The sequence below is a fragment of the Streptomyces sp. NPDC059455 genome (assembly GCF_042750115.1).
Lineage (GTDB): Bacteria > Actinomycetota > Actinomycetes > Streptomycetales > Streptomycetaceae > Streptomyces > Streptomyces endocoffeicus.
In genome coordinates, this window is sequence record NZ_JBHYVB010000024.1 from 34,729 (window position 1) to 85,033 (window position 50,305).

General features: G+C 70.2%; 53 protein-coding genes and 2 pseudogenes. 25 read left to right on the forward strand and 30 right to left on the reverse strand.

Features of this window, described 5'->3' with window-relative positions:
* Positions 1-223: 223 nt before the first annotated feature.
* Both ACFXB5_RS11540 and ACFXB5_RS11545 read right to left on the reverse strand, forming a co-directional pair.
* The gene (locus ACFXB5_RS11540; RefSeq protein ID WP_385205535.1) at positions 224-433 is read right to left on the reverse strand and encodes a type A2 lantipeptide; all 210 of its coding nucleotides are present in this window, start codon (positions 431-433) and stop codon (positions 224-226) included.
* 468 nt (positions 434-901) lie between these two features.
* Positions 902-1,339, reverse strand: a complete 438-nt coding sequence (locus tag ACFXB5_RS11545; RefSeq protein ID WP_385205538.1) for a cupin domain-containing protein — start codon at positions 1,337-1,339, stop codon at positions 902-904.
* Between the two features lie 336 nt (positions 1,340-1,675).
* Here ACFXB5_RS11545 and ACFXB5_RS11550 point away from each other — a divergent pair, with 336 nt between their 5' ends.
* Positions 1,676-2,371 carry a DUF4232 domain-containing protein gene (locus tag ACFXB5_RS11550; RefSeq protein ID WP_385205541.1) on the forward strand — a complete coding sequence of 232 codons (696 nt, stop codon included), beginning with the start codon at positions 1,676-1,678 and terminating at the stop codon, positions 2,369-2,371.
* A 204-nt stretch (positions 2,372-2,575) separates the two neighbouring features.
* On the opposite strand, the gene ACFXB5_RS11555 is transcribed toward ACFXB5_RS11550, so the two are convergent.
* Positions 2,576-3,403 (reverse strand): class I SAM-dependent methyltransferase, encoded by an 828-nt coding sequence (locus tag ACFXB5_RS11555; protein WP_385205543.1) that lies wholly within the window; start codon positions 3,401-3,403, stop codon positions 2,576-2,578.
* Positions 3,404-3,651: 248 nt separating this feature from the next.
* Between ACFXB5_RS11555 and ACFXB5_RS11560 the strand changes: the two genes are divergently transcribed.
* The 3 genes from ACFXB5_RS11560 (at position 3,652) to ACFXB5_RS11570 (ending at position 5,507) form a co-directional block, all read left to right on the forward strand.
* Positions 3,652-4,629, forward strand: coding sequence for a methyltransferase (locus tag ACFXB5_RS11560; RefSeq protein ID WP_385205546.1), 978 nt, complete (start codon positions 3,652-3,654; stop codon positions 4,627-4,629).
* 45 nt (positions 4,630-4,674) lie between these two features.
* On the forward strand, positions 4,675-5,049 hold the full coding sequence (locus tag ACFXB5_RS11565) for a hemerythrin domain-containing protein (RefSeq protein ID WP_385205548.1): 375 nt from the start codon (positions 4,675-4,677) through the stop codon (positions 5,047-5,049).
* Between the two features lie 272 nt (positions 5,050-5,321).
* Positions 5,322-5,507: a hypothetical protein gene (locus ACFXB5_RS11570; protein ID WP_385205551.1), complete on the forward strand. Its 186-nt coding sequence runs from the start codon at positions 5,322-5,324 to the stop codon at positions 5,505-5,507.
* 29 nt (positions 5,508-5,536) lie between these two features.
* Here the strand turns inward: ACFXB5_RS11570 and ACFXB5_RS11575 are convergent, their stop codons facing one another.
* The 7 genes from ACFXB5_RS11575 to ACFXB5_RS11605 all read right to left on the reverse strand — a co-directional run bounded on the left by ACFXB5_RS11575 (position 5,537) and on the right by ACFXB5_RS11605 (position 13,741).
* On the reverse strand, positions 5,537-6,124 hold the full coding sequence (locus ACFXB5_RS11575; RefSeq protein ID WP_385205554.1) for a sigma-70 family RNA polymerase sigma factor: 588 nt from the start codon (positions 6,122-6,124) through the stop codon (positions 5,537-5,539).
* A 154-nt stretch (positions 6,125-6,278) separates the two neighbouring features.
* Positions 6,279-9,236, reverse strand: a complete 2,958-nt coding sequence (locus tag ACFXB5_RS11580) for a tetratricopeptide repeat protein (protein WP_385205557.1) — start codon at positions 9,234-9,236, stop codon at positions 6,279-6,281.
* A 12-nt stretch (positions 9,237-9,248) separates the two neighbouring features.
* Positions 9,249-10,520, reverse strand: a complete 1,272-nt coding sequence (locus ACFXB5_RS11585) for a peptide synthetase (RefSeq protein ID WP_385205670.1) — start codon at positions 10,518-10,520, stop codon at positions 9,249-9,251.
* A gap of 92 nt (positions 10,521-10,612) precedes the next feature.
* Positions 10,613-11,266: a GPP34 family phosphoprotein gene (locus tag ACFXB5_RS11590; protein WP_385205560.1), complete on the reverse strand. Its 654-nt coding sequence runs from the start codon at positions 11,264-11,266 to the stop codon at positions 10,613-10,615.
* 33 nt (positions 11,267-11,299) lie between these two features.
* Complete coding sequence (locus ACFXB5_RS11595) at positions 11,300-12,001, reverse strand: DUF3159 domain-containing protein (RefSeq protein ID WP_385205563.1); 702 nt, start codon at positions 11,999-12,001, stop codon at positions 11,300-11,302.
* Positions 12,002-12,148: 147 nt separating this feature from the next.
* Positions 12,149-12,817 carry a TetR/AcrR family transcriptional regulator gene (locus ACFXB5_RS11600; RefSeq protein WP_385205566.1) on the reverse strand — a complete coding sequence of 223 codons (669 nt, stop codon included), beginning with the start codon at positions 12,815-12,817 and terminating at the stop codon, positions 12,149-12,151.
* A 327-nt stretch (positions 12,818-13,144) separates the two neighbouring features.
* Complete coding sequence (locus ACFXB5_RS11605; RefSeq protein WP_385205569.1) at positions 13,145-13,741, reverse strand: CGNR zinc finger domain-containing protein; 597 nt, start codon at positions 13,739-13,741, stop codon at positions 13,145-13,147.
* A gap of 91 nt (positions 13,742-13,832) precedes the next feature.
* Between ACFXB5_RS11605 and ACFXB5_RS11610 the strand changes: the two genes are divergently transcribed.
* On the forward strand, positions 13,833-14,618 hold the full coding sequence (locus ACFXB5_RS11610; protein WP_385205572.1) for an MBL fold metallo-hydrolase: 786 nt from the start codon (positions 13,833-13,835) through the stop codon (positions 14,616-14,618).
* A 191-nt stretch (positions 14,619-14,809) separates the two neighbouring features.
* Positions 14,810-15,853: a right-handed parallel beta-helix repeat-containing protein gene (locus ACFXB5_RS11615; RefSeq protein ID WP_385205575.1), complete on the forward strand. Its 1,044-nt coding sequence runs from the start codon at positions 14,810-14,812 to the stop codon at positions 15,851-15,853.
* A 63-nt stretch (positions 15,854-15,916) separates the two neighbouring features.
* Here the strand turns inward: ACFXB5_RS11615 and ACFXB5_RS11620 are convergent, their stop codons facing one another.
* Genes ACFXB5_RS11620 through ACFXB5_RS11635 form a run of 4 tightly spaced genes read right to left on the reverse strand, consistent with a single transcriptional unit; the run spans position 15,917 to position 18,069 of the window.
* Positions 15,917-16,126 (reverse strand): hypothetical protein, encoded by a 210-nt coding sequence (locus tag ACFXB5_RS11620; RefSeq protein WP_385205578.1) that lies wholly within the window; start codon positions 16,124-16,126, stop codon positions 15,917-15,919.
* On the reverse strand, positions 16,123-16,527 hold the full coding sequence (locus ACFXB5_RS11625) for an arsenate reductase ArsC (protein WP_385205673.1): 405 nt from the start codon (positions 16,525-16,527) through the stop codon (positions 16,123-16,125). The genes ACFXB5_RS11620 and ACFXB5_RS11625 overlap by 4 nt, the downstream gene beginning before the upstream one ends.
* A gap of 16 nt (positions 16,528-16,543) precedes the next feature.
* Complete coding sequence (gene arsB, locus ACFXB5_RS11630; protein WP_385205581.1) at positions 16,544-17,668, reverse strand: ACR3 family arsenite efflux transporter; 1,125 nt, start codon at positions 17,666-17,668, stop codon at positions 16,544-16,546.
* On the reverse strand, positions 17,668-18,069 hold the full coding sequence (locus tag ACFXB5_RS11635; RefSeq protein WP_385205584.1) for an ArsR/SmtB family transcription factor: 402 nt from the start codon (positions 18,067-18,069) through the stop codon (positions 17,668-17,670). The genes arsB and ACFXB5_RS11635 overlap by 1 nt, the downstream gene beginning before the upstream one ends.
* Positions 18,070-18,149: 80 nt before the next feature.
* Here ACFXB5_RS11635 and ACFXB5_RS11640 point away from each other — a divergent pair, with 80 nt between their 5' ends.
* Complete coding sequence (locus ACFXB5_RS11640; RefSeq protein ID WP_385205587.1) at positions 18,150-18,608, forward strand: ArsI/CadI family heavy metal resistance metalloenzyme; 459 nt, start codon at positions 18,150-18,152, stop codon at positions 18,606-18,608.
* 51 nt (positions 18,609-18,659) lie between these two features.
* On the opposite strand, the gene ACFXB5_RS11645 is transcribed toward ACFXB5_RS11640, so the two are convergent.
* The 5 genes from ACFXB5_RS11645 to ACFXB5_RS11665 all read right to left on the reverse strand — a co-directional run bounded on the left by ACFXB5_RS11645 (position 18,660) and on the right by ACFXB5_RS11665 (position 23,028).
* Positions 18,660-19,337, reverse strand: a complete 678-nt coding sequence (locus ACFXB5_RS11645) for a class I SAM-dependent methyltransferase (protein ID WP_385205589.1) — start codon at positions 19,335-19,337, stop codon at positions 18,660-18,662.
* A 65-nt stretch (positions 19,338-19,402) separates the two neighbouring features.
* On the reverse strand, positions 19,403-19,873 hold the full coding sequence (locus ACFXB5_RS11650; protein ID WP_385205592.1) for a glycine-rich domain-containing protein: 471 nt from the start codon (positions 19,871-19,873) through the stop codon (positions 19,403-19,405).
* A gap of 514 nt (positions 19,874-20,387) precedes the next feature.
* Positions 20,388-21,266, reverse strand: coding sequence for a Scr1 family TA system antitoxin-like transcriptional regulator (locus ACFXB5_RS11655; protein WP_385205595.1), 879 nt, complete (start codon positions 21,264-21,266; stop codon positions 20,388-20,390).
* Entirely contained in the window at positions 21,263-21,592 is a 330-nt protein-coding gene (locus ACFXB5_RS11660) for a hypothetical protein (RefSeq protein WP_385205598.1), read from the reverse strand. The genes ACFXB5_RS11655 and ACFXB5_RS11660 overlap by 4 nt, the downstream gene beginning before the upstream one ends.
* 185 nt (positions 21,593-21,777) lie before the next feature.
* Positions 21,778-23,028 carry a helix-turn-helix domain-containing protein gene (locus tag ACFXB5_RS11665; protein ID WP_385205601.1) on the reverse strand — a complete coding sequence of 417 codons (1,251 nt, stop codon included), beginning with the start codon at positions 23,026-23,028 and terminating at the stop codon, positions 21,778-21,780.
* Positions 23,029-23,166: 138 nt separating this feature from the next.
* Between ACFXB5_RS11665 and ACFXB5_RS11670 the strand changes: the two genes are divergently transcribed.
* The 6 genes and pseudogenes from ACFXB5_RS11670 to ACFXB5_RS11695 all read left to right on the forward strand — a co-directional run bounded on the left by ACFXB5_RS11670 (position 23,167) and on the right by ACFXB5_RS11695 (position 27,164).
* Complete coding sequence (locus ACFXB5_RS11670; RefSeq protein WP_385205604.1) at positions 23,167-23,340, forward strand: hypothetical protein; 174 nt, start codon at positions 23,167-23,169, stop codon at positions 23,338-23,340.
* A gap of 34 nt (positions 23,341-23,374) precedes the next feature.
* Positions 23,375-24,313 (forward strand): aldo/keto reductase, encoded by a 939-nt coding sequence (locus ACFXB5_RS11675; protein WP_385205607.1) that lies wholly within the window; start codon positions 23,375-23,377, stop codon positions 24,311-24,313.
* A gap of 161 nt (positions 24,314-24,474) precedes the next feature.
* A pseudogene (locus ACFXB5_RS11680) lies at positions 24,475-24,771 on the forward strand (MerR family transcriptional regulator); the annotation flags it as partial.
* Position 24,772: 1 nt separating this feature from the next.
* Positions 24,773-25,006, forward strand: a pseudogene (locus tag ACFXB5_RS11685) (helix-turn-helix domain-containing protein); the annotation flags it as partial.
* A 183-nt stretch (positions 25,007-25,189) separates the two neighbouring features.
* On the forward strand, positions 25,190-26,374 hold the full coding sequence (locus ACFXB5_RS11690) for a 4-hydroxybenzoate 3-monooxygenase (RefSeq protein WP_385205610.1): 1,185 nt from the start codon (positions 25,190-25,192) through the stop codon (positions 26,372-26,374).
* 145 nt (positions 26,375-26,519) lie between these two features.
* Positions 26,520-27,164, forward strand: coding sequence for a LysE family translocator (locus ACFXB5_RS11695; protein ID WP_385205613.1), 645 nt, complete (start codon positions 26,520-26,522; stop codon positions 27,162-27,164).
* Positions 27,165-27,202: 38 nt separating this feature from the next.
* On the opposite strand, the gene ACFXB5_RS11700 is transcribed toward ACFXB5_RS11695, so the two are convergent.
* Entirely contained in the window at positions 27,203-27,631 is a 429-nt protein-coding gene (locus tag ACFXB5_RS11700) for a cupin domain-containing protein (protein ID WP_385205676.1), read from the reverse strand.
* A 343-nt stretch (positions 27,632-27,974) separates the two neighbouring features.
* Between ACFXB5_RS11700 and ACFXB5_RS11705 the strand changes: the two genes are divergently transcribed.
* Both ACFXB5_RS11705 and ACFXB5_RS11710 read left to right on the forward strand, forming a co-directional pair.
* Complete coding sequence (locus ACFXB5_RS11705; RefSeq protein ID WP_385205615.1) at positions 27,975-29,441, forward strand: FG-GAP and VCBS repeat-containing protein; 1,467 nt, start codon at positions 27,975-27,977, stop codon at positions 29,439-29,441.
* A 259-nt stretch (positions 29,442-29,700) separates the two neighbouring features.
* Complete coding sequence (locus ACFXB5_RS11710; RefSeq protein ID WP_385205618.1) at positions 29,701-30,612, forward strand: calcium-binding protein; 912 nt, start codon at positions 29,701-29,703, stop codon at positions 30,610-30,612.
* A 113-nt stretch (positions 30,613-30,725) separates the two neighbouring features.
* Here ACFXB5_RS11710 and ACFXB5_RS11715 read toward each other — a convergent pair whose 3' ends face one another.
* A complete protein-coding gene (locus ACFXB5_RS11715) occupies positions 30,726-31,022 on the reverse strand; it encodes a GYD domain-containing protein (RefSeq protein ID WP_385205621.1) in 297 nt (98 codons plus the stop codon).
* 213 nt (positions 31,023-31,235) lie between these two features.
* On the opposite strand from ACFXB5_RS11715, the gene ACFXB5_RS11720 reads away from it, so the two are divergent.
* Both ACFXB5_RS11720 and ACFXB5_RS11725 read left to right on the forward strand, forming a co-directional pair.
* The gene (locus tag ACFXB5_RS11720; RefSeq protein WP_385205624.1) at positions 31,236-32,225 is read left to right on the forward strand and encodes an alpha/beta fold hydrolase; all 990 of its coding nucleotides are present in this window, start codon (positions 31,236-31,238) and stop codon (positions 32,223-32,225) included.
* Positions 32,226-32,380: 155 nt separating this feature from the next.
* Entirely contained in the window at positions 32,381-33,901 is a 1,521-nt protein-coding gene (locus ACFXB5_RS11725) for a subtype B tannase (protein ID WP_385205627.1), read from the forward strand.
* 32 nt (positions 33,902-33,933) lie between these two features.
* On the opposite strand, the gene ACFXB5_RS11730 is transcribed toward ACFXB5_RS11725, so the two are convergent.
* From ACFXB5_RS11730 to ACFXB5_RS11740, 3 genes are all read right to left on the reverse strand, one after another.
* A complete protein-coding gene (locus ACFXB5_RS11730) occupies positions 33,934-34,668 on the reverse strand; it encodes a TSUP family transporter (protein ID WP_385205630.1) in 735 nt (244 codons plus the stop codon).
* A 35-nt stretch (positions 34,669-34,703) separates the two neighbouring features.
* On the reverse strand, positions 34,704-35,927 hold the full coding sequence (locus ACFXB5_RS11735) for a hypothetical protein (protein ID WP_385205633.1): 1,224 nt from the start codon (positions 35,925-35,927) through the stop codon (positions 34,704-34,706).
* A 141-nt stretch (positions 35,928-36,068) separates the two neighbouring features.
* Complete coding sequence (locus ACFXB5_RS11740; RefSeq protein WP_385205635.1) at positions 36,069-37,643, reverse strand: serine/threonine-protein kinase; 1,575 nt, start codon at positions 37,641-37,643, stop codon at positions 36,069-36,071.
* A 188-nt stretch (positions 37,644-37,831) separates the two neighbouring features.
* Here ACFXB5_RS11740 and ACFXB5_RS11745 point away from each other — a divergent pair, with 188 nt between their 5' ends.
* The 5 genes from ACFXB5_RS11745 (at position 37,832) to ACFXB5_RS11765 (ending at position 42,323) form a co-directional block, all read left to right on the forward strand.
* Complete coding sequence (locus tag ACFXB5_RS11745) at positions 37,832-38,758, forward strand: TetR family transcriptional regulator C-terminal domain-containing protein (protein ID WP_385205638.1); 927 nt, start codon at positions 37,832-37,834, stop codon at positions 38,756-38,758.
* A 45-nt stretch (positions 38,759-38,803) separates the two neighbouring features.
* Complete coding sequence (locus ACFXB5_RS11750; RefSeq protein ID WP_385205641.1) at positions 38,804-39,697, forward strand: 3-keto-5-aminohexanoate cleavage protein; 894 nt, start codon at positions 38,804-38,806, stop codon at positions 39,695-39,697.
* 57 nt (positions 39,698-39,754) lie between these two features.
* Positions 39,755-40,768 (forward strand): 3-hydroxyacyl-CoA dehydrogenase NAD-binding domain-containing protein, encoded by a 1,014-nt coding sequence (locus tag ACFXB5_RS11755; RefSeq protein ID WP_385205643.1) that lies wholly within the window; start codon positions 39,755-39,757, stop codon positions 40,766-40,768.
* Positions 40,765-41,238, forward strand: coding sequence for a thioesterase family protein (locus ACFXB5_RS11760; RefSeq protein WP_385205645.1), 474 nt, complete (start codon positions 40,765-40,767; stop codon positions 41,236-41,238). Before ACFXB5_RS11755 ends, ACFXB5_RS11760 begins: the two co-directional genes overlap by 4 nt.
* A gap of 161 nt (positions 41,239-41,399) precedes the next feature.
* Positions 41,400-42,323, forward strand: a complete 924-nt coding sequence (locus ACFXB5_RS11765; protein WP_385205648.1) for a class I SAM-dependent methyltransferase — start codon at positions 41,400-41,402, stop codon at positions 42,321-42,323.
* A gap of 17 nt (positions 42,324-42,340) precedes the next feature.
* Here the strand turns inward: ACFXB5_RS11765 and ACFXB5_RS11770 are convergent, their stop codons facing one another.
* Both ACFXB5_RS11770 and ACFXB5_RS11775 read right to left on the reverse strand, forming a co-directional pair.
* The gene (locus ACFXB5_RS11770; protein ID WP_385205650.1) at positions 42,341-42,754 is read right to left on the reverse strand and encodes an SRPBCC domain-containing protein; all 414 of its coding nucleotides are present in this window, start codon (positions 42,752-42,754) and stop codon (positions 42,341-42,343) included.
* Positions 42,751-42,972, reverse strand: a complete 222-nt coding sequence (locus ACFXB5_RS11775) for a hypothetical protein (RefSeq protein ID WP_385205681.1) — start codon at positions 42,970-42,972, stop codon at positions 42,751-42,753. The genes ACFXB5_RS11770 and ACFXB5_RS11775 overlap by 4 nt, the downstream gene beginning before the upstream one ends.
* On the opposite strand from ACFXB5_RS11775, the gene ACFXB5_RS11780 reads away from it, so the two are divergent.
* On the forward strand, positions 42,874-43,848 hold the full coding sequence (locus tag ACFXB5_RS11780) for an MDR family NADP-dependent oxidoreductase (protein WP_385205679.1): 975 nt from the start codon (positions 42,874-42,876) through the stop codon (positions 43,846-43,848). The two genes, ACFXB5_RS11775 and ACFXB5_RS11780, sit on opposite strands and share 99 nt — an antisense overlap.
* 139 nt (positions 43,849-43,987) lie before the next feature.
* On the opposite strand, the gene ACFXB5_RS11785 is transcribed toward ACFXB5_RS11780, so the two are convergent.
* On the reverse strand, positions 43,988-44,767 hold the full coding sequence (locus ACFXB5_RS11785; RefSeq protein ID WP_385205652.1) for a helix-turn-helix transcriptional regulator: 780 nt from the start codon (positions 44,765-44,767) through the stop codon (positions 43,988-43,990).
* A gap of 380 nt (positions 44,768-45,147) precedes the next feature.
* Between ACFXB5_RS11785 and ACFXB5_RS11790 the strand changes: the two genes are divergently transcribed.
* Positions 45,148-46,155 carry a 1-aminocyclopropane-1-carboxylate deaminase/D-cysteine desulfhydrase gene (locus ACFXB5_RS11790; protein ID WP_385205655.1) on the forward strand — a complete coding sequence of 336 codons (1,008 nt, stop codon included), beginning with the start codon at positions 45,148-45,150 and terminating at the stop codon, positions 46,153-46,155.
* A gap of 137 nt (positions 46,156-46,292) precedes the next feature.
* On the opposite strand, the gene ACFXB5_RS11795 is transcribed toward ACFXB5_RS11790, so the two are convergent.
* From ACFXB5_RS11795 to ligD, 3 genes are read right to left on the reverse strand one after another with little or no spacing between them, the layout of a single operon-like run.
* Positions 46,293-47,027, reverse strand: a complete 735-nt coding sequence (locus ACFXB5_RS11795) for an MBL fold metallo-hydrolase (protein ID WP_385205658.1) — start codon at positions 47,025-47,027, stop codon at positions 46,293-46,295.
* A gap of 54 nt (positions 47,028-47,081) precedes the next feature.
* On the reverse strand, positions 47,082-48,035 hold the full coding sequence (locus ACFXB5_RS11800) for an ATP-dependent DNA ligase (RefSeq protein WP_385205661.1): 954 nt from the start codon (positions 48,033-48,035) through the stop codon (positions 47,082-47,084).
* Positions 48,032-49,009, reverse strand: coding sequence for a non-homologous end-joining DNA ligase (ligD, locus tag ACFXB5_RS11805; protein ID WP_385205664.1), 978 nt, complete (start codon positions 49,007-49,009; stop codon positions 48,032-48,034). Before ligD ends, ACFXB5_RS11800 begins: the two co-directional genes overlap by 4 nt.
* A gap of 30 nt (positions 49,010-49,039) precedes the next feature.
* Here ligD and ACFXB5_RS11810 point away from each other — a divergent pair, with 30 nt between their 5' ends.
* Positions 49,040-50,116 carry a Ku protein gene (locus ACFXB5_RS11810; protein ID WP_385205667.1) on the forward strand — a complete coding sequence of 359 codons (1,077 nt, stop codon included), beginning with the start codon at positions 49,040-49,042 and terminating at the stop codon, positions 50,114-50,116.
* The last annotated feature ends 189 nt before the right edge of the window (positions 50,117-50,305 follow it).

Consider the following 50,305-nt stretch of genomic DNA (forward strand, 5'->3'; position numbering starts at 1 on the left):
CCGACCCCGCCGCCACCCGCCCCCCCGCCCCCCCCCCTAATCTCTTCACCACCACACACCCCCCCCCACACACCCCCCCCGCTGGGCCTGCACACCCCCCCCCCCCGCGCCTCGCTGAGCTCCTGGCCACAGCCAGTTGATCACTTGTGTTGCAACGATCCCTCGAATCCGCCGTGTGGCCGAGGGCCTTCAGGCCTCGAGGATGTTCAGCCTTTGCGGCTGATCAGACGGCGGTGACGTTGAGGCCCGCCTGGCCGCTCTGCAGGTTCGCCGCACCATCCACCAGGACGCTGTGGCCAGCCAGCTCGACGCCGCCGATGCCCTCCAGGCTGCCCGGCTGGCTCTGCAGGGCCAGCCCGCCGGCCGCACCGGCGGCAACGCCGTCCAGGTCGGCGTCGGAAATCTCGCGGGTCTCGATCTGGGCCTTGTACATAATGCACGCTTCCTTCGTCAGTGATCTCTTGCGTGAGACGACCGTGACCACGACCGCGGTCCGGGACCGGCCCGGACTCCGATGCGGGCAGGGCTCTCCGCCCGTACGGGAGAAACGGGAGAAGGAGATCCACAGATACGGAAAACCTGCGGACCCGACTCGCCGATAACCAGCCGCCTCACTCCCACTGCGCCACACGTCCCCCATATGTCACACCCGCACCGGGCGGACGCTTGCGGAGCACAGCGAGCAGCTGGCGGAACATCGACTCCCTCGCTGACGCGCAGGGCATCGGCCCCAACGCCGCTTCCCTGACCACGTTGTACCTGGTCGTCAGCTGGGCACGGCCGGACTCGCCGCCGACAACCGGCTCGGCGCGGAGGTCGTGCTCGCCGACGGCCGACCACCCCAGCGGACCGGACCTCGAGGTGCCGGCCGACCTCCACATGCGCCGGCGAAACGGTTTGGCTACTGGAAGTCGCAGCCAGGGTTGGGGGCATCCTCCGACAGTGGTGCGCCGTGAGGGAGGACATACAGCACGTTCAGGACGACTGGCGTGGTACCGAGGTTGCGCCCGATGTGAACCCGCTGGGAACCGGAAGGTTCAGTCAACGAACTGCCCGACTCATAGATGCCGTCGGACTTGCAGGTGGAGTCGAAGTGGCTGAGCGTTCCCTGCTCGACGTAGCCGTACAGAGTGCCGTCATGGAAGTGCCAGCCGGTGCTCTGACCGGCAGGGATGGTTATCTGGCGCAAGATGTAGTCCTTGCCGCCCACTGTTGTCTGCGAAATGATCTTGCCGTTCACACCGGGACCACTCGGTGTCGCCCCGGCCGTGGCGACGCCCACCAGCGTTGCTGTCGCGGCGACAGCCGCGATCACTCCAGCCCGTATGCGCTTGTTCATGTCGATGTCCTTCTTGCCGAAGGTTCTCGCCTGGCCGCAGAAGACGCGGCGTCGGCGAACTGCCTGCGCGGCGCGGCTCCGGGCATGCCCAGAGCCCACCTGTCAGTGACACGTAGGGCATGGTGACAAGGTTCAGTAGTGACGGTGGCAGCCATCTCGCCGGTGCTGGTCAGACTCGTGGAGCGCCCCACAACGAGCGGTGACGTGGGTCATACGGAATCCCGTGAACCATGCGCCTTTCGGCGCCGTGGCGATGATCGTACTTGCCAGTGACCCCGGCCGGGTGCCCTGCGGATGCGGGCGGCCGGACCGTGTCCGATATCCATGGGGAACCTCGTGACGACCACTCGCCACACCGTCCGCGCCGCCGGCCTCGTCGCCGTCGCGTTCTCGCTGACCGCCTGCCAGGACGACGGCGGCAAGGACGACGCCGGCTCCTCGTCCTCCGCCGGGGCGTCGAAGGACTCAGAGGGGAAGGACTCAGAGGGGAAGGACTCCGGGGGAAATGACTCCGGTTCGGCCGAGTCGGGTTCCACGGGCGGTGGCGGTTCACAGAGCGGCGATGAGGACAACGGCGACGTGGGACAGCCGACGGGTGACGCGGACTCGGGCGTCAAGCGCTCCGCGTGCACCGTCGGCAAGGTCGCCGTCAGTCTCCAGGAGACCGGCGGCAGCGCGCCGGTCATCCTGCTCAAGGCCACCAATAACGGCAGCGCCCGGTGCGACCTGTACGGCTACCCGTTCGTGGGCTTCCCGGACGCCCAGTCCTCGATCCCGGCCGGCGGCCGCAAGCCCCAGTCCGTGGTCTCCCTGGAGCCGGGCCAGTCCGCCTACGCCGCGCTCAGCCTGGCGGAGGGCGACGGCGGCGACATGCACCGCGAGAAGCAGCTCACCATCGAGTTGGCCGACCAGAACCCGCAGGGCACGGGCGAGACCGCCAAGATCAACGCCCCCGGCGACGCCAGCCTCGCCATCAGCGACAACTCGACCGTCACCTACTGGAACGACACCATCGAAGAGGTGCCGCAGTAATGCTGCAGTAGACCCCGCACCATACCCGCAGGGGTGCATGGGCCCTCGCCCTCGCCCTCGCCTTCGCCCTCGCCCGCGCCGCGGCGGGCCGTTGGGGCCTGCCGAGCGCGGCCCCAGCGGCGTCATCGGTGACGGTCGCCCGTGGCAGCGGTACCGCGCATGGGTGGGGTGACCGTGGCGCGATCGCCAGCGTGGATCCCCCTGCTAGGGAACGCGGGCCCAGGCGGCGGCCAGTTCGGGGCCCCAGTACATCGCATCTGCCTCCTTGAGCTCATGGGCTATCCGCTCGGCCACCGTGTCGATGTCCACCTCGGCTTCGGTGACCTGGCCGTGCGCGAGCACTACCGGGAGGACGCTACGGAAACAGCCCTCCATGTACTCCGGCATGGCCGATTCCGCGGAGCCCGCCGGCCCGGTGGTGGCCGCGCCCTCTACAGACAGGCCGGCGTCGCGTAGGAGCGACGCGGTCTGCTCGCCGATATCCGGGGTGAGACCGGCCGCGCGCAGCGCATCGAGCGCCCAACCGAGACTCCTGGTGGCGAACGGGGTCGGCGGCACGGAGCGGACGCGGGTGAGGTTGCACTCCTGGAAGGACACCACGCCACCGGTGCGGACCAGTCGCGACAAAGCGCGTATGGCCGCGGCCGGCTTCTTGAGATGGATCAGGATCAGCCTGCCGACCAGCGCGTCGACCCGCTCGTCCAGGCGCAGGCCGGTCAGGTCCACCTCGATGTACGACACGTTGGTCAGGCGGGCCTCGGTGGTACGGGCGCGGGCCAACTCGAGAAGGGCCGGGTTCATGTCGACGCCGATCACCGAGCCGTCCGGCCCGACCAACTCGGCGAGCAGCATGCTCACATCGCCCGCCCCGCAGCCGACGTCCAACACCCGCATGCCCGAAGTGATCCCAGCCAGGCGGAACAGGTGGGCGCTGTGCGGAGCGAGGATATTCGCCTGAAGCTGGAGCCGCTCTGTCTCGGCGGAGGTTTCGGATGTATCCGGTCGACAAGCACAACGCTCCTGCCGGGACATCGGTTCACCACCTTCCGCGCGGCCCGCGGCCGGCCATTGAACCGCTCCCGGTGTCCATCCGTTCGTTCTCTACAGGTGGCCGCTCCGCGCAATGGAGCGGCTCAGCGAGAGACGCCGTGGGCCACCGTCCGCCCCGGGTCTCTCCGGACTCACACCACTTCCGGGTCAAGGGGAATCACATGGCACTTTTCGAACATCCATTCGTTGCGGCTGGTTCTGTCCGTCCGCCTGCGGGCGACACGGGACGGATGATGCAGATGATGACCGGCTACTGGGTCACCCAGGTGGTGCGGACCGCGGCCGAGTTGCGCGTCGCCGACCATCTCCACCCGGGTGGGGCCACCGCGGCCGAGGTGGCCGCGTCGGAGTCGCTGGACCCCGACGCGACGTTCCGGTTCCTGCGGGCGTGCGCCTCGCTCGGGCTGGCCACATCGACGGACGGGAAAAGGTTCGAGAGTACGTCCCTGCTCGACACCTTGCGTACCGACAACCCCGACTCCCTGCGTGATCTGGCGTTGTGGGGTGGTGCCGAATCGCACTGGCTGCCCTGGGGGCGGCTGGCCGACGCGATACGCACCGGCACCACCCCGGCACGGGCCGCCCTCGGTGCGCCGTTCTTCGACTGGCTCGCCACCCGGCCCGGGGAGGCAGAGGTCTTCACCAACTCCATGACCGCCATGACACACAACCTGGCCCATCAGCTGGCCGATGTGATCGACATCAAGGACGCCGAGGTCGCCGTGGATGTCGGGGGCGCCGGCGGAAACCTCGTCCAGACCCTGATGCAGCGGCATCCGGGACTGACCGGGATGGTGCTCGACCTTCCGCACGCGGGCACCGAGGCGGACGCCTCCGCCAAGAGTCTCGGCGTCGCGGACCGGTTCACCTTCGTGGGCGGCGACTTCTTCGACCAGGTGCCGTCCGGCGATCTGCACCTGCTGAAATTCGTCCTCCACGACTGGGACGAAGATGCCTGCGTACGGATCCTGCGCAACTGCCGGGAGGCGCTTCAGCCCGGCGGGCGGGTGCTGGTGATGGAGCTCCTGATCGACAAGGTCGGCAAGCCGGGTCTGGAGCCACTGATGGATCTGAACATGATGGCGCTGTTGACCGGACGGGAGCGCAGCGCAGAGGAATTCGAGGCCCTGTTCCACCGAGCCGGTCTGGAACTCGTCAAGGTGTCGTCCTCCGCGTCCCTGGTCTCCGTGCTCGAGGCCACGCGGTGACTCCGCCCAGGCCCGCCTATTGACGCGCATACCGTAAGGAAGACCATGGCAAAGCAGAACACGCGGTCTGCGGACAGCAGGGACATGTACGCGGTTCACACCATGTTCCGGCGTGAGTTCGGTGCGCTGCCGACGCTGATCCGTCGTGTTACGGCGCATGATGGGGCGCGGGCACGGATCGTCGCTGATCACGTCGCTCTGCTGGTCGATCTCCTGCATGTGCACCACCGCAGTGAGGACGACCACTGCCGGCCCAAGTTGGCAGGCCGGGGGCCACAGGACGTGGCGCCCATCGTCGAATTGATGCGGTCACAACACCAGGTCGTCGACGCGGCGCTCCAGGCCACGGAAACGGTGATGTCGAGGGTTGGCCCGATCGCCTTGAAGCGTTACCAGCGCAAGGTGTTCGCCGCTCGGTGACGGGTGCGCACCGAAAGCCGCGGCCACGTTTTCTGACGCGCAGTAAGGAGTCATGGGTATGAAAATTGGCATAGGACTGCCCCATCAGGTGCGCGACATGCGCCCGTCGATCATCCCCGTGGCCGGCGGTGCTCCTGGCGAAGGAAGTGGCCGGTATCGACGCGGTATCCGGCGACCGTCTCCCTCTCGGCATCAGCGTCGGCGGCCGTTCCGACGACTTTCTCGTGGACGCGCTGGGGTGAGGGATACATCGGCCGTCGGTGCCCGTGGGAATGGCCGCCCAGATGTTTGACGCGGCCGGATCCGCGTGGAAGAAGGCAGGCCACGAGGGAACCCCGCGGCCTGTCGCCATCGCGTACTACGTGTTCGGCGATGCCGAGCGGGGACGGGCCAACGTACGGCACTACTACGGCGCCTCGGGTGAACAGGTCGCGGACATCGCCGAAGTCGTCCGCTGAGCTTCGCCCGAGCCCTCGGTCCAGGTGCGTCACGCCGCGGACGAGTGCCGCAGCGCGGGCCTCTCGACGGCCTCGTCCTCGGCGCGCTCGGTGACGCCCATGGCCAGCCGCAGGGCACGTACCGCGTGGTGCGTTCGCGACTTGACGGTCCCCGGCGGGATACCGAGCAACTGGCCCGCCTCGCGGGTCGATCTGCCGGAGTAGTACGTCTCGTACAGCACCTCCCGGTGCTTGGTGGACAGTTGCTGGAAAGCCTCCTTCAGGAGCAAAGAGGAGAGCAGCCGGTCCACGTCGTCGGGCCCCGTCAGCGAGTCGTCCAGCCAGGTCCCGGCGCTGACCTCCTGAGGACGGGTCATGCGCGACCGGTAGTCGTCGATGACGAGGTTGCGGGCCACTCTGAACAGCCACGGCCGCAGCGACTGGCCGACGTCCAGGTCCTGCCTGCGCCAGCAGCGCAGCAGCGTCTCCTGCACCACGTCCTCGGCCCTGTGCCGGTCACCCCCCAAAAGACGCACCACGTACGCGTACAGAACACTTGCCTGCTCGTCGTAGAGCGCGCGCAGCGCGCGTTCCCGGGTGCCCACCGCTCCTGAGGAACCCATCCTGGTCCAGCTCACGTTCGCACCTCCTTGTTCCGTGACCCTGCGGGGGTACAGGTCTCGGGGCCGATCTCGGTGGTCCCGATTCGGGGGAAGTGTTACGAGCGGGGTTCCACATCGCTTTGACACTCGTTTGACAGATGGGTCCGCGGATTCCGCCGCCCGGGGAAGATCACGCGGAGGTTTCGGCCTCACCCTGAGGTTGTGCCGAAGAGTCCGGCCCACGTTCGTCCAGGCGGCTGAGCCTCCCCCGGATCTCCTCGGTGCGGGGATGGTCGAACTCCTGGAAGACCGCTAGGGCCTGTCGCCATCTGGTGCGGGCCGCTTCCGGATCGCCCGCGGCCAGGAGGGTGCCGCCGAGGTGGTCGAGGGTTTCGCCCTCGTTCCAGCGGTTGCCGATGTCCCGGAGCGCTCCGAGGGCCTGGTGGTAGTGCTGGATCGCGTCGTCGTGGCGGTGGAGCCGGTGGTGGACGGTGCCGAGGATGTCGAGTGTGACGCCTTCGCCCCAGCGGTTGCCGCCGGCGCGCAGGATGGTCAGCGACCGCTCCAGGTGGTCGATGGCCTTGTCGAAGCGGCCGAGCCGCTGGTAGATGTCGCCCAGCTTGGCCAGGGCGAGGCCCTCACCCCAGGCGCTGCCGTGCGCCCGGTCGAGGACGAGTGAGCGGCGGATGTATTCGGCTGCCTTGTCGAGCCGGCCGAGTTGGAGATACGCGTTGCCCAGGTTGCCCATGGCCTGGGACCTGCCGGGGGTGTCCCCGAACTCCCGGCAGAGGGTCATCGCCTGTTTCAGGTGGTCGATGGCCTCGTCGAAGCGGTGGGTCAAGGTCAGTGCGACGGCCAGGTCGTTGAGGCTCCATGCCTCGCCCACGCGGTCGTGGGTGTCACGGGCGGCATCGAGTGCGCTCTGGGCGGTGTCGAGCCAGTCGTGCAGATGGGCGCGCAGATAGAAGAACCCCCACAGGGCGGCGGCGAGTTGCCAGGCGAGGCGGGGCCGGGGGGGTGCGGCGGCCTGGTGCACCGCGGCGACGAGGTTGGGACGTTCGGCCTCGCACCAGGTGAGGGCTTCGTCGTGGCTGGTGAAGGTCAGAGGGTGGCAACCGGGAGGCGGTGGCCGGAGGGGGATCCGGCGGCGGTGGGGGGCTAGGTGGGAGTAGGCGGCGCCGGCGGTGTGCAGGTACCAGCACAGGAGCCGTTCGGTGGCCCGATCCCGTTCTTGTGGTGTCTCTTCGGTGGCGATGCGTTCGGCGGCGTAGGCACGCAGCAGGTCGTGCAGGGTGTAGCGGCCCGGTGAGTGTTCGGTGAGCAGATGGGCGCGAGTGAGTTCCGCGAGGAGACCGCGGGTCTCGCGGAGGGGAAGCCCGGCGAGGGCCGCGGCGGCGGGTGCGGAGATGTCCGGGCCGGGGTGGAGGTCCAGCAGGTGGAACAGCCGGGCGACCGGAGCGGACAGAGCCTCGTACGACGAGGAGAAGACGGCTCGTACGTCCGTGGTCGGCTCGCCCCCGGCGAACGCGTCAAGGCTGCCCCGGCTGTCGCGCAGTTCCCCGGCGATGGCTTCGAGCGGGAATCCGGGGCGGGCGGTGGCGCGGGCGGCGATGATGGCGAGGGCCAGGGGCAGCCGGGCGCAGCGTGTGATGATCTCGTCCGTCGCTTCGGGTTCCGCCGTCAGACGTGCGGCGCCGACGCGGCGCACCAGGAATTCATGAGCCTCGGCCCACGTCAACGGGTTCAGCGTCAGCGGACGCGCCCCCTCGTTGACGATCAGGCCGGTGAGCTGGTTGCGGCTGGTGACGATGGCCAGGCAGCCGGGTGAGGCCGGGAGCAGGTGGCGGACCTGTTCGGTGTCGCGGGCGTTGTCGAGGAGGAGGAGCATCCGCCGGTTGGCGAGCAGGCTGCGGTACAGCGCCGCCTGGACGTCGAGGTGGGCGGGTATCCGCTGCGAGGGGACGCCGAGCGCGTCGAGGAAGACGCGGATGGCCTCCCCGCTTGGCATGGCCGAGCCGGTCGGGTCGAAGCCGCGCAGATTGATGTACAGCTGTCCGTCGGGGTAACGGTGGGCGAGCCGGTGGGCCAGGTGCACGGCCAGGGTGGTCTTGCCGACGCCCGCCATACCGCCGATCGCGCTGATCAGCACCGTGGCCGGAGGCGTCCCGTCGCCGGGTGACAGGGCCTGGATCTGCCTCAGTTCGGCTTGCCGGCCGGTGAAGGTGGCCAGGTCGGCGGGTAGCTGTGCGGGGCGGACCATATACCCGGCGGCCAGCGGCATCCACGGCTCGGCCTCCGTCTCCGGTGGGGTGGGGTCCAGTGTGGGGTCGGCGGTCAGGATGCGGCCGTGGAGTTCCTGCAGTGACGCACTGGGGTTGATGCCCAGTTCGGCCACCAGGGTGCCGCGCGTCCTGTGGTAGACCGCCAGCGCCTCGGCCTGCCGCCCGGACCGGTACAACGCCAGCATGAGAAGCCGGCACAGCCGCTCCCGCAGCGGATGCTCACCGGTCAGCGCGGCCAACTCGGCGATCACCTCACTGTGGCGCCCCAGCCGGACCTCGGTATCCAGCCGGGTCTCCAGTGTGGCCAGCCGCTCCTCGGCCAGCCGGGAACGCTCGGCCTCGGCCAGTGGCCCGGGAAGACCGGCCAGCGGTGTCCCCGCCCACCCGTCGAGCGCGGCCCGCAGCAGATCCGCGGCGGCCGACATCGCACCCAACGCCCGCAGCTTCTTCGCCTCGGCGACCCGCTGCTCGAACACATCCAGATCCACCGAACCTTCCGGTACCCGCGCCAGATATCCGCCCGCGGCCGAGACCAGCACCCGCGGGGGCTCACCGGCGTCACGCCCCGGCTCCAGTACCTTGCGCAGCCGCGACGCATAGGTGCGCAGCACGGACACAGCCGCCGGCGGCGGCTCATCGCCCCACACGGCGTCCACCAGTTCGGCGACCGTGACCGGCCGCCCGGGCCGCAGCAGCAACGCGGCCAGCACCACGCGTTGCTGCGGCGAACCCAGATCCAGCTCATGTGTCCCACGCCACGCCCTGACCGGCCCCAGCACCGCGAAACGCAAGGAATCCTCACCGGCCGCTTTCACGGCATGGGTCCGCGCGGTGGCCGAGGTGGTCATCGGTGATATCGGTGACATGGATGGACACGCTCATCCGTGAGGTGATTCGGTGCATGCTTCGGCCAGTACGGCACCTATCTCCGGGACGAGCCCGGCGACAGGATCGTGGGTGAGCTCTGTCATCCGCAGCCGCCCGCCGACCGTGACGACACCGAGAATGTGCTCGCCTCGCAGCTGGGTGATCTGTGCGGGGCCCCACAGAGCGGAGAGCCCGCTCGGGCTCTGCCGACTCGGGCTCTGCCCGCTCGGGTATGCCACTCCGAGGTTGGTGATCTGGATGTCGGCCGCGGTGGCGGCGGACATCATGGCCTCGGCGTCACCGGCGCTCGATGGGGCATGCTGTGCGAGAGCCGCGGCACCGGCCTTCAGCGCGGCCGGTGTGCGCTGAAGGGCAAGCGATGCGCGGGTACGGCGGGCGAGCGCCCAGAAGTCTTTGGCGTCGTGCCCGGCGCTTCCCGTCCGGACGCTCGTGAACCGGTTCACCACCTCGTCGGGCAGTCCGACCGCACGGCGCAGGTCCACCGGGGTCAGCACCCGCACGAAATCGCGTCCTCGCCGGTGGAATACCACCGTGGCGGCGGCGCAGAGCGCGGCGTGCACGGACGTGCCCTCCTGGCGGCAGCGGCGAACAAGCCGCGTGGTCAGTCCCCGGTCCAGGGCGAGAGTGTCGACGTGCGGTGTACGCCCGGAGAACGGCGTGAGCTCGCCAACGGCGCTCATGCGCTCGTCATCGTCCAAGGGCGGGCCGGCCGTGGCGTCGCCGGCGTCCGCCGTTCCGCCGAGGTCCGCCGCTCCGTCGAGGTGGGCGAGGAGGTCCTCCTGCGTTCGAGGCACATCGCCCGGCGGCGTCAACTCCTCCCCGTCCAGGGCCGCCACCAGGTCCAGCAGGGCTCGCAGACCGCCGACACCGTCGGTGATCTGGTGCGCGAAGGTGAGCACTATGGCGCAGCCCGGCTCTTGTGGGACGAGCACGGCGCGCGCCAGGGGCCCCGGCGCCGGGGGGATCGGCCGCGTCTGCTCGACGGCGACGACGGATTGCCACGGAGTGCCATCGGCGGCCACTTCGAGGGGGATCGCGCCTTCGGACACCCGGTACACGGCCTCGGGCGCGGCGCGGTCGACCGCGACCCCGAGCAATGGATGCCGATCCTGGAGCGTGGCCAGCGCCGAAGCCAACACGCTCGCCGACACCGGGCGGTCCATCTCGGCGACCAGGGAGAACTGGAGCGGATTGCGGTGCATGTAGAAGTCAATGGTCCGCTCACACGGACCCAGCGGTCGAACGACGCGGCCTTGGTTCATGGTCACCCTCGTGGCTCTTTCGTGCTGTGGCTGTCGGACGGATCCGGTCACGGTGTGGGAGGCGCCTTCCCGCTCCGGCGTGTGGTCGGTGGTCATGTGCCCCAGCCGCCTCCGACGGCCCTGCTCGACGGGTACGAGTCGCGCAGCGCCTTGCGCAGACCGGGCACGGCGTCGTCGAAATGTGCGGCGAGGCCCTTGAGCGCCTGCTCGTGCTCCCGGCGTTCCTTGCAGGAGAACACACTGGTCACCTCGACCTCGGCCGCGAACACGGCCATGCTCAGCTCCTCCATCGGGACCGCCGCCGGATCGGGCCCGCGGAGCACGGCGTCGCGTACCCGCTCCTGCAGGGCGAGTACCGGCCGTGGATCGTTGACGGTGACCCGGTCGACGGTGACCAGCCCCAGCCGCCTCTCGCGCCGGATCGTGACCACACCCGCCGCGGCGAGCTGCTCGCGGATGGGCTTCTCCACGGTGTGGGCCTTGTTGTGGACGAGCGAAAGCCAGCCCTTGGGCTTCTCCGCGGGTACGTCGCGCCATACCTCGGCCAAGAAGGGATCGCTGGGCGGCTTGGTGGGCAGCCGGACGACCTTCTTTCCCTCGACGCTGAGCAGCCCGTCGAGGGTCAGCACGGTCAGAGCCGCGGCGCGCAGCAACTGGCCGCGGCCCTGGAGATTGGTGAGTTCGAACTTCTCTTTGTCCACCGTGTAGCAGAGCAGGAACAGGCTCTGGGGCAGGGACTGGCCCATCTCTCTCCTCAGGGCTCCGAAAGGGGGCGTCGATCAGACCGATCGCGCGGGCCGCGGTCCGGCCAGGGCCTTGAGTCGCGTGCCCGAGCGGCGGCCCGCCCACAGCACGACCAGGAAGGCCAGAGCGAGCAGGGGGTAGCCCATCGCGATCTTGGCGAAGGCGAGCCAGCCGGTGGCGTCCTTGTCGTAGAGCCACTGCTGTACGGCGACCCGGGCGGCGAAGACGCCCACCAGAGCGAGGGTGGCGATGTCGTAGTAGTGGCGCGAGGGCTTGTCCTTGAGCCAGTCGGTGCCGGTGCCGTTGAGCGAGCCCCAGACGATTCCGGCCAGCGGCCGGCGTACGAGGACCGAGAGCAGGAAGAGCACGCCGAGTGCGAGGTTGCTCCAGATGCCCGTCAGGAAGAAGCCCTTGGCCGATCCCGTCTTCCAGGCGATGAACGAGGCGACGGCGACGCCGAACAGGCCGGAGAGCGCGGGCTGGATCGACTCCTTGCGCACCAGGCGCAGCACGGAGATGGCCAGGGAGACGCCGAAGGCGGTGCAGATGGCGGCGGTCAGCCCGTAGGAGGCGTTGGCGAGCACGAAGGCCACGATCGGCAGCATCATGTACACCAGGCCCGTGGTGCCGCCCATCTGCTCCAGCGGTGTCTGCTTCGCCTTGCCCCCCGGGGGCCTGCCCGGTCCGTGCGGGCCGGGCGCCGGGTCGGCGGAGTGTAGGGGCTGAGGTTCAGTCATGCGAGATCACTCATCAGGTAGGCGTTGGTCTGTACGGCTGCGTCCGCGCCGGCTTACGGAGGCTGGTGTGCTTGGGACACCGGTTGCCCGGCGCTCCCCTGCCCGCGCGGATGGCGGGCCAGGAAACGGCCGGCCGCGAGGTGAACGTCAGGCGACGGGGTCGCCGACGACTCCGCCGGTGGCCGTGCGGATCGCATGGGCGAAACGCCGGGAGAGGGCCACCACGTCGGTGAACTCCGTGACGTCCGCGCCGGCGAGGACGGCGGCGCCGATGTGCTCTTCGAGCACCCGCACGACCGCGGCGGCGGCCGCCGCGTGCTGCCGCACCTCCAGATCGCCGACCGGGCGCTCAAGACGGTCGGCGATGATCGCGCACAGCTCCCGTTCCTTCTGGTCGCAGGCCATCAACCACGCCGTGCGGAGCGCCGGTTCGGTGTCGGCGAGCCGGATCATCTTCATCGCGAGAATGTCGTCGGCAAGATCGACGGGGAGCTTCTCCTTATCGTCCCGGAAGACGGCCAGTTCCGTGGCCAGATGGTCTTCGAGGGAGCTCTGCCGGGGCCAGCTGCGCAGCACGCTCATCAGGGTGACGATGCCCTGCATGACGATTGGCTCGGCGCAGCTCTCCTTACTGCGGAAGTGCCGCCAGATGGTGCGCGTGGACAGGCCCACGGCCTCCGCGATCTGATCGCCGCTCGTGGCGGTCACTCCCTGCTCCCAGAACAGACGCGCCGCCTCCCGCGAGATCTCCAGCCGCAATCGCGTACGCCGCCGCTCACTCATCCCCCCTCCGTCGCGCTTCTGCGTCGTGGCCATGGCACCTCGTTTCCTCTCAGCGTCTCTGAACGACAGAATGTCACTAAGTGACGCTCAAGGCAAGATGCGAGATCCCAAACCCTCGGTTCGGCCGCCGACTTGAGCTCCTCGGGGCCGCCGAGCAGGCCCGAATCATCGCCGCGACCGCCCCGAACGCTACGGATCCCGCGCCCCGGAGTCGTCCCCACACGGCGGTCACCCGCGCGTGGCTCGCAGGAGGGACAGCCTCCGCAACGCCCCTCTGGCCAGCGACCTCCACAAGGCCCCTCTGGCCAGCGACGACCCGTCAGGACCCGGGGCGCCGACAGCGAAGGATGCCGCCGGGACTCAGGTCCCGGACTGGGCGCGGCGGGCGTAGGCGCGGGCGGCGCGGGCGCGGTCGCCGCAGCGGGTGGAGCACCAGTGGCGACGGCCGTGGCGGAGCAGGTAGCGGTTGCAGGGGGTGGAGCCGCATGCGGTGAGGCGTTCGGCGTCCGGGCCGGTGAGGAGGTCGGCGGCGTCGGCGGCGACGGTCGCCAGAGCGTGGTCGACGATCGCGGTGGTGGGGTGGGGGGTTGTGCGGTAGGGGCCGGTCCTGTCATCCCATCGCAGGAGCGGGGCCGTGGGGACGCGGGTCATCGCGTCGTTGATGGCCGTGACAGCGGCGGGCAGGGCGGGGAGCCCCGCGGCGCGGGAGGCGAACAGCGACCTGATCTGCTCGCGGAGCGAGCGCACCTGCGTCGCACACATTTCCATCATGCCGGCGTCGACCGGGGCGAGGCCGCGCTCCGTCAGCCAGTGGTTGACCTGCGCGGGAGCCGCCAGGAGATCGACCACATGCCCGCCGGCCATGGAAATGGCGCTGTTGGCGAGGGCAAGGGAGAGGTGCTCTTCCTCACCCGTCGCGGGCGGCAGGGCCGGTTCTTCCATCACGGGCTCCCTCATGATTCTCATGGTACGGCTTGCATGTATCCGTGAGAAGTCTCTACAGTCATCTCACGGTTCAATCGGATCTATCCGTGAGGTGTTGTTTCTCGTGACCACTCTCCACGCGACCGACCAGTTCCCGGTCCGGGCCCTCGGCGGCCCGACCGCCCTTTTCGAATACGGCGGCCTGCGGTTCCTGACCGACCCGACGTTCGACGGCCCCGGCGACTACGGGCGGCCCGGCCGCACCTTGACCAAGACCGCCCCCTCCACCGCCACCCCCGCCGACCTCGGCCCCATCGACGCGGTCCTGCTCTCGCACGACGAACACCCCGACAACCTCGACACCTCCGGCCGGGCCCTGCTCGCCGACGTCCCGCTCACCCTCACCACCCCCGATGGCGGACAACGCCTCGGAGAGAAGGCCAAGGGCCTGGCCGACTGGGAGTCCATCGAGCTGAAGCGCCCCGACGGCGGCACCGTGACCGTGACCGGCGCGCCCGCCATCCATGGACCCGGAAGGCACGAGGAGGTCGAACCGGTCACCGGCCAGGTCGTCGGCTTCATCCTCACCGGGGAGGGCCTGCCCACGGTCTACGTCAGCGGCGACAACGCCTCGCTCGACGCGGTCGAGCAGATCGCCCAGCGTTTCGCCCCGGTGGACACCGCCATCCTCTTCGCCGGAGCCCCCCGCTTCCCCATGCTCTTCGACGGCGCGCTGATCGTCCTGGACAGCGCCCAGGCCGCCGAGGCCACCCAGATCCTCGGCGCCCGCCGCGTCGTACCGGTCCACTACGACAGCTGGGCCCACTTCACCGAGGGCCGCGACCAGCTGGAAGCCGCCTTCACCAGCGCCGGCCTGGCCGACCGCCTGGACTGGGGCCGGCGGGCCTGAGCCGTCCGGCGTCGCGGAGGGCCCACGAGGACCGGACCCGTTTGGCGGCACACCAGGTGAGGGCCCGATCACGTGTAGTTAGAAATAGAACGTCATCTCGCCATCCCGGTTGACCAGCATGGCCGCTGACCAGCATGACCACTGACGCCGGTGATGCGCCGCTTCACTCCAGTGCTGAGGAAGGCGTAACGATGAGGTTCATTTCGCGGTCCGGCGCCCTGACCGCCGCGGTCGGTACCGGACTCTCCCTCGCGGTCCTGCCGACCGGATCGGCCAGCGCCGCCGACGACATCCAAGTGCGGTGCAACGACATCCCCGGCCTGGTGGACGCCATCAACCAGGCCAACGCCAACGGCGGCCGCATCACCCTCGCACCCCGCTGCACCTACACACTCACCACACCGGACAACCCCGACGACGGACTCCCCGAAATCACCGGAGACGTCACCATCTCCGGCAACGGCTCCACCATCCGACGCGACCCGGACGCCACGGAAAACTTCCGCATCTTCCACGTCGTAGCCGGTGGCACGCTGACTCTGAAGTCGCTCACGGTCAGCGGCGGCGACATCGCATCCACCGGCGGCGGCGCCCTGGTCGAGCAGGGCACACTGAACCTGAACAACACCGCCTTCAAGGACAATTCCGCAGCCACCGGTGGTGGCCTCTACAACGACACTGGGCAGCTCAACCTGGACCGCAGCATCGTCGAACGCAACACCGCAACCGGCTTCGGCGGCGGAGTCGCCAACGACGGTGGCGGCACGATGACGATGAAGGGCGGGTCCCTGCTCAAGAACCGGTCGGCCATCAACAACGGTGGCGGTCTGGAGAACATCCGGGGGACCGCGACCCTGGAGTCCGTATCGGTCAGGGGCAACACCGCCATGAACGGTGGCGGCATCCGCAACGTGAACGGCTCCACCCTGAATCTGAAGTCGACCACCCTCAAGGACAACATCGCCGTGCGAGGCGGGGGCCTTTCAAACGCCGCCAGTCCCGCCACATTGGTCGACAGCCTGGTCACCCGCAACACGGCGATCACCGCCGGCGGCGGCATCGACAACCAGTCGAACGGCCAGGTCACGCTCACCAACACCAAGGTCATCGACAACACCCCGGACAACTGCGCCCCCGAAGGCAGCGTCCCCGGCTGCACCAACCCCACCACCACCATCGACCCGCCCCCCACACAAGAACTCCTGCCCGACGACGACATCAAAGACCCCGAATGAGCCGCCCACCGCGATGACGAAGAAGGGGCGGGGCATCCCCGGGCCGCCGACGGCCCACCCGGTCTATCGGGTGGGGTCCTCGGCGATGCAGAGGTAGATCGCGAGCGCCAGCAGCGCGAGGATCGCGCTGAGCAGCCGCTCCTCGGCCGCGGGAAGAGCGGACTCGAAGGCGGCGTTCCGTTCGTCGCTGCCGAGTTGGCAGATCGCCAGAACCTCATCGGTGTGCTCGGCCGTCAGGCCGGTGACGCGGATCGTCTCGGCGTGAAGGGTCACCCGCGGCCTCCGGCGGTGAGTTCGCTGACGAGGCCCTCAACGCTGGCCCGGATCTCGTCACGGATCGGCCGTACCGCCGCAACACCCCGCCCGGCCGGATCGTCGAGCTTCCAGTCCAGGTAGATCTTGCCGGGGAAGTACGGGCAGGCGTCGCCGCAGCCCATGGTGATGACCACGTCCGAGGCTTGCACGGCCTCGGCGGTCAGCACCTTGGGGATCTCTGTCGCGATGTCGATGCCGACTTCCGCCATGGCTTCCACCACGGCGGGGTTGACGTGCTCGGCCGGTGCCGAGCCGGCGGAGCGGACTTCGACGCGGTCGCCCGCGAGGTGGGTGAGGAAGGCGGCGGCCATCTGGGAGCGGCCCGCGTTGTGGACGCAGACGAACAGCACGGACGGCATCTCGGGGTTCTGGGGGTCAGACACGGGCGGCACCTTCCTGGGCGGGCGCGTGCTCGGCGGTCATGACGGTGGGCTGAGGGAAGTAGCGGCGGGCGGCCAGGGCCACGTGGACGAGGCCGATCAGTACGGGAACCTCTATGAGCGGGCCGACGACTCCGGCCAGCGCCTGCCCGGAGGAGGCGCCGAAAGTCGCGATGGCGACGGCGATGGCCAGCTCGAAGTTGTTGCCCGCGGCGGTGAACGCCAGTGTCGTGGAGCGGGGGTAGTCCAGGCCCACGGCCTTGCCCAATGCCATGGACCCGGCCCACATCACGGCGAAGTACACCAGCAGCGGCAGTGCGATCCGCGCCACGTCCATCGGCTGTGAGGTGATCGCGTCGCCCTGGAGGGCGAATAGGACGACGATCGTGAACAGCAGCCCGTACAGGGCGAACGGGCCGATGCGCGGGATGAGCTTCGTCTCGTACCAGGCACGGCCCTTGGCCCTCTCGCCGAGTCGCCGGGTGAGGAAGCCTGCCACGAGGGGGACGCCGAGGAAGATCAGCACACTGCGGGCGATCTCCCACACGCTGATATCGAGATCGGTCTGTTCCAGGCCGAGCCAGCCGGGCAGCACGGTGAGGTAGAACCAGCCGAGCGCGGAGAAGGCGATCACCTGGAAGACGGAGTTCAGGGCGACGAGGACGGCGGCGGCTTCGCGGTCGCCGCGGGCCAGGTCGTTCCAGATGATGACCATGGCGATACAGCGGGCCAGGCCGACGATGATCAGGCCCGTCCGGTACTCCGGCAGGTCCGGCAGGAGCAGCCAGGCGAGCGCGAACATGAGCGCCGGGCCCAGGATCCAGTTCAGCACGAGCGAGGGGACCAGCAGGCGCCGATCCCGGGTGACCGTGTCGAGGCGGTCATAGCGGACCTTGGCCAGGACCGGATACATCATCACCAGCAGGCCCAGCGCGATGGGCAGGGAGACGCCGGTGACGGTCACCTTCGCCAGGGCGTCGCCCAGGCCGGTAACGAGCCGCCCCAGGCCGAGGCCGGCCGCCATCGCCAGCAGGATCCACACCGCGAGGAAGCGGTCCACGAACGACAGGCGCGCGGCGACGGGAGCGGCCGAGGACGCCGGCATGGGGTCGGCGGCCATCAGGCGTCCCCCGCCGTCCCGGCAGGCTCGGGCAGAGGCTGTCCGGCGGGGCGGGTGAGGATCCCGGCGAGCCGGTCGGTCATCTCCGGCAGCAGCCAGTAGTAGACCCAGGTCCCACGGCGCTCGCAGCCGATCAGCCCCGCCTGCCGCAGCAGCTTCAGGTGATGGGAGATCGTCGGCTGCGACAGGTCGAAGGCGGGAGTGAGGTCGCAGACGCACACCTCGCCCCCGGCGCGGGTGGCGATCATCGATAGCAGCCGCAGCCGGATCGGATCGCCCAGCGCCTTGAACACCTTCGCCAGCTCAACGGACTGCGCCTCGTCCAGCGGAGCGGTCAGCAGTCCCGGGCAGCAGCCGTCGACGCCGTCCTGGCCGAGCACCGCAAGCTCTTGATTCGACATTCCTCTATGTTGACGTTTTTCGATCCAAGGCGCAATGTTGCATCGAAGAATATCGATACAACTTGATGGGAGACCCTGCCATGTCTCGCGTGCAGCTCGCCCTGAACGTGCCCGATCTCGACGCTTCCGTGACGTTCTACTCCAAGCTCTTCGGCGTCGAGCCCGCCAAGCGCCGCCCCGGATACGCCAACTTCGCGATCACCGAACCGCCGCTCAAGCTCGTCCTGATCGAAGGCGAAGCCGGACAGGAGACCCGGCTGGACCACCTCGGCGTCGAGGTCACCTCCACCGACCGGGTCACCGCCGCCACCGACCGCCTCGAGGAGGCGGGGCTCGTCACTTTCGAGGAGAACGACACCTCCTGCTGCTACGCCCTCCAGGACAAGGTCTGGGTCCACGGCCCCGGCAAGGAGCCGTGGGAGGTCTACGTCGTCAAGGGCGACGCCGACCAGATGGGCAAGAGCGCGGCACTCGACACCGCCGACGCCTGCTGCGCCGGCGAGCCCGCCCCGACGGAGGCCTCTTCGACGGAGGCCTGAGGACTGGACCCGTTTGGCGGCACGCTGAGTGAGGGCGGGGTGTAACCCCGCTCAGGCCGTGGCGCGGACCAGCAGGGTGCCGATCTTGCGGGGGCCCGGCGGCGCGGGCAGCACTCGTGCGGTTGCTTCGGTGAAACCGTGCTCGTGCAGGGTCTGCGTCCAGCGCGGTGGTTCGTAGTCCCAGCGCTTCACCACCAGCGGGTCCTCGTCCTCCGACCTGTTGATGTACGACGCCTGACAGCCGTAGCAGCCTTCGACGGGCGGGCGCTGGGAGAAGGCCAGCACGCCGCCCGGACGGAGGCGCTCACGAATTGCCGGAAGTAGTCGGGCAGGATCGGTGAACCACACCGCGCCGAAGACGGAGAACACCGCGTCGAAGGTGTCAGTGCAGCGGGCCAGGAAGTCGAGGGCGTCTGCCTGGTGCAGCTCCAACTCGACGGTGTCAGCCCATCGGGCATCGGCGGCCCTGAGCTGGGCCGGGGAGAGGTCCACGCCTACGGCCCGCGCGCCGAGAATTGCGACATGCGCGAGGTTGCCGCCCTTCCCGCAACCGAGCTCCAGCACCGACGAGCCGCGGCCTGTACCGAGGATCTCGGCACCGGGGCCGTGGTCGGGGTACTGCGTCCAGTTGAACCACGTCGTCTCCCCGGCGGCGTTCACGGGCCGCCGCTGGGGCTTCTGCTGCGCGTAGGTGTCCCAGGCGGTCTCCGTCAAGGCGGTCTCCGTCATGCGCCCTCCGTTCCTGTGGGCCGGCCGCCCGGCGGCGGCGCCGGGCGGCTGGCGGCGTGATTACGTCAACTCTTGCCGCTGTTGGGGCTGTCTGAGCAGCCCGCGTGGCACTGGCTGCAGTCGGCTGCTTCGGGCCAGAGGTCGGCGTCCACCGCGTACCCGGCGGCTGCGATTGCGTCGAGGGTGCGCCGCCGCGCCGCCACGGCTGTGCCGTGCTCGCCCTCCGCCGGGTTCGTGGGGACGTGGTGGATGAAGTGTCCCGCAACGCGCTGGCAGAAGTCGGCGTAGTCGCAGGTGTGGAGGATGAAGACGTGCCAGCCGATGTCGACGGTCTTGCTGGGCGTCAACGGTCGGCCGGTGTTGTTGGCGCAGGCAGCGAGGAAGGCCGCGGTCTGGACGACGATCCGCTCGGCGAGTGGCAGCGCGACGTCGTGGTCCTTCACGATCCGTGTGGCGAGCCGGTCCAGGAGAGCGGCGCTGAGGAGCGCCCTGGGGTCGGTCGCGGTGCCGAGCGGCCGTTCTGCGGTGACGGTCATATTGCCTCCTATGTCGGATGGCCTGGTCTGGTCTTGCCGAGGTAGAGCCCGTCCGGTGGTCCGACCGGCCGGGCCCCACCGCCCCTGCCTTGTCGGTGGCCGCGCCTCGGCATACCGACCGGCAGGGGGCTTGGAGAGTGGACCGCCAGCCGCGAAGTCCAACCCGGGGCGGGGGATCCCCAGGCCGCCAGCGGCCCACCCGGTCTATGGAGTTGGGTTTCCTGCAACGCAGAGGCAGGCGGCGAGCGCCAGCAGCGCGGGGATCGCGCTGATTAGCGGCCCCAACCGGGGTGACGCGGAGGGCAAAGAGCTCTGCCCGTTCGGCGGGGCCTGGCATCGGTGCCTCATTGGCCCTCCTCTGACCGGACCTGCCGCGCAGCCCTCTCGTAAGCGCCGAGCAGCCGCTCCCCGATCTCGCACCTGGCGCCGGGTGTCCGGCAGGCCGGGCAGCCCGCAGCGTGCTCCAGGGCTGCGCGCCATTCGTTCGCGGCGGCCGGGCCCAGCAGACCCGCGGTCATGCCGTCAGCTCTTCCAGAAGAGGATCGGATTCCGGGTCCCTGGCCAGTTGCTCGAAGCGTCGGCGCGCTATGTCCAGTAACGCGGCACTTGCGTCGAGATCCTCGGCGGCGGCGAGCCCGGCGGCCAGACAGTCGCGTGCCGCCTGGCTGTCCGCTCCAGTGGTGTAGAGCGCGCTCCAGGTCTCCTCAGCGAAGACCTCCTGCCCGTGAAGCTGGAAGCGGTGCAGGGTGCCCGGCGGTGGGATGACCCCTGCGTGGAAGGGCACCACCAAGATTCGCGGGCCGTGTGGGGAGGCTCCCAGTCGTTGCAGGTGGACCATCTGCGTTGCCATGGCCCGCGGGTTTCCGAAGGTGCGCAGGAGCGTCGCCCCGTCGAGGATGACGGTGACATCCTGCGGCTGGTCGTCTGGGGGCACGGTATGGGCCCGGAACCGGGGCTCTTGGATGGGCCGTTGCAGCAGGGGCAGTTGGGCCACGGGGTATTCGGTGGTCTGCACGATGCGCGGGATGGTGGCCGAGGCGTAGACGCAGATCGCTGATGCGTGGTGCTCGCAGGCGCGCAAGCGGTCCGCCCAGCCTTCGGTGTTGTCGTGGATGGTGCTCGCCCTGCGCTTGGGATCTCTCGACTGCTGGCCTGCCAACCGCAATGCGCCGACGACGGTGGACCAGTCAGTCAGCCCGTAGAGCCTGGCCAGTGTGGAAACGTCCCGCCAGTGGTGTGCCACGTGGGCGGTCTCCATCCGGCTCAGCTTGGCCGCCGAGCAGCGGATCGCCTCGGCAGCTTCGGAGAGTCTGAGGCCCTTGGCCAGCCGGAGGGACCGTAGGTATGCCCCTAAGACAAGCGGCGCGGGGCCGCGGTCATAGGTGGTGGTCACCGGCCGACCTCCCGGTCAGGGCCGAGCTCGGCGGCGACCGCCTGGGCCAAGGCCCCCCGCAGGATGGGGCTGTCGGTGAGGTATCGGTCCGGCCCGAGCGGGACGCGCCAGTGCAGTACCGGCCCGGCGGTGTGGCCGATGGAGGGAACGCCGATGTAGGAAGTCGGGTCCGCACTGAGTGTCTGCACCTTCGGGATGCGACGCCAGTACTGCGCGCTCCCCGCCACGATCAGCCAGTACATCTGCGCGTAGTCGGCGATGACGGCACCAGTCGCCCCGCCGAGTAACTCCAGCGCTCGCTCACCGATCTCCACGGGAGCGCGCACGGCATCCCAATGGGAGCCGACCCGGACCATGTCTATGTCGACGCCTTGCGGTGGCGTCCATGGCTCTGCTGTACGGCTGCTGGTTTGCACGGGGTCCCCCGGCGTCATCGGTGATCAGATGATGACTGACCGTAAGAGCGCCGAGGACGGAGGAGGGGCAGAGATTCTGCCCCTCGAACGCCGGTTCAGGCAGCCAATACGCCGATCTTCACCGCCAGTTCGGCGGCGCGACGGCGATGCACCGGAGACTTCGACTCGGTCTCCTCCAAGATGATGCGGCGTGCGTAGCCGTTGTAGCGGATCGTCTCCGGTGCGGCTTCGTACGCCTTGTCCAGCGTCGCCAGGGCGGTCTCCGGCTGCCCGTCCAGGTGGTAGCCGCGCGCCTCCTCGATCCGGTGCCGGGCTCGCCTCGGCCGTGACGGGATCGTCTTGGCGTCCGCCTTCGCGGCCTGCCGTACGGACTCCCCGCCCGCGTGCAGCTCGACGGCGACCGTGACCGCGTGCGCGCCCATGATGCCTCGGGAGAACGACGTCATGGGGTGGTAGTAGTCGGCAGGCAGCCGCTCGGCCATCTCGCGAGCGGTGTCCCAGTAGCCCCAGGCGGCGCCGGTGTCACCGCGGCGGGCCGCGGTGTATCCGGCCTCGAACCGCAGGGCGCCGACGATCGCGCGTACGTTGTCCGGCGCGTCCCGCAGTAGTGGAGTGAGGTGGCGCAGCGTCTCCATGGTGACCGCGTCGGCCGCGTCGTAGTGGGCGGGGCCACTGTCGCGGTGGGCCTGGGCGGTGAGCCATGCTGCCATGCCGATGGCGTGCGGATCCTCGCTCTCCTGGGCTGCCACCATGCCGCGTTCGGCAACGCGCCAGAGGAGCGCGGAGTCGGGCTGGTACGCGATGAAGAACTGGCTGAGGCTGTAGACCTCGGCGAGGACGGCTTGAGCTGCCCGCCGTTCGGGGGCGCGGTCGGCCTGACGTACGGCGAGTTGCGCATCCCGGATGAGGGCCGGCAGCAGGCCGCCGATCACTTCGCGGTGGTTGGGTGCGGAGTGGCGGGCGGACCAGGCACTTCGGAGACGTGCGCTCAGATGCGCGGGCGAGGGCGCTTCGCGGTCAGCTGTGAAGGGGAACGCTTCGATCGCAGCTCGTACCGCGGGCAGCTTGGCGTGACCGGGGCCGATGAAGAGGTCGATGGGCATGGTCTGGTCGCCGGTGAGCTCGGAGAGGTCACGGACGCGCAGCACCTCGGCGATGCGCAGGATCATGGGGAGTGCGGGGGTGTGGAGGGTGCCGTTCTCGACCTGCTTCACCCAACTCGGTGACTTGCCGAGGAGACCGGCGAGGACGGTACGGCTCATGCCCCGGCGGGTACGGAGAACTTGCATCCGCTGACCGAAGACCAGCGGGTGGTCAAGCGGGTCCGGGGTAGCGTCAGATGACATGGCCTTGCCCCTCTCTGTCCAGCTCGTCACTGCCAGGGTATGGGCAGGGCCGTTGTCGTGTGAGGCGGTTCACTCGCAGGCAGTCGCTGCGGCGCGTAACCGGGCTGCCCCGGAACCAAGATCTGCCTGGAGGGGCCCATGCACATCGGCGAGTTGGTCGGCACGGGCGAGTGGCACACGGTCGAGGGACGGCCGTACGTCGTCTACAAGTACGCGACCACACTGGACGGCCGGATCGCCGCGGCGGACAGCACCAGCCAGGCGACCCTCGAGCGGTCCGGGCCCAACACCGTCCGCCGGAACCGCTCTTGACCTGGAGCGCGCTCCAGATCCGAGCATGGGCGGCATGCAGACCACTGACCCCCAGATCGTCCTCGGGACGATGGACTTCGGCACGCGCGTCGACCCCGACCGGGCCTTCGCGGTCCTCGACTCCTTCGTCGCCGGCGGCGGTGTCTGGCTCGACACCGCGAACTGCTACTCCTTCTGGGCCGACCCCAGTGGCGTCGGCGGCGCCAGCGAGCGCCTCATCGGGGCGTGGCTCCGGGCCCGCCCCGGCGTGCGCGACGCGGTGCGGATCGCGACGAAGGTCCGGCAGAACCCGCTCGTCCCGCACTCCTGGCCGCAAAGCGCCGAAGGACTCTCCGCCCGCGCCATCCACGCGGGTGTGGAGGAGAGCCTGGAGCGGCTGGGGGTCGATCACGTCGATCTGCTCTGGGCCCACGCCGAGGACCGCACCGTGCCGCTGGAGGAGACGGTCGGCGCCTTCGGCGAGCTGGTCGCGAAGGGAGTGGCCCTACGGGTCGGGGCGGCCAACCATGCCGCCTGGCGCGTCGAGCGCGCCCGGTCGCTCGCGCGGGAGCGGCGCGTGGAACCGTGGACGGCCCTGCAACTGCGCCACTCGCTCCTCCAGCCGCGCCCGCTCACGCCCGTCGCGGAGGCCGGCCACCGCATGCTCACCGCCGATGACCTGGACCTCGCGCGGTCGGAGGGGCTCGCCGTGTGGTCGTACACCTCGCTGATGTGGGGTTCCTACGTACGCGCGGACAAGCCGCTGCCACCAACCTATGATCACCCCGGGACCACCCGGGTGCTCGCCGTCCTGGACGACGTCGCCGACGAGCTCCCGGCCACGCGGAACCAGGTCGTCCTCGCATGGCTGATGCGGCAGGGGATCGATCCCATCGTCGGCGCGAGCCGGGTGGAGCAGATCGAGGAGGCACTGGCCGCACGCCGTGTGCGGCTCGACGACGAGCACCTGGCGCGCTTCGCCGAAGCACGCTAAGCAGGTCGGAGGAAGTCCGCTACGGTTCGGGCAGCGCCCCGAAGGGGCGCGGGGAACTGCGCGACCAGCCACGACGGCGCCGCAGTCGGCCGACGACCCATCGCGGCACTTCCCGCGGAGCGCTTAGCGGCGGTCACAAGCGGTCACACAAGGGGAGCCCCATGACCACCCTCACCCCGGCAGCGGCCGCCGACCGCACCGGCGTCTCCATCGACACGCTGCGCTACTACGAACGCGAAGGGCTCATCGGCCCGATCCGGCGCTCCGCCGGCGGTCGCAGGGAGTACACCGAGAACGACGTCTTCTGGGTCGGCCTGGTCACCTGCTTCCGCGAGGCCGGCCTCGGCATCGCGGACCTGAAGGGGTTCGTCGCCATCCTGCGCGCCGAGCACTCTCCGCAGGAACGGGTCGCCTTCCTCCGTGAGCGCCGTGGAGTCCTGGAGCAGCGGGTGGCGGCGGGACCGCACGCTGAGCCGTCTGTTCCACACCGAGCTGGGCATGAGCTTCCACCGCTGGCGCACCATCCTGCGCATCCACCACGCCTTGGTCCATCTCACCAACGGCCGGTCCGTCACCGACACCGCGACGGAGTGCGGGTGGTCCAACCCCTCGAGCTTCATCGAGGCGTTCACCGAGGTCGTCGGGCAGACCCCGGGCCGCTATCAGGCGGATCTGCGCGACGACGCACAGTAGTTGGCGGCTTTTCGGCATTCGGTGTCCATTCACCGGTGGGCGGCGGCCGCTGTCGGGTCCACAGTGGTGATCGGCACGCCGCATCACCGCATCATCCGGGCGACACAGTCATTCATACCCCGGTTCATGCTCCGGCGTGTTCGACCGCCACTTTCTTCAAGCTTCATGGAGGCTCGGAAACACATGTCCGAAACAGTCGAGGACACCGCCGTAGTCATCGTGGGGGCCGGAGTTGCCGGACTTACGCTGGGCAATTTCCTCTTGCGCAACGGAATCGGCTGCGTCGTTCTCGAAAAGCGCAGCCGAGAATATGTCGAGCGGCGGCAGCGGGCCGGGACCATCGACAGCCGCGGGGTGCGCATGTTCCGCGCGTGGGGGCTCGAAGAGGTCGTGGAGAGCTTCGGCGCACCGGAAGAGACGATAAGCTTCCGGATGGACGGAGAAGCGTTCACGAACGACCTCTTCGAGGACGAGGACGGCGAATTCAACGATATGGTGTTCTGCCCTCAGCAGGTCCTCGTCCGGAATCTCACGGACGCTTTCCTGCGGGACGGCGGAGACCTTCGTTACGAGTCCGTCGGCATCTCCCTCGAAGACCTCGACGGCGCGCGTCCGCGAGTCCGCTACCGGGACATCACCGGCGCGGCACGGGTCATCAACTGCGACTACATCGCCGGCTGTGACGGCTACCGCGGGGTCAGCAGGGAATCCATCCCCGCCGACGCCCTCACTCGTTACTCCTACGACTACGGGTACGCCTGGCTGAGCGTCCTGGCCGATGTGACGCCGGACCCCGCGGCCATGGCGATCCATTCCCGCGGCCTGGCGGGAATCATCCCCCGCTCCACGACGGCCAGCCGTCTCTATCTCCAGTGCGCGCCCGACGACACCCTTGAGCAATGGCCGGACGAGCGCGTCTGGAGCGAACTGGAAGCTCGTTTCGGTATCCCCGTGGCGACCGGCCCGGTCATCCACAAGCAAATCCTGCCGCTCCGGAGTGTGGTGTACAGCCCCATGCACTACGGCGGGCTGTATCTGCTCGGAGACGCGGCGCATATCGTCCCCCCGATGAGCGCGAAGGGAATCAACCTCGCTCTCCACGACGCCGAAGTGTTCGCCCGCGCCCTCATCGCCCGGATCCAGAAGGACGATCCGGCCCTGCTCACCGACTACTCGGAGACCTGTCTGCGCCATGTCTGGAACTACCAGGCATACGCGACATGGATCACTGAGCTCATGCACAACGCCGGTGACGCATCCCACGAAGGAGAGTTCCGCAAGCAGATCGCCCGAGCGGAGCTGGAACGCCAATTCAACTCGCCCACGGCGAACCGCCTTTTCGGTGAACTCGCCGCCGGAGTGAATTAGGGCTCCGGCGCCGAAGCTCACCGCCGCGGTCCGTGTGCGGGGACAGTGGCCGTCGAGGTACCGGTATGCGGATGGGTCTGGAGCGGACGTTCCGGCTTCTGTTTGAATGCCTCCTGTACTGAGCCGGTCCAGGAGGGACGGACATATGGTGTCCACGGAGAGCATTCTCGCGTTCGCGGCGATGTCGCTACTGGTGATCGTGATTCCGGGGCCGAGTGTGCTGTTCGTGGTCGGCCGGGCCCTCGCATACGGCCGTCGCACGGCCTTGGAGACGGTCCTCGGCAATGTGGTCGGCTGCTACCTGGCCGTGATCGCCGTGGCGTGGGGTCTCGGCGCGCTGGTGCAGAGCTCGGCGGCGGTGTTCACGGGCGTGAAGCTGGCAGGGGCGGCGTACCTCGTCTATCTGGGCGTGCAGGCGTTCCGGCGCCGCGGGGACATGCGCGTGACGGACATGGCGGCCCCGGCCCGTGCGCAGCGCGGTGATCTGCGCACGGTCCTGGACGGCATTTTCGTCGGCGTCACGAACCCGAAGGGCATCGTCTTCTTCGCGGCGGTGCTACCGCAGTTCGTCAACCATTCGGCGGGCCACCTGCCCCTGCAGATGATGGTGCTGGGCCTGGTCCCGGTCACCATCGGAATGATCACGGACACCCTCTGGGGCCTGGGCGCCTCGGCGGCCCGTTCCTGGTTCGCCCGCTCGGACCGGCGGCTGTCGATGGTCGGCGGGGCGGGTGGCCTCGCGATGATCGGCCTGGGCGTGACCGTGGCGGCCACCGGCCGCGCCGACTGACCCGGTGCCGGACGTCCGGGTCCGGCGTCAGCGGCGGATCAGGCTCCCGGGCGGGGAGCCCGTAGGTGCCGGCGCTGGGCCAGTTCCTCGTCGTCGACCAGGGTGAGCATGGGCCGTCCCGGGGCGCAGAACATGGTGACGACGAAGCGGCTCCAGGCGTCCGTCCGGTTGTTTCCGTCCTGGTAGTGGATGACATCGCCACCCGGCTCCCAGAACGTCTCCCCCGCCCTGACCACTCGCTCCGGCTCGCCTTCCAGCTCGAAGAGCATCTCGCCCTCCAGCACGTAGCCGAAGGCGGGGCCCGAGTGCCGGTGCGGGGGGAGGCCGGGGTTGCCGGGTGGGTAATCGACGCGGATCGTCATCCCCTCCGCCCCCTCCGGCACGAAGGGCGGTTTCGCCGACTGCAGCACGGTGATCGCCGAGCTCAGCGCCGCCAAGCGCGCTTGGCTCTCGGCGCTGCCTGCCATCGACTCTTTGCTCGACATGGCGAGACCTCCATGGGTGTCATGCGTCTCATGCGTCCAGATTGCGGCGGCGCCGGGTGGGGCGCACGTGGACCGGGGGACATGGGGGTCATCACGGTCAGTGACGGAAGGTCGGCTTCTCCGCCTTCGGCCTCAAGTTCCCTGCTCCGTAAGGGAGTTAGGCCGCTCCTGGCGTTGATTACGACCCTGTCTCGTTTTCCTTGGGTTGTGCAACCGTTCAGCTTTCAGACAGCTCTCCTTCCATGACTCTTCCGTTCCGGCCGCCGGGGGAGACAGATGGCGGTCCGGGCTCAAGGGCGACCGATGCGTTACTCATGGAGGATTTGTGCGCACTAGAACCCGAGGTGTGGTGGGCGTGGCGGTGGGTGCCGTCGTGACCGCCGCTGTGGCCGCCGGGGCCGGCGCCGTGGTGTCGAACGGCGACGGGACCGACCAGAAGCAGCCCTCCCCCACGGCTGCCGCGGCAGGGAAGACCACACCGGGCGATATCGACGGCGACGGCTATGCCGACCTCGGCGTGGGCGCGCCCGACGGGACCGTTTCGGGGAAGTCCAAGGCGGGCTACGTGGGTGTGACCTATGGGGCCGAGGCCGGGGTCGACACCGGGCGGCACAGCACGTTGTCGCAGGCCGGCCCGGGGATCCCCGGCACCCCCGAGGCCGGGGACCACTTCGGCTCGGCCGTGTTGCGCGGCGATGTGGACGGAGACGGGTACGGCGATCTGATCGTCGCCGCGAACTACGAGGCCATCGGCAGCGCCAAGCGGGCCGGTTCGGTCACGGTCGTCTTCGGTGCGAAGGACGGCCTCTCCAGCGACGCCATCGCCTTCCACGCGCCCAAGGCCACCGCCTACGCGCTGTTCGGCGACAGGATGGCCGTGGGCGACTACAACCACGACGGCCGCGACGACATCGCCATCTCCGACGGCACCGAGGTCCAGGTCGTGAACGGCGCGGCGAACCTGCGCGAGACGGCCACCCCGAAGATGTCCAGCGTCACCCCGCCCGGCGGCGGCGCGGGCACCGAGCATCTGTCCTCCGGCGACATCAACGGGGACGGCTTCGCCGACCTGGTCACCGTCGCCTACCAGGACGACCCCGCCGACGAGGGCACGCTCGGCGTGCTGCCCGGTTCGTCCGGGGGACTGAAGAGCACGTCGCTGGGGAAGGACGTACCGCTGCCGTTCGCCTCGTACCGGGCCGTGGTGGGTGACATCAACGGCGACGGTAAGGACGACGTCGTCACGGACACCGGCTTCACGGACGGCCCGGACGACGCGCGTCTGCGGACGTACCCGGGCACGGCCGGGGGGCTCGACACCGCCAATCCGGTGAACTGGACGGGCAAGGCCCAGAACGGCATCGCCTCCCGGCTCACCGACATCAACGGCGACGGCCACGACGACCTCGTCGTCAGCGACATCGACGCCGAGGACCCCGAGGGCTACGACGACGCCGGTGCCATCACGGTACTCAAGGGCACCAAGGACTGGCTGACCGACGCGGGTGCGCAGACCTTCTCCCTCGACACCGAGGGCGTCCCCGGCGACATGACGGGCGGCGACTGGTTCGGCGACGCCGTCTCGCCGGCCGACTACAACGGTGACGGCAAGCCCGACCTGGCCGTCGGGGTCCCGGACCGGACCAAGGGCGCGGGCGCGGTGGCCCTGCTGTACGCGGGCGCCGACGGGCTCACCGCCGAGGGCTCCGCCCTCATCGGGCCGGGCGATCTCGGCTCCCCGGCGGACGATGCCGCCTTCGGCAAGGAGCTGTCCGGCCCCGCCACGAAGTAGCACCACCTGGTTGTTGGTCCGGTGGCCCGGCCCGGCGTGTCCGGGTCGGGCCACCGGCCGAACGCGGCGATGAATTTACGGTGAATCGCGGCCGACGAGACATTGTCCTGTCGCCGCTGATCGGCCAAACCGCACTGGTCAGGAGAGAGTGGGCCGACTGTACATGGGCCCGCCCCGCTTACCCCATCGCACAACCAACCGCAAACCCCGGAAGTCACACGCGATTGTCACCACCCCCTACGCCTCATGGAGGTTGGCAATGCGTTCCCCCCTGGTCAGCCGCCGGGTTCTAGGTGCCGTGTCGGCGCTGACCCTGGCTCTCGGTACGGGGCTGGCCGCTCCCCTCGTCCTCGCCGGTACGGCCGGCGCCGCGGCGCTCTCGGCCACCGCCGCGTTCAGCCCGAGCGACCACGCGATCCTCTACACGGCCGCTTCCGGCCAGACCAACAAGGTGGCCGTCACCGCCTCGAAGACCAGCGGCCTGGCGAAGATCATCTACGTGATCGACGACTCCGTTCCGATCACCACGGGCAGCGGCTGCGCCTACCCCGAGAGCGCGGACCACACCAAGGTCTCCTGCACGGTCGAGACCCTGGAGAGCCAGGACCCGTACGCCACCCTGAAGATGTCTCTCGGCGATGGCAACGATGTCGTCGGCTACGACAACACCACCGACCAGACCTACTACTTCGCCTCCACCGACCTCGGCGCCGGCAAGGACACACTGACCGAGACCGACGGCAGCAACGGCAACTACGTCGGCGGCGGGACGGGCGACGACAGCCTTACGGTGGGCGCGTACACGGTGGTCTCCGGCGGTGACGACAAGGACACCATCCACGCCGCCGAGGGCACCATCGCCCAGGGCGGCAACGGCAACGACACGATCTACTCCACCGGCGAGGACAGCGCCGTCGAGGGCGGCGCGGGCAACGACGAGATCCACGGCGGCGCGGACCGGCAGAACCTGTCCGGCGACGACGGCAACGACTCGGTCTACGGCGGGACCGGAAACGACTTCCTCTACGGCGGGAAGGGCAACGACGTCCTGTACGGCAACAGCGGGAACGACACGATCTACGGGAACAGCGGGGACGACAAGCTGTACGGCGGCCCCGGCACGGACACCCTGTCCGGGGGCCCGGGTACGAACGTCGTCCACCAGGACTGACACGCAGTCGCACCGCGGCACGGCGCTGGTCCAGGAGGGCCCCTCCTGGACCGGTCCTCGTCCGCGCACCTCTTGTGCGCTCCTCTTGTGCGCACCTCTCGTGCGCACAAGCCTCAGCCGGCGACCTTGGCGATGACGCGGGCCATATCCTCCTGCCCGAAGGCCCGCAGGGTCGTGGTGCGGACATTGCCCAACGCGCTGAGCTGCAGCGACGCCGCGGTCGCGGTCTCGTCGTCCGGGGCCTCGACGATGCACACGAGGTCGTACGGCCCGTCCGTCCAGTAGATGTCCGCGAGCCGCGCCCCGAGCTTGTTCAGCGCCGCGGCGAAGTCCTCGGTGCGTTTGGTGGTGTCCTTGTAGGCGCGGACTCCCTGCTCGGTCCAGTTCATCAGCGTGATGTACGTCGCCACGGCTCTCACCTCCACGAGAAGACTCACCGTGTAATCAATTCTGGAAGTAACGTCGCGAACCCGCACATCTGGCGCGTCGGCGACCGGCGGGGGTGGTTTGCCGAACTGGCAACGGGTGTGATCCGGGCCGCGGACGGCACGGCAAGCTCGGACCCGTCGGCCGCCACACAGAATGTTCAGCGCGACATGTTCAGCGCGACCCGGGAGGGAACCATGCCGCAGACGCCGCCCACCACCGACCTCACCCACCGTCTGGTGCCCTCACCCGCCGGGCGGATCCACCTCGTGGAGCAGGGCGGCCCCGGCCCGCTGGTGCTGCTCGTCCACGGCTTTCCGGAGTCCTGGTACTCATGGCGCCACCAGCTGCCCGCGCTGGCCGCGGCCGGGTACCGGGTGGCCGCCGTCGACGTCCGTGGGTACGGGCGCTCCTCCCGGCCCGCGGCGGTGGACGCGTACCGGATGCGGGAGCTGGTGGCGGACAACGCCGCCGTGGTGGAGGCGCTCGGTGAGGAGTCCGCCGTGGTGATCGGGCACGACTGGGGTTCGCCCATCGCCGCCAATTCCGCCCTGCTGCGCCCGGATGTGTTCCGGGCGGTCGGGCTGCTGAGCGTGCCCTACGCCCCGCGTGGCGGCCCCAGGCCCTCCGAGCTCTTCGCCGGGATGGGCGGGGACGAGGAGTTCTACGTCTCCTACTTCCAGGAGCCGGGCCGGGCCGAGGCGGAGATCGAGCCGGATGTGCGCGGCTGGCTCGCGGGGATCTACGCGGCGCTGTCCGGCGACACCATGCCCGGACCCGATCTGCCCGACCCGCACTTCGTCACGCGCGGCCGGACGATGCGCGAGCGGTTCCCGGCCGGGCGGCTGCCCGCCTGGCTGAGCGAGGGGGACCTCGATGTCCACGCCGGTGAGTTCGAGCGGACCGGGCTGAGCGGAGGGCTGAACCGCTACCGGAACATGGACCGGGACTGGGCGGACCTGGCCGAGTACGACGGCGCGCCCATCACCCAGCCGTCGCTGTTCATCGGCGGCGCCCTGGACGCCTCGACCGCCTGGATGGGCGACGCGATCAAGGCGTACCCGAGCACGCTGCCCGCGCTCGTCGGCTCGCACATCCTCGAGGACTGCGGCCACTGGATCCAGCAGGAGCGCCCGGAGGAAATCAACCGGCTGCTGGTCGACTGGCTGAATTCGCTTCCCGTGTGACGCATATGGCCCGCCTGGATGGCGGTGGGGCTATGAACTCCCTGTGCATGGCTTAGGTGTTCACGATGAAACCAACATAATTGTTGATGATTTCGCGGCCACCGCTTTACGTTCTCGTCGACCCAGGAGGCAGCAGAACCGCGCCAGGTGAGGAGATGTCCGTGAAGCGCAGGACCATGGTCATGGGGCTTGCCGCGGCCGCCGCCGCGCCGGCGGCCGGCGGCGGATTCGGTGCGTCGGCGGCGAGTGCGACGGGCTCGACCGGTCCGACCGGCTCGGACCCGTTGGCCTTCGACAAGGACGGCTACACGACCGAGACGAAGACCGTGTCCACGGGCGACGGCGACAGGAAGGTGACGTACCGCCTTTACAAGGGCGTCGTCTATGTCGCCAGGCCCGTGGACACGAAGTACCAGAGCCTCAACGTCGGCGTTCCCGTCGAGATCGACGACAGGGCCGTCGACGCCACCGGCGCCCCGATCCTCCTCGCCAACCGGATAGGCGGCTATCTGTCGTCATCGGTGACGGGCGACAGCGGCCCCGGAGGGCCCGGAGGCCCTGGCGGCCCCGGAACCCCCGGCGGCATGGTCGGCAACGCCGACTGGGGGCTCGCCTCCGGGTACGTGGTCGTGGAGCCGGGCGCGCGAGGCCGTGACCTCGTCGCGCCGGACGGTACGTACTACGGCGTGGCGCCCGCCGCCATCGTCGACCTCAAGGCCGCCGTACGGTATCTGCGCCACAACCAGGGGCGCGTCCCGGGCGACACGGACCGGATCGTCTCCTCCGGCACCAGCGCCGGAGGCGCCCTGTCCGCCCTGCTCGGCGCGTCCGGCGACAGCCCGTTGTACGAGCCGTATCTGAGGGAGCTGGGCGCGGCCGACGCCAGCGACGCCATCTTCGCCGGCGGCGGCTGGTGCCCCATCGCCGATCTCGAGCACGCCGACATGGCGTACGAGTGGATGTTCGGCGGCAGCGCGCTGAGCTCCGGCGAGGTCGTCGACCAGACCGTCTCGAAGCGGCTGAGCGCCGCGTTCGCCGACTACCAGGCGTCCCTGCGGCTGCGGGGGAAGCGGGGCTTCGGCCCGCTCACCGCGCACGCCTACACCGACTACCTCCTGAGGACCTACCTCCAGCCCGCCGCCACCCGCTATCTCACTGCGCTGCCGGACACGGATCGCGCCGCCTACCTCGACAAGAACGCGTGGATCACCTGGGCCGGCGGCGTGGCGGCCTTCGCGTGGGAGGACTTCCTGGCGCATGTGGGGCGGAAGAAGAACGTACCGGCCTTCGACTCCTTCGACCTCTCCGCGCCCGAGAACAACCTCTTCGGCCTCGGCACCACCAAGGCCCGGCACTTCACGCCGTACAGCCTCCGCCACACGACCGGCGACGACGGCGCACGGCTCGACCGCGATCTGCCCCGGACGCCGGCCCTGATGAACCCGACGCACTTCATCCGGCACCCCAGCCCCGGCCGCGCCCGCCACTGGTGGCTCCGCGTCGGCACCAGCGACACCGACACCTCCCTCACGGTCCTCGGCAACCTCGCCGCCGGTCTGGAGCACCTCGGCGACGACGTCGACGCCCTGATGTACTGGGACGCCGGGCACGGGGCCAACCAGGACCCGGCTGCCTTCATGCGATGGATCGGCGAGGTGACGGGCTACCGAAGGTAGGGCCTCTCAGAGCGCTACCGAGGCAGGGCCCCTCATAGCTCCCATGCCCCCTTCGCCAGCGTGGACAGCCCGCCTGCCAGCGCCAGCAGCAGGACGAGCAGGCGGGCTCCGTGGTCGGGGACGCGGGTGATGAGGGACTTGCCGATGAAGGCGCCCGCCGTCATTCCCGCCGCCGCCAAGGTCCATAGGGGCGGGTTGAGTTGGGGGACGCCGTTGGTGGCGATGGAGAACGCGTTCACCACGATTCCGTAGAACTGCGCGTTGGGCACGAACTCGCGGACCGTCCAGCCCGCGTTCACCGCGTACAGGGATATCGGCGGGCCGCCCACGCCGGCCGACGCGTTCATGAAGCCCCCGGCGGCGCCGGCGGTCAGGGCGCCTTTGACGCCGTTCAGGGCGGGGACGCGCAGGCCGGCCATCACCAGCAGGACGGCCAGGCTCACCAGGGTGCCCGTACCGGCCAGGAGGACGGGTCCGGGGAGGCGGGCGGCCACCCAGGTGCCGGCCGGGACGGTGCAGGCGGAGGCGGCGACCAGGGGGACCATCGCGGTGAGCCGCACCCGCTGCCAGCCGCCGTCGACGAGTCCCAGCGCGCAGATGGCACCGGACCCGCAGTTGGCGAGGGCGACGCCGTCTCCCGGGCCGAGCAGCAGCACGAGAGCGGGCACCGCGATCAGCGCGAACCCCATGCCCGTCAGCCACTGCACGGACGCCCCCGCCATGACGATCCCGCCGATTACCAGCTCCGCGCCACAACAACCACTCATCGCACGGAGTCTCTCGCATCCGGCGCGGACTGAGATCAGTTCTGGGGGCGCTGGAGGGCTCGGAAGTCGTCGAAGAAGCCGTAGTTGTGGGCCGGTGAGCCGTCGTCGGACTTCTCCACGGTGCGGTTGGCGTAGAGGCTGTTCAGCAGCCAGGGTGTCTTGTCCGGCCCGAAGTCCTGGGTCATGGCGGCGCCTTGGGTGACTCCGTACGTGGCCACGGCGAGGCGTCCGGTGTCGCGGAAGTGGCCCACCTGGTCGCGCAGGAAGTGCTTGTTGTTCTCGAACCAGGGGCTCATGGCGAGGAAGTCGCGCCACTTCTCCTCGGGGAAGGGATGCTCGATGGCTTCCTTGATCACCTTCCACACCGGGGTGTCCGACGGAAGGCGGTAGCGGCGGGCGAAGCGCGCGGGGATCGTGTCGTTCAGGTGCAGCTTCCACAGCTGGACCAGGGAGAACTCGGTGACCAGGAACTTCTGGCCGTCGCGGAGGCGGGGCAGGATGTAGTCGAGGTAGGGCCGCACCTTCTCCGGCGCGGACACATGGGGGTGGATGTCCACGCCCTCGATCTCCGGGGTCCGGCGGGTGAAGGACAGCCAGCGGTCGGTGGCCCGCGTCCGCTTGTCCGGCTTGTCGAGGAAGTTGAGCGCGCCCATGTGGAGGCGGGTCCGGCAGCCCGAGCCGAAGCGCTTCTTCCGGTACGCGATGATGTGCTCCGCGACGTGCTCATAGAACGCGTTCAGCGCGCCCGAGCGGCGGTCCTGGGGAAGGCTCTCGATGAACGGCTCATTGCCGATGGCCAGGATGTCGACGGTGTCGAGGACGGTCTGCAGGACCTTGTCGACCCGGGCGAGTTCCGCGTCCATGGCGGAGCTGCCCGGTCGGGGTATCGGCCGGTGGTTGTACGGGAACTTCAGCGAGAGCAGCGTGCTGTGGCCGAGGCGATGGGCGTCCAGGAGCTTCGCGATGGCGCGCTGGTGGGAGGCGTCGTCCGTGACCTCGGGCATCGGAACGAAGCCCCGGAGCCAGCTCGCGGAGAGCTCGCGCAGTTCGCCGAAGGTCACGCTGTCGGCGTCCTCGTTGAAATTCGCTCCCAGCGCCCCGTCCGGCGCCTCGGCGGAGATCTTTGCCCCGGGGTCGTGACTGGTCTTGTCGGCGGACCGTCGTTCGCCCTGTGTGCACCCCGCGGCGATGAGGGACCCGCCCGTCAGGGCCAGAACACGTCGCCGTGCGAACGGCTTCTTCCTCTTCTCCGAATCCAAGTGACGCTCCCTTTTCGTGCTGGTGCCCCGGGCGCTGCTGCCCGGACCGCCCGGAAGGATGCGTCGACGAAGCCCGCACGTTGCCCGCGGTGCCCACGTTTTTTCGCGGAACCGCGTGCTCGGGCGCGCCGCGCCGCCCGGTCAGTGGGTGATCTGCACGGTGACGGTGAGGGCTCCCTTGTTGTCGTCCAGGCAGCCCTCGCCGTCGTTGACGCGGAGTTGCAGGGTGCCCGAGCGGGTGGCCTGGAAGCTCCAGGCGCGGTGTACGGCGTGGGGGTTGCCGGGGTTTCCGGGGTAGCGGCCCAGGAGGGCGCCGAAGGTGACGTCGGACTTCACCTTGCAGTTCTGCCAGGCGAAGCGGAGGGATTGGTCGTCGGCGGCGGTGTGGCCGCCCGGGCCGACGAGGGGGAGATTGGCGGAGTCCACGGTCCAGGTGCCGCTGGTGTAGCGGACCGACACCCTGTCGCCCTTCTGGATCGGGGTGTTCGTCGCGGACTGCCAGCCACGGGCCGCGTCCACGGTCACCTTGCTGGTGGAGGTGTCGGGAGGCTGCGCCGCGTCGTCGTCGCCATCGCCATTGGACGGGGGGCCGAAGGCGAAGAAGAGCCCGGCGGCGAGGGCCGCCACCGCGAGCGCCGCACCCGCCGTCCACCACCAGGTCCGGGCCCGGCCCCGGCCGCGGGGTCGAGCGGGTGGCGATCCGGCCGCCCGGTCGACGACGGTCGGTTCCCGGTCCAGGACGGGGGCGCCGGTGAGGGTGTGGGGCGCGGTGGGTGTGGGGGCACCGGTCAGCGTCGGGGTGTCCGCCACGTTCATGGGGCTGGCCGCCACGTTCGTGGGGGGCTCCGCGAAGTCGCCCGGAGTGCCCGCCGGAGGCAGCGGGCCCGGGTCTTCCGCCCCGTCCGCGACGCGGCGCAGCGCGGCCCCGACCGTGGCCGCGGACGGGCGCTGGTCCGGGGACTTGTTCAGCAGGGCCTCGACGACGGGCCGCAGCGGGCCGACCCGTTCCGGGATGACCGGGTCCGCGAAGGTGACCGCGTGCAGCGCGGCGGCCCCCGTGGAGCGTTGGAAGGGCGATACGCCGGAGGCGACCGCGGACAGGGTCGCGCCCAGCGACCACAGGTCCGACGGCGGGCCGACCTCCTCCGCGGTCAGCCGCTCGGGCGCCATGTACCCGATGGAGCCGAGGAGTTCACCGGTGGTGGTGAGCGACTCGTCGTCTTCCAGGGCGGCGATGCCGAAGTCGGTGAGGACGGCGCCGCCGTCCCGGCGCAGCAGGACGTTGGCGGGCTTGATGTCGCGGTGCAGCGCCCCGGCGGCGTGCACGGCCTCCAGCGCGCCGAGCAGCTGCAGCCCGAGGGCGGCGGTGTGGCGGGGGGTGAGGGGGCCGTCGTCCGCGATCCGGCGGGCCAGGTTGGGGCCGTCGATCAGCTCCATCACGATCCACAGCCGGTCGTCGTGTTCGACCAGGTCATGGACGCCCACCACATGCGGGTGATGCACCCGGGCGACGGTACGCGCCTCTCTCAGCGCGCGGCGCAGCCGTCGGTGGTACTCGTGGTCGTCGCTCGCGACGTTCAGCTCCTTGGCAGCGACCTCGCGCGCCAGCATTTTGTCGTACGCGCGCCAGACCGTGCCCATACCGCCGCGCCCCAGCCGGTTGCCCAGCTCGTAGCGGCCGCCGATAAGCCGGACGTCGTCCCCATCCGCTGTCACCCGATCTCTCCTGTTCTCACGCCCGGTGAGCATAGTCGGAAGCGTTCGAACATCATCGACCAAAACTGATGCATCAGTCAGCCCGCATCGCAATCTCTGGGTGAAATTCCCATGGATATCAGGAGGAAGCAGGCATTCCACTGTCACATTCATTGCGCTTATCTCAACGCATCCGTACCGTGTCGGCCATGCGGCAACAGTTCGACGTGGCGGAACGCGTACGTCAGGTGATCGGCGAAGCCGGTTGTACCCAGCGCGAATTCGCGCGGCGGGTCGTGATGGACCCGTCCAAGCTCTCGCGTTCGCTCAGCGGGAGCCGGCGCTTCACCGTGGCCGAGCTGGCGCGGATCGCCGACGCCGGGAACGTGGACGCCGGATGGCTGCTGGGCACCACGACCGGCGACGGAGCGGACGGCGGAGCCGAGGGAGCGGCCGGCGGGGCGGCCGGGGCGCCACGGCCGTCCGCCCCCACCGCGCCCCCCGGCGGCGGACGGCCGCTGCAGATCGTGCGGGAGACGGTCCGGCTCATCGCCGAGCGCGGCTTCCACGCCGTACGCGTCGCCGACATCGCCGCGGCCTGCGACACCAGCACCGCCACCATCCACTACCACTTCCCGGGCCGCGCCGAGCTGCTCGAGGCCGCCGTGCGCTGGTGCATGGACGAGGACACCGCGCGCCGCGCCGCCCGGACCGCCGAGGCCGACGACGCGCGCGAGGAGCTACGGCAGCTGATCGCGCTCCAGGCGCCGTACACCGAACGGCAGCGGCAGCAGTGGCTGGTGTGGATGGACCTGTGGGCCGAGGCCGCGCGGTCCACGGCCATCGGGCGGCTGCACGCCGACTTCTACCAGCAGTGGCGGCGGACCGTGGCCGAGGTGATCCGGCGCGGCATCGAGCAGGGGGTCTTCCGCACCGTCGACCCCGAGTTCAGCGCGCTGCGCCTGACCGCGCTGATCGACGGACTCGCCATTCAGGTACTGGCCACCGGGCCCGATGCGGGCGGTACGAGCGCCGAGGCCATGGACATCGCCTGCAACGCGTACGTGGACACCGAATTGACCGCACGGCGCTCCGGCGCCGACGCGGCCGGACCGGCCGACCGGCCCGGACCGTAGCTCCGCACCAGAGTGCGGTGCACCGCGAGAGAGGGAGAGAAGCCCATGCCCATGAACGACAGCGTCATCATCACCTGCGCCCTGACCGGCGCCGGTGACACCGTGGGCCGCAGCCCCCATGTCCCCGTCACCCCCGAGCAGATAGCCCGCTCCGCCGTCGAGGCCGCGGAGGCCGGTGCGGCCGTGGTCCACATCCACGTACGCGACCCCGAGACCGGCGCCCCCGCCCGCGATCCGCGGCTCTACCGCGAGGTCGTGGAGCGGGTCAAGGAGACCGGCACCGACGTCGTCATCAACCTCACCGCGGGTATGGGCGGCGACCTGGTGATCGACCCCGAGAACCCGCTCACCCACCTCCCCGGCACCGACCTGGTCAGCGGCCTGGACCGGCTCCCCCACGTCGAGGACCTGCTCCCCGACATCTGCACCCTGGACTGCGGCTCGCTCAACTTCGGCGACGGCAGCAACCTCTACGTCTCCACCCCCGACATGCTGCGCACCGGCGCCAAGCGCATCCAGGAGCTGGGCGTACGCCCCGAGCTGGAGATCTTCGACACCGGGCAGCTGTGGTTCGCCAAGCAGCTGCTGGCCGAGGGGCTGCTGGACGACCCGACCGTCTTCCAGCTGTGCATGGACATCCCGTGGGGCGCCCCGGCCGAGCCGGGCGTGCTCGCGTCGATGGTCAACATGCTGCCCGAGGGCGCCCAGTGGGCCAGTTTCGCGCTGGGCCGGATGCAGATGCCGTGGGTGGCGCAGTCCATCCTGCTCGGCGGGAACGTACGGGTCGGCCTTGAGGACAACCTCTACCTCAGCCGGGGCGTCAAGGCCACCAACGGCCAGCTCGTCGAGCGCGCGGTCCAGATCACGGAGCTGCTGGGCGCGAAGGTCGCCACGCCGGACGAGGCGCGGCAGCGGCTGGGCCTCAAGCCCCGCGCGTAATCCCCCACCGGCTCCCCTCTCTTCCCCCCTCTCCCCCCTCACATCCTTAGGACCGCCATGCCCTCATCCCCCTGCGCCCCCGAAGAGGTACGCCGCGTCGCCTGCGTCGGCGCCGGAGTCATCGGCGGCGGCTGGGTCGCCCACTTCCTGGCGCGCGGCTACGACGTCACCGCCTGGGACCCGGCCCCCGACGCCGAGGAGAAGCTGCGCCGTCTCGTGGCGGCCGCCTGGCCCGCCCTGGAGCAGATCGGCCTCGCCGACGGCGCCTCCCCCGACCGGCTGACCGTCACCGCGACCCTGGCGGAGGCCGTGGCCGACGCGCAGTTCGTCCAGGAGAGCGCCCCGGAGAAGCTGGAGCTCAAGCGGTCGCTGCTGGCCCAGCTGGACGCGGCGGCCCCGCCCGGGGTCGTCATCGCCTCCTCCACCTCCGGCTATCCGATGACCGATATGCAGACCGAGGCCGCCGACCCCGGCCGCCTCGTCGTCGGCCACCCCTTCAATCCGCCGTATCTCATTCCGCTGGTCGAGGTCGTCGGCGGGAAGCAGACCGGCGCCGAGGCGGTCGAGTGGGCCTCGCGCTTCTACAAGGTGGCGGGCAAGTCCGTGATCACCATGGAGCGCGAGCTGCCCGGCTTCATCGCCAACCGGCTCCAGGAGGCGCTGTGGCGGGAGGCGCTGCACATGGTGGCCAACGGTGAGGCCACGGTGAAGGAGATCGACGACTCCATCACCGAGGGGCCCGGACTGCGGTGGGCGTTCATGGGTCCGTGCCTCACGTTCGCCCTGGCGGGCGGCGACGGAGGCATGGGACATATGCTCGACCACTTCGGACCCTCGTTGAAGTCTCCGTGGACCCGTCTCGAGGCGCCTGAGCTGGACGACACGCTGCGTGCGGCCATGGTCGACGGCTGTGACGAGGCGGCGGGCAGCCGTACCATCGCGCAGCTCGTCGCGGAGCGGGACCAGGGCGTCATAGACGTCCTGCGGGCGACTGGCCGTCTGCCGCGGCAGCGCACCGAGGGGACGGACGGCATCGCACATACCCCCAGCACCATGGGAGACGAGAAGTGAGCAGCACGCTCCCCGACTACCGGCAGACCGTACGTCCCGAGTGGATCGACTACAACGGCCATATGAGCGAGGCGTTCTACGTCCTCGTCTTCGGCCACAGCACCGACGAGATGATGGTGGAGACCGGGCTCGACTCGGCCTACCGCGCCAAGACCGGCTGCTCCCTCTACACCGTGGAGTCGCACATCCGGTATCTGAGCGAGGTCGAGGAGGGCGCCGAACTCACCATCCGTACGCGCGTCATCGGCGTGGACGGGAAGAAGGTCCGGTTCACCCACGAAATGCATGTGGGCGAGCCGGACGGCGGCCCCGTGGCCACGACCGAGCTGCTCGCGCTCCATATCGACCAGAAGGAGAGCCGCTCGGCTCCGTTCCCCGATGAGGTGCGGGAGCGGCTGACGGATCTGCTCGAGAAGGCCCCCGAGTGGGCGGGCCGGGCGATCGGCCCGGTTCCGGCCGAGGCGGGTTGAACGACCGCCGTACCGCCTGAACGCCCCGGCCCCGGATTCGTCCGGGGGCCGGGGCGTTCGCCGTTCCGGATGAGGGATCGGGTGAGGTTGAATGGCGGTGAAGGCGATGGAAGCGGTGGGGGGGAACGCCGAGGGACGCGCGTGCGAGGAGTGACGACGCCATGGCGGACGCCGGACCGGACGGGACCGGGAACACGGGCGGGACCGGGAACAGGGACTCGACCGGGAACAGGAACGGGAACGGCACGAGGGGCGGCAAGGGCGGTCGGCGCGTCGAGCTGAGCGAGGTGCCCGAGACCCTGCTGTGGAACCTCTATATGCGGGCCGCCGAGGCCCGCCGGGCGCGGACCGTGCTGGACGACCCCAAGGCCGTGGAGCTGGTCGACCGCATCGACTACCCCTTCGAGGAGACCTTCGGAACGCCCAGCCCGCTGCTGGCGCAGGGCCAGGCGCTGCGGGTCCGCACCTTCGACGCCGTCGTACGGGCCTTCCTCGACGAGCATCCGGACGGCACGGTCGTCACGCTCGCCGAGGGTCTGGAGACGCAGTTCTGGCGGGTGGACAACGGGCGGGCGCGCTGGGTGTGCGTGGAGCTGCCGGAGACCGCCGAGGTGCGGCGGGCGCTGCTGCCCGACGACGAGCGGCGGCGCACCCTCGCCCGCTCGGCGCTCGACCTGTCCTGGCGGGACGAGGTCGATCCGGCGCGCGGGGTGCTGATCACCGCGCAGGGGCTGCTGATGTATCTGCGGCCGACCGAGGTGAAGGACCTGATCGCGGGGTGCGCCGAGCGGTTCCGGGGCGGGGCGCTGGTCTTCGACGCGGTGCCGCGGTGGTTCAGCGCCCGGACGATGCGCGGCGAGATGCGCACCGAGCGGGGCTACCGCCCGCCGCCCATGCCGTGGGGCATGGACGCGGGTGAGCTGCCCAAGGTGCGGACGGCCCATCCGGCGATCACGGACGTGCGCGAGGTGCCGCCGCCGCGCGGGCGGGGGTTCTACTACGGGGCGCTGGCGCCGCTGATGCGGTGGCTGCCCGCGGTACGGAACCTGCGGCCGACGATGACGGCGATAGCCCGCTTCTCGTAAGGTTCCCGGCCTGTCGCTCAGCTCGCCGGTTCGGCGAGCACCCTGGCGAGGTTCTTGAGCACCGAGGGCCAGCCGCGGCCCATGCCGTCGAGCGCCTTCCTGCCGAGCGGGGAGTCGAGGTCGAACCCGGTGTGCTCGAGGAAGAGCCGGGTGCCGGCGCCCTCCGGTTCGAGGCGCCAGGTGATGGTGGTGTCGAGGGTGGTCCCGGCGAACCGGTAGCTCAGCAGCCGCTCCGGCTCGACGGCGATCACCTCGCAGGGCTGCTCTCCCCAGGACCCCATGTCGAGCGTGAAGCGGTGGCCGACCTCCGCCCGCACATCGCCCGCGGCCCACCACCGCGCGTGCAGCCGCGGATCGGTGAGGGCCTTCCACACGACGGCCGGAGGGTGGGGCAGGAACTGGTCGCAGTGGATGGCATCGGGCTCGGTCATGGGTTCTCCTCGTCGAGGACGTCGCGCAGCGCGCGGAGCCGTTCGCGCCAGTAGTGCTCGAAGGGATGCAGCCACTGCCGCACCTCGGCGAGCGGATCCGGCTCCAGGTGGTAGTACCGCTGCCGCCCCCGCGGCTCCTCCCGTACGAGCCGGGCGAGATCGCGGAGGTGCCGGTCCCCGAGCCTGGCCCGGGCCAGGTCCTCGTGCGCAACACCCATATGGGCGTCGCCGCCGTGATGCGCACCCTGATGGACGAGAACACCGACCTGCCGATGCCCTCCTTCGAGATCGGGGCACCGCTGAACGGACCGGCGATCGGCGAGGTCATAGCCGCCCCCGGCACCGAGCTCACCCCCGGCGACCTGGTGGAACACCGGCTCGGCTGGCGCGAGTACGCGCTGCTCGACCCGAGTCAGGCGCACCGCCTCGAACCCGGCCTGATGCCGGACCCGGCCGCCTTCCTCTCCCAGGGCCCCACCGCCCTGATGGGCATCGAGCGCGGTGCCGAAGTGCGGTCCGGTGACACGGTGTTCGTCACGGGGGCGGCCGGTGGCGTGGGCTCCCTGGCGGGCCAGATCGCTCGGCAGTTCGGCGCGGCCCGGGTCATCGGCAGCACCGGCTCGCGGCAGAAGGCCGACTGGCTGATCGGCGAACTGGGCTACGACGCAGTGGTCATCCGCGGCGCGGGTCCCTTCGAGGACCAGCTGCGCGAGGCCGCCCCGGGCGGCGTCGACGCGGTCTTCGACAATGTAGGCGGCGAGCAGCTGACAGCGGCCATCGCCGCCGCCAACAGGGGCGCCCGGATCGCCATCGTGGGGGCGCTGGCCAGCCAGCTCGCCACGGACCCCACGAATGTCTCCAAGACCGAGATCGACACGCTCTCGCTGCTCTCCCGCAGCATCACCCTGCGGGGCATCGCCCTCTACGACCACCTGGACCTGATCCCCCAGTGGAACCGCCGCTTCGCCGAGGGCCTGCGCACGGGCACCCTCTCCTTCCCGCACGCCCGGCTGCGCGGCATCGAGCGGGCGCCCCAGGCGCTCCGCGAGCTGATCGAGGGACGCCATCTGGGTGCCGTCGTCGTGGAGCTGTGACGCCACAGCACGGAGACTCGCCGACGGCCTTTCCCGACCGACCGTCGGCGGCCGCCGATCGCGGCCTTGGGACGCGCCTCGGCCCGGGACCTCGCCCCACCGCTGAGAACCGCCCCATCAGGCCCCCTGAGCGGACCGGTCACTCCGGCGGGACGCTGTACCGCTCCAGAGTCGCCTTGGAGACCGAGGTGTCCATGAGGCGCAGTTCCCATGGGCCGGTGTTGACGTCGAAGTCCTTGCCGAAGCCCACCCACTTGCCAGCCATGCGGCGACTGGTCGGCTCCACGAGCATCTGAAGCGCGCCGTGGTAGCACGCCCCCTGGTAGTAGCCGCCTGGGGCCGTCTGCTCGGTCCAGGTGCCCGTGACCACGCTCCGGTCAACGGTGAGGTCCAGGGAGAGCGGGGAGTCCGGGTTCAAGGACGCTCCGTTGAGTGACCGCCCGGTCAGGCGATTGCCGTGCTGCACGAGCACCACGTGGTGCCTGCCCTCGAAGACGTCCTCGCGCCCTGACGAGTAGTACTCGTACCGGGAAAGCCAGACGCCGCTGTAGTTCTCCGCTGCTGTCTGCTGGCCCGCTCGGGTGTCGGCGGAGGCGGGAGCCACACCCTCCGCGCTCGGTGTCATGTCATGCCCTCCTGCTCCATCACCATGGACTCTCGCCATGGGCACCTGCGGGGCGAATCCCAACGACTCGATCGGCACCCCTGCGACCCTCTCCAGCGCGCGGATATAGACCGGCCTCGGCGATCTGCTGATACCGGATTCCCAGCGTTGGACCAGCCGCTTGCTGGCCTCGTTCGGCTCGCCCAATTCGACACCTGCCCGGCGGAGCGCCTTTGCCAAGTCGTCCTGGCTCATCCGCAGGCCGATCCGCACAGCCCGCAGCGCGTCATTCGGTGCGTGCACCTCGGTCGCCATGACGTCCACGCTAGCCCTGAACCCCCATGAATGACACCGAAATGACGCCTTTTGAGGGACACCCGAACAACGCCTTTTCTGTCGTCGCGGTGTCCTGGGCAATGGCGGGACCATCACGACCCAAAGCGGCAGAAGAGGCAGATCGTGATGGACAAGGCAGAAAAGGGACAGCGGCTCATGAGCCTGCGGGTGTCCCATGACAGTGGCCAGACCTGGAGCGCCGAAGTGGTGGTCATCAGCAGTGACCCTCTGGCTCCCCTCCTCACCTCGACATGGCCACCCTGCCAGTGCTTACGCTGTGTGAGCGGGTCGGGCCCGCGTCCGTACGGCCCGCAGGCGGCACGGCTCAGTAAGGGAGGGCCAGCGGTCAGAATGGACAGGTGAGACGCCCGATAGACCTCGCCACCCTGTACCAGCCCTGGCCGCCGTCCCCGTTGCAGGACGTACAGGACGAGTGGCTTGCCCGCCGGGGCGTGGAGCTACGGCTCAAGCGGGATGACCTCATCCACCAGTGGCTTTCCGGCGCCGCCGGGGCACATGCACCAGTGGACCTGTACCCTCCGGGCAACAAGTGGCGCAAGCTCACCCCGAATCTGCGCGCGGCCGTCGAGCGCGGCCACACCCGGCTGCTCACGTTCGGCGGGGCGTACTCCAACCACATCCGGGCGGTGGCCGCGGCGGGGGCCGCGTACGGGCTGTCGACGGTCGGGGTCATCCGGGGCGACGAGCTGGCCGACGCGCCGCGCAACTGGTCGCTGGCGCGGGCCGAGGCACACGGCATGGAGCTGGCCTTCGTCACCCGCTCCGCCTACCGCGAAACGCTGCGCGGTCTGGGCGAGGACGACCCCGGCACCCTACGGGCGCTTGAGGAGCGGTGGGGGCGCGCCTATGTGCTCCCGGAAGGCGGTACGAACGTCCTGGCGGCGCGCGGCGCGGCGGAGCTCGTCGCGGAGCTGCCCGACCTGCCCGACCTGGGGCCGGGCGATGTGGTGTGCTGCGCGGTGGGCACGGGCGGCACGCTGGCCGGGATCGCCGCCGCACTCCCGCCCGGCGCCCGGGCGGTGGGGTTCGCCGTTCTGAAGGGGGCGGAGGGCTACCTGGACCGCGAGGTGGCCGCGCTGCACGAGCGGGGGTGGGGGCGGGCCTTCGCCAACTGGCGGATCGAGCACGGCTACCACGGCGGCGGCTACGGGCGGGTCCCGGCGGAGCTGGAGGCGTTCGCGGCGGGGTTCGAGGCGCGGCACGGGGTCCGGTTGGAGCGGCGGTACGTGGCGAAGCTGCTGTGGGGTGTGTACGGGCTGGTGGAGCGGGGTGAACTGGCCCCGGGCAGCCGGGTGACGGCGGTGGTGACGGGCCCTCCGGATCCGGCGGGCCCTCCGGGGCCGTAGAAGCGGGTGGGCCCGCCGGGTCGTAGGAGCGGGGGGATCCGGGCGTTCCCTGACGATCCCTGGTGTTCCCTGACGATCCCAGGTGTTCCCTGACGATCCCAGGTGTTCCCTGCCAGTTCCGGCCGGAGCCACGGCGGTCACAGCTCGACGCGCAGCCCGTCGTGGGCGACGTCCCAGCCGCTCAGATCCTCGGCCAGCGCCGTCAGGGACAGATGGGTGAGCAACAGCCGTCGGCAAGTGAAACGGTCACGGTGGCGCGCGAGCGTGTCGAGGTCGAGATGCCAGCGGATGGGGCGCGGGCTGTAACCCTCGCAGAGGAACAGCCCGACGCCGTCCGCCGCGTCGAGCAGGGCATCGGTCCACTCGGTGTCGCCCGAGTAAGCCATCGCTCCGCTCGGCCCCTCCACCCGTAGCGCGTAGGCGGGAGCTCCGGAAGCGTGCCGCACCTCGAACGGGGTCACCCGCAGGGGCCCCAGTCCCCTGGGACACCGGTCGGCGTGCTCCATGACGTGGACGTCGAAGCGCCGTCGCACCCCGCTCGAGCCGGGGAACAGCGCTTCCATCGCTCGCGTCAGCCGGTCACCGGTCCCGGGCGGGCCGACCACGGTCAGATCACGGGTGCGGCGCCTGAACTGCCCGTCGAGGACGAGGAACGGCAGACCGCCGAAGTGGTCACCGTGCAGATGGGTGACCAGGGCCGTGTCGATGTCGTTGGTCTCGATCCCCTGCTGACGCATCGCCGTCAGGCTGGTCGCGCCACAGTCCACCAGGACGTGGGGCGGGCCGGCCGGGTCGGGGGCCACTGCCAGGCAGGTCTGGAACCGCCCGCCCGAGCCGAACGCGTCACCGCTGCCCACGACCGTCACCCGCATCCGCGCATCGTCGCACGGCCGGGGCACACAGGGCACGGGGTCAGCCGAAGGTGATCAGTCGGGGATGCGCAGGCGCATCACCCTCGTCGCCGCGTGGCGGACCGTGCCCTCCTGGCGGACCTCGACGGTCAGGTCCGGGGCGATGGGGCGATAGGCGATCTCGGCACCGACCCGGTCCAGGGCGGTGGGGAGTTCGGCGGGCGGGGGCTGGGGGTCGGGCAGATCGCGCAGGGCCGCGCCGAGCTGGGCGCGGACGGCCGTGGAGAGCGGGGCGGAGATCAACGGCGCGTCGTCGCCCGGGAGCACCAGCGCGAGGGCGCGCGGGCGGAGGCGGGGGCCGACGACGCCGACGACGACGGCGTCCCGGGTCTCCGAGTGGCGCACCTTCCGCCAGTGGCGGCCCGGCCGGTAGGGCTGATCCAGCTCCTTGATGACCAGGCCCTCGATACCGATCTCCAGGAGCGACGCGTACCAGGTGGCCGCGAGCTCCGGATCGGTCGTCATCGGCACGGCCTGGAGCGGTGGGCCGAGCGGTTCGAGGAGCGCCATCAGCCGGGCGCGGCGCTGCTCGTACGGAAGCGGCCGCAGATCCTCCGCGCCGATCGCGAGCAGATCGAAGGCGGCGTAGGAGGCGGGCAGTTCCCGGGCGAGCCTCCCCGCCCGGGACTCGGACGCGGCGAAGGCGCGCTTCTGGACGGCGGCGAAGTCCGTACGGCCGCCCGCCCACACCACCACCTCGCCGTCGAGGACCGTGCCGGGCGGCAGCGGCCGGGCGGCGGCCACCAGGTCGGGGAAGGCGCGGGTGACGATGCGGCCGGAGCGTGCCTGCATCCTTACGGTGTCCCCCAGCCGGAAGATCAGCAGCCGATGGCCGTCGAACTTGGGCTCGTACGCCAGCCGCCGTCCGGGCGGGGCGGTGGGCAGGATCGGGACGACACGGGCCAGCGCCACGTCCACGGGTGGCTGAACGGGCGGCTGAAGGGGCGGCTCGTGGGAGGGCGGCGTCATCGGTCGGCCGCGCCTTCGTCGTCGCCTTGGCCGTTGGCCCGGTCCTCCTCGACACCGGCCTCGCCCTCCTCGACACCGGCCTCGCCCGTCGGCAGCGGGCGCGCCTCCGCCGGGTCGAGCAGTGGGGCGAGCAGATCCCCGTGGCGGTCGAGCCGCGCGGGGATGTCGTCGATCAGGAAGGTCAGCGCCGCGGGTTCGCCGCACGCCTCGACCTCCTCCCAGGTGACGGGCGCGGAGACGGCCGGTTCGGGGACGGCGCGGGGGGTGTACGGGGCGGCGGTGGTCTTCGCGGCGGCGTTCTGGCTGAAGTCCACGTACACCTTCCCCGGCCGCAGCGAGCGGGTCATCTTGCGGATGACCAGGTCCGGCATGGCGTTCGCGGCCTCCAGGGCCAGCCGTCTGGCGTAGCCGGTGGTCTGCCGGGAGGGGGTCGGCGCCACCGGCACCAGCAGATGCAGCCCCTTGGAGCCACTGGTCTTCGCGTACGCCGTAAGGCCGTCGGCGGCCAGCCGTTCACGCAGCCATACGGCGACGACGCGGCAGTCCACGATCGTGGCGGGCGGCCCGGGGTCGAGGTCGAAGACGAGCCGGTCGGCGATGCCCACGCCCTGGTCGATCCGCCACATCGGGGTGTGGAGCTCCACCACGAGGTTGGCCGACCACATCAGCGAGGGCAGGTCCTGGATCACCACCTGCCGCGCGGTCTCCCCCTTATGGCGGGTGACCTCGGCCGTCGTCACCCAGGGAGGCGTGCCCGGAGGCGGGTTCTTGGTGAAGAACTTCTGGCCGTCGGGGCCGTCCGGGTAGCGCAGGAACGCGAGCGGCCGCCCGCGCAGATGGCCGAGGAGCGCGTCAGCGGTCGACGCCAGATAGTGCAGCAGCTCGCCCTTGGTGGTGCCGGTGACCGGATGGATGACCTTGTCGAGGTTCCTGAGCGTGATCCGCCGCCCCTCCACCTCCGCGATCGGGGACATACGATAAGAATCTCACGAAAGGTATCAAGCATGCGATCTATCTGGAATGGGAACATTTCCTTTGGCCTGGTGAGCATTCCGATCAAGATCTATCCGGCCACCGAGGACCACTCGATCTCGTTCCGGCAGATCCACACCCGCGACAACGGCCGCATCCGCTACCGCAAGGTCTGCGAGCTCGAGGACAAGCCGGTCGAGTCGAGCGAGATCGGGCGGGCGTACGAGGACGCGGACGGCGCGCTGGTCCCGATCACCGAAGAGGACCTCGCGGCGCTTCCGCTGCCCACCACCCACACCCTGGAGATCGAGGCGTTCATCTCCGCCTCCGAGATCGACCCGCTCCAGATGGGCGACGCCTACTACCTGGGCACCAGCGGCGCCGCCGGGGCCAAGCCGTACACCCTGCTGCGCGAGGCGCTCAAGCGCAGCGAGAAGGTCGCCATCGCCAAATACGCCCACCGCGGCCGCGAGCGGCTGGGGATGCTGCGCGTCGTGGGCGACACCATCGCGCTGCACCGGCTGCTCTGGCCGGACGAGGTGCGCGAGCCCGCGGGGGTGGCCCCCAAGGAGAAGGTGACCGTGAAGCCGGCCGAACTGGACCTCGCCGACACCCTGATGGAGACGCTCGGAGAGGTGGATCTGAGCGATCTGCGCGACGAGTACCACGAGGCGCTGGAGGAACTGGTGGCGGCGAAGGTGTCCGGCGCCACGCCCACCGCCGAGCCCGGTGAGCGGCCCGCGGGCGCGCAGGTGGTCGACCTCATGGCGGCGCTGAAGGAGAGCGTCCGCAGCGCCAAGGAGGCCCGGGGCGAGGGGGCCGGGGAGGCCGCGGAAGCCCCGGAGGCCCCGGAGGGTGAAGCCGAGGAGGAGGCGGAGGCGACGGTCCACGATCTGCGCGGCCGTAAGAAGGCACCGGCGAAGAAGGCCGCGACGAAGAAGGCCACCGCCAAGAAGACCACCGCGGCCGGGAAGAGGACGGCGACGAAGGCCGCCAAGGCCGCGGAGGAGCCCGCCGGGAAGAAGCGCACGGGCACGAAGAAGGCCGCGGCCAAGAAGACCACCGCGAAGAAGCAGACGGGCAAGCGCGGCACGCGGACCGCCTCCTGAGGCGGCCCTGGCACCGGCGAGCGCGCACCATCCGGGTAGCGCCTGCGGCGGGCTATCCCCTACCCGCCCCTTCCCGAACCAGGGGGCTCCGCCCCCGGGACCCCCGATGGGGGGAAATAAGCCCCACCAGGGGGCCCCGCCCACCGGGTGGGGGGGGGGGTTGTGGTGCGGGGTGGGGGGCCCAGTGTG

Bases quoted from the DNA above. Each gene is read 5' to 3' on its own strand.
- arsB (WP_385205581.1), bottom strand. From the start codon at position 17,668: ATGGCCGCCGACCCCATGCCGGCGTCCTCGGCCGCTCCCGTCGCCGCG.
- ACFXB5_RS11795 (WP_385205658.1), bottom strand. From the start codon at position 47,027: ATGCGGGTGACGGTCGTGGGCAGCGGTGACGCGTTCGGCTCGGGCGGG.
- ACFXB5_RS11640 (WP_385205587.1), top strand. From the start codon at position 18,150: ATGTCTCGCGTGCAGCTCGCCCTGAACGTGCCCGATCTCGACGCTTCC.
- ACFXB5_RS11810 (WP_385205667.1), top strand. From the start codon at position 49,040: ATGCGATCTATCTGGAATGGGAACATTTCCTTTGGCCTGGTGAGCATT.
- ACFXB5_RS11585 (WP_385205670.1), bottom strand. From the start codon at position 10,520: ATGAACCAAGGCCGCGTCGTTCGACCGCTGGGTCCGTGTGAGCGGACC.
- ACFXB5_RS11670 (WP_385205604.1), top strand. From the start codon at position 23,167: ATGCACATCGGCGAGTTGGTCGGCACGGGCGAGTGGCACACGGTCGAG.
- ACFXB5_RS11775 (WP_385205681.1), bottom strand. From the start codon at position 42,972: ATGGGTGTTGCGCACGAGGACCTGGCCCGGGCCAGGCTCGGGGACCGG.
- ACFXB5_RS11650 (WP_385205592.1), bottom strand. From the start codon at position 19,873: ATGACCGTCACCGCAGAACGGCCGCTCGGCACCGCGACCGACCCCAGG.
- ACFXB5_RS11710 (WP_385205618.1), top strand. From the start codon at position 29,701: ATGCGTTCCCCCCTGGTCAGCCGCCGGGTTCTAGGTGCCGTGTCGGCG.
- ACFXB5_RS11625 (WP_385205673.1), bottom strand. From the start codon at position 16,527: ATGCCGTCCGTGCTGTTCGTCTGCGTCCACAACGCGGGCCGCTCCCAG.
- ACFXB5_RS11720 (WP_385205624.1), top strand. From the start codon at position 31,236: ATGCCGCAGACGCCGCCCACCACCGACCTCACCCACCGTCTGGTGCCC.
- ACFXB5_RS11565 (WP_385205548.1), top strand. From the start codon at position 4,675: ATGGCAAAGCAGAACACGCGGTCTGCGGACAGCAGGGACATGTACGCG.
- ACFXB5_RS11560 (WP_385205546.1), top strand. From the start codon at position 3,652: ATGATGCAGATGATGACCGGCTACTGGGTCACCCAGGTGGTGCGGACC.
- ACFXB5_RS11600 (WP_385205566.1), bottom strand. From the start codon at position 12,817: ATGGCCACGACGCAGAAGCGCGACGGAGGGGGGATGAGTGAGCGGCGG.
- ACFXB5_RS11590 (WP_385205560.1), bottom strand. From the start codon at position 11,266: ATGGGCCAGTCCCTGCCCCAGAGCCTGTTCCTGCTCTGCTACACGGTG.
- ACFXB5_RS11570 (WP_385205551.1), top strand. From the start codon at position 5,322: ATGGCCGCCCAGATGTTTGACGCGGCCGGATCCGCGTGGAAGAAGGCA.
- ACFXB5_RS11580 (WP_385205557.1), bottom strand. From the start codon at position 9,236: ATGTCACCGATATCACCGATGACCACCTCGGCCACCGCGCGGACCCAT.
- ACFXB5_RS11700 (WP_385205676.1), bottom strand. From the start codon at position 27,631: ATGGCAGGCAGCGCCGAGAGCCAAGCGCGCTTGGCGGCGCTGAGCTCG.
- ACFXB5_RS11755 (WP_385205643.1), top strand. From the start codon at position 39,755: ATGCCCTCATCCCCCTGCGCCCCCGAAGAGGTACGCCGCGTCGCCTGC.
- ACFXB5_RS11745 (WP_385205638.1), top strand. From the start codon at position 37,832: ATGCGGCAACAGTTCGACGTGGCGGAACGCGTACGTCAGGTGATCGGC.
- ACFXB5_RS11750 (WP_385205641.1), top strand. From the start codon at position 38,804: ATGCCCATGAACGACAGCGTCATCATCACCTGCGCCCTGACCGGCGCC.
- ACFXB5_RS11785 (WP_385205652.1), bottom strand. From the start codon at position 44,767: ATGGCGACCGAGGTGCACGCACCGAATGACGCGCTGCGGGCTGTGCGG.
- ACFXB5_RS11605 (WP_385205569.1), bottom strand. From the start codon at position 13,741: ATGAGGGAGCCCGTGATGGAAGAACCGGCCCTGCCGCCCGCGACGGGT.
- ACFXB5_RS11690 (WP_385205610.1), top strand. From the start codon at position 25,190: ATGTCCGAAACAGTCGAGGACACCGCCGTAGTCATCGTGGGGGCCGGA.
- ACFXB5_RS11545 (WP_385205538.1), bottom strand. From the start codon at position 1,339: ATGAACAAGCGCATACGGGCTGGAGTGATCGCGGCTGTCGCCGCGACA.
- ACFXB5_RS11665 (WP_385205601.1), bottom strand. From the start codon at position 23,028: ATGTCATCTGACGCTACCCCGGACCCGCTTGACCACCCGCTGGTCTTC.
- ACFXB5_RS11635 (WP_385205584.1), bottom strand. From the start codon at position 18,069: ATGTCGAATCAAGAGCTTGCGGTGCTCGGCCAGGACGGCGTCGACGGC.
- ACFXB5_RS11555 (WP_385205543.1), bottom strand. From the start codon at position 3,403: ATGTCCCGGCAGGAGCGTTGTGCTTGTCGACCGGATACATCCGAAACC.
- ACFXB5_RS11645 (WP_385205589.1), bottom strand. From the start codon at position 19,337: ATGACGGAGACCGCCTTGACGGAGACCGCCTGGGACACCTACGCGCAG.
- ACFXB5_RS11725 (WP_385205627.1), top strand. From the start codon at position 32,381: ATGTCCGTGAAGCGCAGGACCATGGTCATGGGGCTTGCCGCGGCCGCC.
- ACFXB5_RS11800 (WP_385205661.1), bottom strand. From the start codon at position 48,035: ATGACGCCGCCCTCCCACGAGCCGCCCCTTCAGCCGCCCGTTCAGCCA.
- ligD (WP_385205664.1), bottom strand. From the start codon at position 49,009: ATGTCCCCGATCGCGGAGGTGGAGGGGCGGCGGATCACGCTCAGGAAC.
- ACFXB5_RS11595 (WP_385205563.1), bottom strand. From the start codon at position 12,001: ATGACTGAACCTCAGCCCCTACACTCCGCCGACCCGGCGCCCGGCCCG.
- ACFXB5_RS11695 (WP_385205613.1), top strand. From the start codon at position 26,520: ATGGTGTCCACGGAGAGCATTCTCGCGTTCGCGGCGATGTCGCTACTG.
- ACFXB5_RS11770 (WP_385205650.1), bottom strand. From the start codon at position 42,754: ATGACCGAGCCCGATGCCATCCACTGCGACCAGTTCCTGCCCCACCCT.
- ACFXB5_RS11730 (WP_385205630.1), bottom strand. From the start codon at position 34,668: ATGAGTGGTTGTTGTGGCGCGGAGCTGGTAATCGGCGGGATCGTCATG.
- ACFXB5_RS11540 (WP_385205535.1), bottom strand. From the start codon at position 433: ATGTACAAGGCCCAGATCGAGACCCGCGAGATTTCCGACGCCGACCTG.
- ACFXB5_RS11615 (WP_385205575.1), top strand. From the start codon at position 14,810: ATGAGGTTCATTTCGCGGTCCGGCGCCCTGACCGCCGCGGTCGGTACC.
- ACFXB5_RS11675 (WP_385205607.1), top strand. From the start codon at position 23,375: ATGCAGACCACTGACCCCCAGATCGTCCTCGGGACGATGGACTTCGGC.
- ACFXB5_RS11765 (WP_385205648.1), top strand. From the start codon at position 41,400: ATGGCGGACGCCGGACCGGACGGGACCGGGAACACGGGCGGGACCGGG.